We start from the raw sequence: 56,076 nt of genomic DNA, 5'->3' as shown, positions 1-56,076 counted from the left end.
CGCCGACGCCATCGACCGCAAGGCCGGCGGCTACTCGAAGGGGATGCAACAGCGCCTCGTGCTGGCGATGGCGCTCGTCGGCGAGCCCGACCTCCTCATCCTCGACGAGCCGACGACCGGCCTCGACCCGAACGGGGCGCGGCTGATGCGGGAACTCATCCGCGAGGAGAACGAACGCGGCGCGACCGTCTTCTTCTCCAGTCACATCCTCGGCCAGGTCGAGGCCGTCTGTGACACGGTCGGCATCCTCCAGAACGGCCGCCTGATCGCGAAAGACAGCGTCGCCGGCCTTCGTGAGGCCGCCGCCGGGGACACCGTCCTCCGCGTGACCCTGGCCGACGGCGACGGCACCGACGACGTGATTGCGGCGATCGAGGGCATCGACGCGGTGTCGGGGGTGACCGCGGACGGAAACACGCTCTCGGTCACCTGCGACGGCGACGCGAAGATGGCCGTCCTCAACGCCATCGAGGAGAACGGCCGCGAAGTCGCGAACTTCGACACCGAAGAAGCCTCGCTCGATGAGGTGTTCGCGGCCTACACCGAAGCACAGGGCGAACAAGAACAGGAGGTCGACGCATGAGTACCGAACAGAACCCCGTCAAGCGATTCGTAGGGGACGTGGATACGAGCATCAAGAACTCCGAGTTCGCCGACTGGTACCCAATCGTCAAAAAGGAGTTCGCCGACTCGATCCGGACGCGGGCGCTGCTCCTGCTGTCACTGCTGTACGTCGGCGTGATGGTCTTCCCGCCGGTCGTCATCCTCTATACGGACCTCGGAGGATCAGCACAGGGCGCGTCAGCCATTCTGATAACCCTGACACCCCAGATCCTCTCAGTTCTCGTTCCCCTGACCGCTATCGCGCTCGCGTACGCCGCACTGTCCGGCGAACGCCAGAACGGCTCCCTGAAGCTACTGCTGTCGCTGCCGTACACGCGCAGGGACGTGATCGTTGGCAAGCTGTTTGGTCGGTTCATCGCCATTGCGACGCCGCTAGCTGCGGTCATCGTGTTGCAAACGCTGGTCATCCTCCCGGAACTCGGCTCGGACCTGGATCTCAGTAACCTCGCTGCCCTGACGGTCGTCAGCCTGTTGCTGGCGCTGGCGTTCGTCGGGCTGTCGCTGGGCGCGTCCGCGGCGACTTCGACGACGAGGCGCTCACTGATGGTCGCCGCCGGGGTCTGGGTGTATCTGTATCTCATCTGGGACCGAGCAGCGGGGGGCATCTTCACGCTGTTGCAGGAACACGCGAGCGTCGAACAGGCGACGGCGCTGAAAGTCGAACTGTTCGTAAAGCTGGTGAGTCCGATCGCCTCGTACAACACGCTACTGAACTCACTGTCGGGCAGCATGTCCGCCAGAGAGGCCCGGATAGCGATGTTCAGAGGACTGGGTGGGTTCCTGCCGACACAGAAAGAGCAGCTCGCGGCACAGGTGCTGCAGGACTCCGTCCCGTGGTACCTCTCGGATCCGGTCCCAGTCCTCGTGCTCCTGTTCTGGTGTGCGTTCCCACTCTTCCTGGGCTACCGGATATTCAACGAGGCTGACCTATAGCACGCCGTGCCGTTCTAGCAGTTCCTCGAACTCGGTCTCGTTGAGCGTCTCGACGCCGTGTTCGTCCGCGTCGTCCTGTTTTCGCTGGCCTGGGTTGTCACCGAGCACCAGATAGTCCGTGTTGCCGGAGACGCTGCTGGTCGCTGACCCGCCGTGTCGTTCGACCAGGTCCTGCGCGTCACTGCGGGTGTAGCCGTCGAGGGAGCCGGTGAAAACGAAGGTCTGTCCCGCCAGCGCGTCACCACCGGTCTCCTCGGCGGCCTGCGGGTCGACGTGGTCGCGCAGGCGGTCGATGACGGCGCGGTTGCCCTCGCCCTCGAAGAACTCGACGATGGAGCGCGCGACGGTCGGACCGACATCTGGAACGGCCTCGAACGCGTCGGTATCACCGTCGTCGGCGGCATCCAGTATCGCCGCAAACGTGCCGAACGGCTGGGCGAGGTTGCGCGCCGTGACAGTCCCGACTTCGGGGATGCCCAGCGCGACGAGGAAATCCGCGAGCGGCGGCTCCCGGGCGTCGTCCATCTCTTCGACGAGGTTCCGGGCACTGGTCTCGCCCCACCCCTCCAGGTCGGTGAGGGCCGCGACGGTGAGTTCGTACAGGTCCGCAGGGTCCGAGACGAGGCCGGCGTCCAGCAGTTGCTTGACGGCTTTCTCGCCCAGCCCCTCGATGTCCAGCGCGTCGCGGCTGGCGTAGTGCTCGACGCTTCGCTCGCGTTGGGCGGGGCAGGTGAGCCCGCCGGTGCAGAACGCCATCGGACCGTCGCGCTCGACCGGACTGTCACAGGCCGGGCAGGTCGCGGGGAACTCGAAGTGGCCGTCGCCGTCGTCGTCAAGCACTTCGACGACATCCGGAATGACATCGCCAGCCCGCTTGATGCGGACGCGGCCGCCGATATCGACGCCCAGCTCTTCGACGAGCGAGGGGTTGTGCAGCGAGGCCCGCGAGACGGTGACGCCGCCGACCTCGACGGGGTCCATGAGTGCGACGGGCGTGAGGCGGCCCGTGCGACCGACCTGGACGACGATGTCTCGAACAGTGGTCTCCTCCTTGCGGGCCGGGAACTTGTAGGCGAAGGCCCAGCGAGGGGCGCGCGAGGTCGATCCGAGTGCCTCGCAGGCGGCCATGTCGTCGACCTTGATGACGACGCCGTCGATCTCGTAGTCGAGGTCGTCGCGCGCAGCAAGCTGGTCGTTCCGGTAGTCGATGGCCGCGTCGATGTCATCGACGACAGCGGTCCGGTCACACACCCGGAGCCCCCACTCGGGGAACCGCTCGTGCATCTCGCTGTGGCTCTCGAAGTCCACGGAGGCATCGAGCACGCCGAAGAAGAAGACCGAGAGGGGACGCTCTGCGGTCACCGAGGGGTCAAGCTGGCGGAGCGTCCCGGCGGCGGCGTTGCGTGGGTTCGCGAAGGGGTCCTCGCCGCGCTCGACGCGCTCGCGGTTGAACGCCGTGAAGGCGTCTCGTGGGATGTACACCTCGCCGCGGACGGCCAGGGAGTCGGGGTAGTCACCCCGAAGGCGCTGTGGGACGCTGGCGATAGTGCGGACGTTCTCGGTCACGTCCTCGCCGACCTCGCCGTCGCCGCGGGTCGCGGCGCGCTGATAGACGCCGTCCTCGTAGACGATCTCGACGGAGAGCCCGTCGAACTTCGGCTCGCAGAAGTACTGGACCTCGTCAGTGTCGAGGGAATCGCGGACCCGCTCGTCGAACTCCCGGGCGTCCGCTTCCTCGCCGCCCTGGTCGATAGAGCCCATCCTGGCGACGTGTTCGACCTCGGGGAGTTCATCCAGCGGTTCGCCGCCGACGCGCTGGGTCGGACTGCCGTCGGTGTCGAGGTCGAACGCCGATTCGAGCGTCCGAAGTCGGGCAAACAGCGCGTCGTAGGCCCGGTCGCCGATGGCCGGGTCGTTCTCGACGTAGTACCGGTAGTCGTGATAGCGGATCGCCTCGCGCAACCGGTCGGCTTGCTTCCGGGCCGTCGCTTCGTCGATGTCCTCGGGGGGCGCAAATTCGGTCGAGGGGTCCTCGGCGTAGGGATTCCCGGCGACATCGTCGGCAGTAGTCATATTAGAGGGGTGTTTCCGCCCGCGTCCAAAAACGGCTCCGCTCCTGGGTTATGCCCAGTAGAGTTCAGATGCTGATAACTAGCCCAGTAGAGTCTAAAGCGGTTTTTCATAGACACTTGCATGTGAAAGCGCGACTCATCGAACCCAGGACAGGCGCTATGGAGACAACAGTGAAAATATCGCAGAAACGCTGCAGTCCGACAGTTATCGGCCGATTCTGGCTCTGGGTGCCTTGATGACGAGTTCCCCGTCGCTTCGGACGGTAACCGAGTGACCAGCATACTCAAAGGAGATACTGACCGGTGTCGAGCGGTCCGACGAGTCAACGAGCGAATCCAGCGCTTCAGGGTCGATAGTCTCGTACAGCGGGGCGAAGTCGGTCTGCTCCCGACCGGTCATAGCAGAGATGTACTCCGTCACTGCCGCGCTTGGTCGCGTCTCGGCCCAGTCGAACTGCTTGCGGGTCACGTTCATCGGTGTCGAAGAATCGTCGTCCCCGCGTCGCCCGTTACTTTTACTCATAGTGGTTTGTCTATCTACACCAAGACAGTAAGTAGTAATATAGTCTTCCCAGCATTATCAGACTGTGAAAAGACCGGGTACCGCGACCGGAGCGGCCCAAATCAGGCAGTAACGTCGATTTTTCGTGCGTTCTCGCCCGGGTTACAGATCGGCCACGTCTTCGATTGCGTCGGTTAGCTCCTTGATACTCTCGACGGTGTGTTCGCCCATGTGTCCGATGCGGAAACTCTCCTCGCTGATGTCGCCGTAACCACTGGAGAACACCATGTCGTACTCCTCGGAGACGGCCTCAACCGTCTCGGCGACGTTGATGTCCTGCGTGTTCTCGATGCAGGTGACCGTCTGGGACTCGTAGCCCGCCTCGGGGTAGAGGTCGAAGTGCTCGCGGGCCCACTCGCGCGTGTACTCGGCCATTTCCTGGTGGCGCTGGTCGCGGGCGTCGTGGGTCTCATCGAGCATGTGCTTCATCTGCTTGCGGTAGGCGAGCATGAGCGGGATCGCCGGCGTGGAGTGGGTCTGGCCCTTCCGGTCGTAGTAGTCGAGCGTGCGCTGGAAGCCGCCGTACCACGACGCCGACTCTTTCTCCAGTTCCCGCTCGTAGGCCGCGTCGCTGACGGCACAGACGGCCAGTCCGGGCGGCATGGCGAAGGCCTTCTGCGTGGACGTGAAGATGGCGTCGATGCCGTGGGCCTCGATATCGATCTGGTCGCCGCCGAGACAGGAGATGGCGTCGACGATGAAGTAGGTGTCCGGGTACTCCGCGACCACGTCGCCGATCTCCTCGATGGGGTTGCGGACGCCGGTCGAAGTCTCGTTCATCACGGCCCCGACGGCGTCGTAGTCGCCGGATTCGAGCGCGTCGCGGATGTCGTCGGGTTTGACCGCCTGGCCCCAGTCGTACTCGATACGGTCGACATCCTTGCCGAGTCGCTCGGCGACGTTGGCCTGGCGCTCGCTGAACGCGCCGGAGGTCGGCACGAGCATGCTGTCCTCGACCAGGTTCAGCGTCGTCGACTCCCAGAACTCCGTGCCCGACGCCGTGAGCACGATGACATCGTTGTCGGTGCCGAGGAACTCCTTCGTGTCCTCGACGATGGTGGTGTAGAGGTCCGTCATCCGGTCCATCCGGTGGCCGAACATCGGTTCGGCCATCGCCTCGATAACGTCCTCACGCACCTCTGTCGGCCCCGGGAGATACAGCGTCTTGTCCTGGTAGTCGTCTTTGTATTCGCGTTTTTCGGTCACAGAACCACCTGTAGTAGGTGGGTACTCGAATCCAGGGGGCATGGTAGTTTTGATACCGGGCGAAGCGAATCGACGTGCCCCTAACGCGGTCTGGTGGCTCATACGAAGCATACGCAGACAGCGGTTGTACTCTCCAGGAAGTATTTACCGATTGAGTAGTCACAGTTGTCCATGGGCCGCCACACCCCGCTCACGGACGACCAGCGAGCGGCCATCGCCGATAGAGCGGTCGAGCAAGTCGCCGACACGCTGATTGAGATGGACGACGACTCGACCCGGTCGGGCCAACGCACACCGTTCAGCGGCGACGATACCGGCGGACGCCGTACATGACAAATCCGGCGTAGATCGCCGGCCCGAGCAGGACTGTCGGCGTTGTCGCTATCACGCCGCTGTACAGGTAGCTCAGGAGAACGTCGATAAACACCAGCAGGAAGGGGGCGAGGGCGAGCGCCTTCCCGCCGGTTCTGACTGCCGCGTCGACTGTCGACTTGGAGGCCCCAATTGCTGCAACGCCGGCGACAACGAGGATATACCACAGCGTGACACCTGGCGGTGAGACGGTCGGGAGCGTAACCAGCGCGATTGCACCAAGGGCGAAGCCGACGAGCCGTGGTCCGTTGTCGCTCCGGGCGACCGCATTCTGGATCCCGTTGAGGTCACCGGCGTTCAGCGCCGCTTCGAGGTCCGACGTGGTTTGACTGCCGCCGCCAGCGTCGAGAACTGTTGTCCCGGTGCCGGCGTCGACCGGGCTGTCGAAGTCCCGGCCACAGTGCATACACCACGTCGCGGTCGCACTGACTTTCTCCGAGCAGTGAGGGCAGCGGGGATCGGCGGTCATACTGTCATGTTCGAGGGCGGACAGTTAGCGGTTACGGGGGGAGAATATACACGTGTCCACGGGAAAGGGGGGTGTATGGATTGGGTCGCACGGGCCGAGAGCCTCCTGTACGACGGCGAGGTGATCGAAGCGGACGTTCGCCTGGATCGCGGCGGGGTCGTCGTGACCAGCCACCGCGTCCTCGTGTTCACGCCGGACCGCGAAGGGTCGAACTACCGGCAGGTCGACCGCCCTAACGTCGAGGGCGTCGATGTCACCACGAGCGGCGACTGGTCGTTCCTCGAACTCGGCGTGAAGGCGCTGGTCATCGGCGTCGTGCTGGTCGCCGCCGGGACGACGGTGAGTCTCGATAGCCTCGTCAGCAACGTCTCGCTGGACAGCGGTGGTACCGCCAGCGCCGTCGGTATCGGCGGGATGTTGGGAATGTTGCAGACGATGCTGACGCTGATGGCGCAACTGGACGACCTGATGCGGCTGTTTGGCGGCCTCGCGCTGGCCTTTGCCGCCGTCGTCCTCGGGGTCTACCTCTGGAGCCGCGACCGACTGCTCGTCGTGCGCGTCGCTGGCGACGACGACATCGAACTGACCGCACCGGACGACGAGAGCGTCGTCGAGCGAATCGAGGCCGCCATCGTCCCGGGCGCAACGCCCGCCGCCGAAAATCCTGACCAGCCACCGCCCGACGACCCGCTCCCGTGACGTTCAACCCCGCCGAGCACCAACCCTGAGCTAATGGACGCCGACGAGGTACGAGAGCGCTCCGGGTCACTGCCACGGGAGCCCGGCGTGTACCTGTTCGAGCAGGAACGGAACGACACGCGTCGGGTCCTCTACGTCGGGAAGGCCGTCGACCTGCGGGACCGCGTTCGTTCCTACGCCGACCCACGCAGCGAGCGTATCGCCAAGATGGTCGAGCGTGCCGAGACCATCGACTTCGCCGTCACCGACACCGAGACGCAGGCGCTGCTCCTTGAAGCGAATCTCATCAAGCGCCACCGGCCGCCGTACAACGTCCGGCTGAAAGACGACAAGTCATACCCGTTAGTCCAGTTGACCAACCATCCGGTGCCCCGGATCAAGGTGACCCGCGACCCCGAGGACGGCGCGACCGTCTACGGACCGTTCACCGACAAAGGGCGGGTCGAGACGGTGGTGAAGGCACTGCGTGAGACGTACGGGCTTCGGGGGTGTTCCGACCACAAGTACAGCAACCGGGACCGGCCCTGTCTCGACTACGAGATGGGTATCTGTACCGCCCCCTGCACTGGCGAAATCAGCGAAGCAGAGTACGCTGAGGATGTCGAAGCTGTCACGCGGTATTTCGAGGGCGAAACCGGTGTTCTCGCGGACCCGCTGCGCCGCGAGATGGAGGCCGCCGCACAGAACCAGGAGTTCGAGCGCGCGGCGAACCTCCGGGACAAGCTCGGGGCCGTCGAGGCGCTCCACGGCGAGGGCGACACCGCCGTCAGCGACTCCGGGGGCTACCAGACGACGGACGTACTCGGGGCTGCCGTCGAAGGCGAGCGCGCCATCGTCGCCCGACTCCACGCCGAGGGCGGCAAGCTCGTTGAGCGGGACCGACACACGCTGGAGGCCCCCGACGGTGAAGGGACCGCCGGCGTGTATCGGGCGTTCATCCCGCAGTACTACGCCGAGAGAGAACTGCCCGACCGGATTCTCTGTGCCGAGGACCCTGCCGATCCGGACATCGAGACGTGGCTGGAGAGCGAGGGCGTCACGCTCGGCGTGCCCGGAGCCGGGCGGGAGGCGACACTGGTCGATCTCGCGCTGAAAAACGCCCGCCAGCGCGGCGGGACTGACGACGAGACCGGCCGCCTGGCCGACGCGCTGGGCATCGACCGCCCGAGCCGCATCGAGGGATTCGACGTGAGCCACGCCCAGGGCCGGTCGGCCGTCGGCTCGAACGTGACCTTCGTCGACGAGACGCCCGAGAAGAGCGACTATCGCCGGAAGAAGCTCACCGAGCAAAACGACGACTACGCGAACATGCGCGAACTCCTCCGCTGGCGGGCCACGCGGGCCGTCGAGGGCCGTGACGACCGACCGGACCCGGACCTGCTACTGATCGACGGCGGCGACGGCCAGCTGGGGGCGGCCCGCGACGCTCTCGCCGAGACCGGCTGGGACGTGCCGGCCATCGCGCTGGCGAAGGACGAGGAGCTGGTCATCACGCCCGACCGCGTGTACGACTGGGAGGACGACGCACCACACCTGCATCTCCTCCAGCGGATCCGTGACGAGGCCCACCGCTTTGCCGTCCAGTACCACCAGACGCTCCGGGACGAGGTGTCGACGACGCTGGACGAGGTACCTGGTATCGGCCCCGAGACCCGGAAACGACTGCTCCGGCGCTTCGGTAGCGTCGACAACGTCAGAACGGCCTCTGACGAGGAGCTGACCGCTATCGACGGTATCGGCGAGCAGACCGCGGAAACGATTCAGTCTCGGCTACGATGATTTTGTATAGCATATAGTGGTTTATCAGCGTCGAGCGATCAAATCCGCTACTCTGTCGAAACGGGCCGAAGAAAGTCGCTAAGCTATGATTCTATCGGACAGACGCCGTTACGGCTCGACAACAGTGTTCCGGAGCGTCCCGACGCCGTCGTAGGTGATCTCGATTGTGTCACCGGGTGCGACCGTCCCCGGATTGGCCGGGCTCCCGAACGCGATGACATCGCCGGGCCGGAACGTGAACCGCTCCGAGAGATACGCGACCACCTCGTGTGGCCCAAACAGCATCTCGCTGGTGTTGGCGGACTGGCGGCGCTCATCACCGATGTCCGTGTGCATGTCGATACCGGTGGGGTCCACGTCGGTCTCGATCCAGGGGCCGAGGGGCGCGGACCCGTCGAAGGCCTTCCGTGCCGTTCGACCCTGCTGGTCCAACGCGTCTACGTCGTTCAGTATCGTGTACCCTCGAACGGCGTCCGGGACATCGGCCGGGTCAAGGTCGTGGCATCGTTTGCCGATGACCGAAGCTAACTCCCCGGCGTAGGTGAGTTCGTCGCTGAACGACGGGTACGGGATGTCTTGTTCGTGGGCCAGCAGCGCCGTCGGGGGCTTGATGAAGAAATCCGGTTCCTCGGGCCGGTCGTAATCCATCTGGTCGTTGGTGGCAGCGTAGTTCCGACCGACGCAGTACAACGCAGTCGGCTCACACGGCGGGAGTAGTCGACCGTCACGCCCGACCGCGTACTGGCCGTCGTCGGTGTGGACGACGCCGTCAGCGTACTCACCAGTGACCGGTCCGTCATCCGTCAGGAGTCGCGCGATTCGCATACAGAGTGGTTGTGTGGCGGTGAAAAAGGCGTGTCGGCTCCACCGTCGGTCCCCCTGGCCAATCGCTCGTTCTCCAGCCAGAGACACTGTGGGACCGCCGTTCCGTTGGTGCATAGATCCTCCATCTGCGACTCCGATAAATCTAATGTCGCTATATCAAATGGTCCAATGGGTGTGAACTCAGCGTCGAAGCATCACAGGGACGGTCGCACCACCGAAGCGATTTTTTCGCGCAACGGCGTACTGCCGAGCATGGGTGTGACCCGACGGCTCCTGATGGCCGTCGTCGGACTGTCGTCGCTGTTGATCTATCTCGGGGCCGCGTATGTGGGGTACGTCCTTCTGTTGCCGGTGTGGGACAGTCGCCCGTCACCGGCGGTGGCCGGGGTAGTCGTCATCGGAACGGCAATCGTTCTCGGCGTTGTGAGCTACTGGGGCGCGACAGCACGGCTCAAGCAATCACTCGATGCGGTCGAACTCCGACGGGCGCGTGCGCCCGACGTATATCGACAGCTCGACGTGCTCGTCGAGCAGATGGATGTCCAGACGCCGACGCTGCTACTGGCAGAGCTACCCGTCCCGAACGCGTTCGCTATCGGCGGGGGCGCTGGCGCAATCGTCGTTGATCGGCGGCTGTTCCGACTGCTCTCGGCCGCTGAGTTCGAGGCGCTGCTGGCACACGAACTCGCACACCTGGAGACCCGTGACGCGCTCGTCCAGACTGTCGCGTACAGCCTCGTCCAGACACTTGTCGGGCTCGTCGGTCTCGTTCTGTTTCCTGTGGTGGTGCTGACCGGCGGCATCGCCCGATCGCTTTCGTTACTCCGTGGCGACCCGTCGTCGTGGTCACAGTCGTGGCTCGGTCGGACCCAGCGGTACGCGCTACGGATCATTGCCATTCTTGGATTGGCGGTGACACTGCTGATACTTGGCTACTCCAGACACCGCGAGGTGGCGGCCGATGACCGCGCAGTCGAAGTGACGGGGAACCCTATCGCACTTGCCCAAGCCCTCAAAACGATCGAGCGGGCTTCGACGCCCGGTTTCGACCCCCTGAGACAACTGTACGTTCACGGCGAGACGGACACCGAACTGTCTCGCCTCCTGTCCACTCATCCGCCGATGGACGAACGAATCAAACGATTACAAGAGCGTGCACGGCAAGGTACCGGCATTCTGCAGCGGTGAGGATGAACGGTCCCCATAGTGGTGATAGCGTTCAGTAACCAATAGAAGTGAGTGGGAGAGTGTCAGATACATCTATTGTAGGGACAGATATCCCCAATAAGAGATCAGAATCTCCAAAAAGATAGTAAACGGAGCGATAGCGGCTATGAAGTGTGAATACGGGGAGCAGATCCGAGTAGACGTAAGCTGTTAACAGTGTCAGCTGTGGCTCGCAGAATAGTTATACGAGCAGTTATCCAACTACCGAGTATGACACAACAGACGGACCGTCTCGAACGGCTTATCGCCGACGAACTCGGCGATTGCTGTGCGGCGGACATCGAGACCCGGATCGAAACGCTCGAAGAATACGATTCGGCGACGCCCACGCCGAGCGAGCGGGAGCTCGATGCGTTACACACGCTCGGCAACGAGACCAGATACAACATCGCACAACTGCTGGCGACAGCCGACGGGCCGCTCTGTGTCTGTGAAATCAGCCATCTCATCGATGTGAGTGACAGCGCGATCAGCCACGCACTGTCGGACCTCCACGACGCCGGGCTGGTCAACCGCGAGAAGGACGGGCAATGGCGGTACTACGAGCCGACTGAGCGGACAACGGAGCTTATCGCGGCGCTGGATCGAACACGAAAATAAGGGCAGTACCGACTCTCTATATCCCCATTGAGGGCGACGTAGTGGTCCTAGAAACCGCTATGTTCTGTGGCTATCTACGGCTGCGTATGCAAGCCAGCATCCCCCGGCGAGCGACCAAGGCGGCGGCCAGCCACACATATGGGTGCCCGTTATGTAACTGCGGAGCGGACAGCAAAGACGATATTTACTGTCATCTGCTGGTCTCGCACCGAAAGAGCGCGCTTGCCAACGCCCTCCTCGAACGAGCTGATTGCGACCAATAGTCGGTTGTCCGGCAGGAGCACAGCCTGTCGCCGCCGTAATTGTTTAGCGCTGAGAGCGTGTGGACGTATGAGTCCAGATCAGTACAAATATAGTCAGATATCCGAATTATGCGTATATAAGTATCAGATATATATATATCTGCTTTGTGCTGAGATTGCATTACATGAACCAACCATCGTCGCGCTGCATTGCTGACTCCTATTGTCGCCGGTACGGAGATGGCGCGTAGTACAAATCGACGCCCTAGAGCCCGAGATCGCTTGTACGTGTCTACGCCGCAGGCATTGGGACTCTGCTGGCAAGCTTCAGTCCAAGTTTTGGGTCTATTTGCCGAAATTCAGATGTTTTAGCTTGTCTCTCGGGTTCGCAGCCACAGTCCGATAGTCGGCAAGCCTATTGGAATAAATTAGATAGCGCTATATCAAATTGTGAAAGAGACGAGGTAACCCCGGCCGAACCGTGAAGGCGCTAATAACAGCCATACACGTGTTAGAGCGAGGGACAAGAATTTATGTTATGAGCGGTCGTCGGATAGACCAGGCCAGTCACGGCGAGATAGTCACACGGAACACCGCAGACAGGAGAGAGGAGCGGTGAGTTATTCCCAAATCAGTGAACACTGCTCTGGCGCAGCAACTGTAAATTTCACGGAGCCACGAGGTAACGGACAGGTTCCGTATCCATCGATGGACCTCATGTTAGAATAGATGAAGATAGTCGTTCACGAAGCTGGAACCACTGGGGTCCCAAGCGAAACAGCAATTACCGGCCGAAAATCGTAGCGTCCCGGACGACTCCCGTTGCAGGTTAGGAGTAGGTGACGTTCAGTTCGATGACGTTAGCGACTTCCAGAACCTTCTGTGGAAGGTCCTCGGTGAACCGCTCGTCGCGGAATCGATTGGTCGGACCGGAGACGCTGATCGCACCGAGAACGGTACCGTTGTTGTTCAGGACGGGTGCTGCGACGCACCGGAGCCCGTCGAGCCGTTCCTCATCGTCAAACGCCACACCGGTTTCTCTAACAGTCTCCAGGTCCGCCCTCAGTTCGTCCAGCGTACTGGCCGCCTCGTCATTTTCGGAGCCGAGTCCGTGTCGCTGGCTGATTGTTTCGACGCGTTCCGGTGGCAGGTGAGCGAGGATCGCTTTCCCCAGGGCCGTGGAGTGGAGCGGAACGCGAGTTCCGACGTGGGCTTTCACCTGGACAGCCTGTTCGCCGCGGGCGCGGTACAGATAGGTCCCGCGGCCGTGTTCCTCGACGAGGACGTTCGCCAGCTCGCCAGTCTCCGAGGCGAGGCGGTCGACTTCGGGTTTGGCAATGCGGAACAGTTTCTGTTGGTGCCTGGAATACGCACCCAGTTCCAGAAACCGGAGCCCGACTCTGTACTGGCCGCCGTCGTTGACGATGTATTCCTCCTGTTCGAGCGTGCTGAGGTAGTTGTGGATCGTACTTTTCGGGAGATCGAGATGTCTGGAGAGTTCGGTGACGCCAGCACCGCCGAGGTCTTTGAGGCCGTTGAGTATCTGGAACGTCGTCTCGACAGATTTGACCGGATTTTGTGCCGTTCGTGCCATGTTTGAGTTATCAGCGTCGGAGCGAGACTGCGCCGCGGGCGACCCGAGCGTCTACATCCGCGGTTCGGGGCGCAGCCAATACTGCATGTTCGTTATACACAGATTGTCGACACTCTCTCATTTAAACCCATCGCTCACACGCAGCGGAAGGCGACGAACGGAACTGGCTCGGCATGCTTTCGGTTCCGAGAAGAACAAAACGGAGAGGGATGGGAAACGCGTAAGTATCGGGGACGCGATGCCTCGAACGTATGACGCAGACGTACGAGAACTATATCGGTGGCGAGTGGACCGGAAGCGAATCCGGGGAGACACAGGACGTGACAAACCCGGCAGACGAGAGCGATGTCGTCAGCACGGTTCCGGTGTCCTCGACCGAGGAGACGGACGAAGCAGTCGCCGCTGCCGCCACAGCGACGGACGAGTGGGCCGAGATGCCAGGGCCGGAGCGCGGTGCGATTCTCCGCGAGACCGGTGAGATTCTGAAATCCCGGAAAGACGAACTGGCGGAGACACTGACCCGTGAAGAGGGGAAGCCACTCGGCGAAGCCGAGGGCGAGGTACAGCGGGCGATTGACATCTTCTACTACTACGCCGAGAAGGCCCGCGACTTCGGCGGCACCGTCAAACAGCCAAGTGGCGGCCGCGCCGGCCTGCAGACGAAGAAGGAGCCGATGGGCGTCGCGGCGCTGATTACGCCGTGGAACTACCCCATCGCGATTCCGGCCTGGAAGATCGCGCCGGCGCTTGCGGTCGGGAACACCGTCGTCATCAAGCCCGCGATGCAGGCACCGACCGTCGGTGCGATGATCGTCGAGGCCCTAGACGAGGCCGGCATTCCGGACGGCGCTATCAACCTGGTCTGTGGCCCCGGCAGCGAGGTCGGCGAGCGCCTGACCACGCACGACGATGTCGACGTGGTGTCGTTCACCGGCAGCGCCTCGGTCGGCGAGCATGTCTACGATCAGGCGACGAACAACGGCAAGCGCGCGCAGGCGGAGATGGGCGGAAAGAACCCGACCGTCGTCATGCCCAGCGCCGACGTGGACAAGGCGGCCGACATCGTCGGCGCCGGGGCGTTCGGCGGCACCGGACAGGCCTGTACCGCGACCTCCCGGGCCATCGTCCACGAGGACGTGTACGACGAGTTCCTCGACGCCGTCGTCGACTACGCCGAGTCCTTAGAGATCGGGAACGGCCTCGAACGGGCGGGCATGGGGCCCCACGTTAGCGAGGACGAACTCTCGGGGAGCCTGGAGTACATCGACATCGCCGAGTCGGAAGGGGCAACCCTCGAAACCGGCGGCGAAGAACTCACCGGTGGCGAATACGACGCCGGGAACTTCATCTCGCCGGCCGTCTTCTCCGATGTCGAACCGGACATGCGCATCGCACAGGAAGAGGTGTTCGGTCCGGTCCTCGCCGTGATCCCCGTCTCCGACTTCGACGAGGGCGTCGAAGTCGCCAACGACATCGACTACGGGCTCTCGGCCAGTGTCGTGACCGACCGAATCGAGGAAGAAAACGAGTTCATCGAGCGCTCCGAGTCCGGCGTGGTCAAGGTCAACGAGAAGACCACCGGGCTGGAGCTACACGTGCCCTTCGGCGGCCTCAAGCGCTCCTCGACGAACACCTACCGCGAGCAGGGCGACGCCGGCCTGGAGTTCTTCAGCTACATCAAGACGGTGTACCGCAACAGCTAAGCAGGCGGTCACCGCCGTGATGTGACAGTTGGGTAACAAAACATTTATATATTGTTAATCTCTACGTGTTATTGCTCTTGTCCACCGCAAGAGCGTGCAAAGTCATGGTCGTAGCCCACCGACCGACGATGGTGGAACGGTCCCAGCATCGGCACTGTCTGTCCCGTACAGACGTTCCACTCTCGTTATTGCCCCAACATCCGCGCGTTTCGCTGCCGCGAAATACCACAACTAGACCCCCTAAGCGCAGCGAGAACCGGGGACTGAGCGGTTGGGCACAGCACCGTTCCGTCTTTGACAGTCCGTTCACACGTCCCGTTCCACCGTATCGAACGCAGCGGTGTTGGCGTTCCGAAGCGATCACACGCAGACAACGGGTGGGCCGCAGATCAACACAGTTGTTCAGTATCGCGGAACGCCTTCCGTAACGAGTGTACTGCCGTTATTCTCAATACCGGAAGCCCGAGATACAGACGTATATCGCCCAGAGACGGCCGACAAGACGGTATTTTTTGCACGAGGGTATCGACCGGTCGCTGTAGCAAGTCAGCAGCGGAGACGGCTCACCGTTCCACCATAACAAACATTTATGCCACCTGCCGGGATTCATTTGCTTGATGCATGAACTATCATTCGCCAGTCCGGGACAGTACAGGTCAGTTCGGGTGTGCCAACACAAGACATAATATCCGGCCAGCCGATGGCAGCGCCATGGACATCGACGCGCTCACGGCCGGGTTCGACCGTCGAGACTGGCAGGACCGGACCGAAACCGACAGTCCGGTTCGTTTTGCGATGATCGGCGTCGGCTGGTGGACCACCGAGCAGGCGATGCCTGCCGTCGACGCGGGGGACCTCTGTGAGACGACCGTACTGGTCAGTGGCGACCGGGAAAAGGCGGCCGGCGTGGCCGCCGATTCGGAGACCGTCGAGCACGCGATTACCTACGAGGAGTTCCACGACGGGGCCGCGAGCGACGCGTACGACGCCGTCTACATCGTCACCCCCAACGCCCGCCATCTGCCCTTCGTCGAGACGGCCGCGGAACTGGACAAGGACATCCTCTGTGAGAAGCCGATGGAGGCCACCATCGAGCGCGCCGAGCGGATGGTCGAGGTGTGTGCCGACCACAACGCGACGCTGATGATCGCCTACCGGATGCACACCGAACCGGCCGTCCGGCGGGCCAAAGACCTCATCGACGAGGGGTACATCGGCGAGCCGCTGTTCGTCCACGGGAACATGACCGAGCCCATCCTCGAACTCGTCCCCGACCCCGACCAGTGGCGGCTAGACTGGGAGCTTTCGGGCGGCTGTGCTGTCATGGACATCGGCCTCTATCCGCTGAACACGAGCCGGTTCCTGCTGGACGCCGACCCGGTCGCGGTCCGAGGGACGGTCGCCTCAGTGCAGGAGGAGTTCGCGGACGTGCCCGACGAACACGGCGCGTTCCAGCTTGATTTCCCCGGACACGTCTATGCCGTGTGTACCGCCAGCCAGAATGCCCACCTCGACAGCCACATCTCCGTACTGGGCACCGAAGGAAAGGTCCACGTCGAACCGGCCTTCTACCCCTGGGACGACCGTGCACTCCAACTTTCCCACGAGGGCACGACGGTCGATATCGACTTCGAGCAGATCGACCAGATGGAAGAGGAGTTCGAGTACTTCGCCCACTGCCTGCTGACCGACACCGACCCCTACGCCGACGGCGAGCACGGCCTCGTCGACATCAAGACGGTCAAGGCCGTCTACGAGGCTGCCGAAACGGAGTCGACGGTCACGCTGGAGTGAGTGCTGTGGCGGGGTAGTTTTAATAGCCCAACCCCGGAACGATATGTAAATGTCGCCAAAAATAACAAAGATCGAAAGCCGGGAATTCGAGTACCCCCTCGAAGACGTGGGGACCGACAAGCACGGCTTCAATCTGGTGTACGCGCCGGGAGAGACGACGACCCGGAAGCTGTTCGGCGTCCGGGTTCATACCGACGAGGGCATTACCGGCGAGTACGTCGGCGGCAACTCGCCGGCGGCCGCCCAGTACAACATCGTCGCGAAGTACCTCATCGGCAAGGACCCGCTGAAACGCGAGAAACACTGGTCCGAGTGCAAGCGCGCGCTCCGGAAGTACGACCGGATGGGCATCGGCCCCATCGACATCGCGCTGTGGGACTTCGCCGGCAAGTACTACGACGCGCCGATCCACGAACTGCTGGGGACCTACCGCGAGCGAATCCCCGCCTACGCGTCGACCTATCACGGCGACGACGCCGGCGGGCTTGACTCACCGGAAGCCTTCGCCGACTTCGCCGAGGACTGTCGCGACGAGGGCTTTGGCGGCTTCAAGATCCACGGCTGGGGCGGTGGCGACGACGCCCGCAGCCTCGACCGCGAAATCGAGGCCGTCCACGCCGTGGGCGAAGCCGTCGGCGACGAGATGGACCTGATGCACGACCCCGCCTGCGAACTGGAGACGTTCGCCGACGCGCTCGAACTCGGCCGGGCGCTCGATGAACAGGGCTTCTTCTGGTACGAGGACCCGTTCCGGGACGGCGGCATCTCACAGCACGCCCACAAGAAACTGGCACAGAAGCTGGATACGCCGATTCTCCAGACCGAGCACATCCGCGGGCTGGAGATCAAGTCAGATTTCGCCGCCAACGAGGCGACCGACTTCCTCCGGGCCGACCCCGAGTACGACGCGGGCATCACCGGCGCGATCAAGGTGGCCCGCATGGCCGAGGCGTTCGGCCTCGACGTGGAGTTCCACGCGCCGGGGCCGGCCCAGCGCCACTGCATCGCCGCCTGCCGGAACTCGAACTACTACGAGATGGCGCTGGTCCACCCGGACTGCCAGAACACCCAGCCACCGGTGTACGAGGGCGGTTACTCCGACCTGATGGACGCTGTCGACGACGACGGGACGGTCAGTGTCCCCGACGGCCCCGGGCTGGGCGTCGAATACGACTGGGGGTACATCGAGGACAACACCACCGGAAGCGTCCACACCTACGAGTAGCGCCGAAAGCGGCGCAATCGGTCTCATAGAGCCGGATTTCGAATCAGTCTGCCACGTAGGCCCGGACGCCCGTTTCGAGAATATCGCGGTAGTGAGCCACGTCGATATCGACAGCGACGCGGCCGTTGGGGTCGTTGTCGGTCGTGCCGTGCTCGTCACAGATGACGGCCCCGTGGCAGGGGCCGCCGGTCGTGTCCACCTCGATGTAGTACTCCTCAAAGCCAAGGACCGAGTCGTCGATGATGTCGGCGACGACGGCGGCGTCGTGGATGGCCGGCGCGTCGGCCAGCGGGTAGGTTCCGGAGTCGGGGCGGTAATCGAGCCACTCAGCGATGGTCCCGCGGACGCCGCCGGCCTCGCGGAACTCTTCAATGAACTCGGGGGAGACGGTGGCACGGTTGGTCACGTCCAGGCCGACCATCCGCGGGTCGGCATCCTGAAGAACACGGCTAGCCGCCGCGGGGTCATTGTGAAAGTTCGCCTCGGCCATCGGCGTCACGTTCCCCGTCGTCATCGCCGCCCCACCCATGAGATAGATGTCCGCGACCAGATCGGGCAGACGAGGCTCCTTCGCCAGCGCGATTGCCAGGTTCGGGAGCGGGCCGACGGCCGCAATCGTCAGTTCGTCGCCGTACTCGTGGGCGGCTTCGACGATTGCGTCGGCCCCGTGGATGTCCCGCGTGTCGCCGTCCACGTCGGGTATGTCACCGTGGAGGCCGTTCTCGCCGTGGATCCACTCGGCGGTGTCGAGTTCGTCCACGAGCGGGCGACCACAGCCCCGGGCCACCGGCACGTCGTAGCCCCCGAGAGCCAGTATCGCGTGGGTGTTGCGCGTCGTGTTCTCGATAGTCGTGTTCCCGCAGACCGTCGAGAGGCCGACCACGTCTATCCCATCGTGGCCGAGCGCCATCGCCAACATGACCGCGTCGTCGCAGCCGGGATCCGTATCGAAAAACACCTTGCGTGACATACCTCCGAAGTTCCGTCCAGCGGGTATTAAAACTGGTCCGGGCTGTCCGTGCCACTGCGGTGCCCGCGTGGACAGACCAGCGACGGTCTGTGGGTCATCTGTCGGACCATCGGTGCCACACAAAGTGGTGTGTCGGAATATGCGGCCGACAAACCGATCTGTCCGCCGAAACTATCTTGTGCAGGTCACGAGGAATGATATTACGGAGCAATCTGTAGTGTCTCTGTCTGAGGGGGTAGTATATTACTCGGTCACAAGACACGTAGTTAGGCCGGTGATTAATCACAGGATCCGGTCATGATGCAGAAATAGTATGGTTAGCATAAATTTTAACTATATACTCTCAATACCGTACGGAAAGTGATGGACAGAAATCATATGCGCTCAGTAATACTCAGCACAGTACTCGTGTTATCGGTTATCAGCACCGCTTCCCTCGGAAGCGCCGCTACTGCACCGACCGATCAAAGCGAGCTATCGACGGTGAACAGCGGGATGACGACACAAATGGCATCGGAAGAGCGCGTCACCTGTCAGCTGAATCAGAGCTGTCCAGTTCCTGATGATTCGGTCGATCTCAACAACAGCGGTGCCGGCGTCGACGTGCTGATCGACGGGAGCCATCAGGGGTCGACATTCACCGAGTTCGCGAACAGACTCAGCGAGCGCGGGTACGACGTGGACACAAAGCGGTCGACATCCGGCGGATTGACTTCCTGGAACAGTTCGTCGGCGGACGGGCTGTCGGACTACGACGTGGTTATCATCCCCGTTCCGCAAACAGCTTACAGCGACGCCGAGCAGGCGGCAATCGACGAATACGTCAGAAGCGGCGGCAGCCTGTTCGTCGTCGGTGACTGGACCTCGCCGCTACAGGGCCACGCGGGCAAGCTCAACGATATCACCGACCCATACGGCCTGCACTTCAACGGCGAGAGCGACAAATGGCTTCGAAACATCCAGGACCCGACGAACAAGACCGTCGAAGAGTACGAATGGCGGGTCGTGCTCCACAACACGGGTCAGCATCCGATCATGAACGGCGTCGATACCGTGGAGTACGACGGGGTCAGTCTGAACGTGACCGACACCGAAAACGGGACCCAGGCACCGCTGCTGTACGGCGACAACGACACCTACGAGTACACCTACTCCACCACCGAGAAAGAGTACCCACGTGGGCAGCGAATCGTCGGCGCGGCCGCAACGTGGGACATCGGTGACAACGGTCGCGTCGTCGCCTTCGGCAGCCAGAAGTCGCTTACGACGTATCTCACCGACGAGTGGCAGGCCGAACACCAGCAAACCGATACGCGGCCGTTCCTGTTCCGGACGGTGAAGTGGCTCGCAGCGTCCGGTCACGTCGAGCGACCGGACAAGCCGGTCGCCGTCACCGGCGAGCGAATCAAGGGTGGCGAGACACCGGCAAACGAGACAATCGTCCTCAAAAACAGCGAGGTCGCCGCCGCCATCGGTACTGAAACCAACGGCCCCTTCGGCGCGCTGCCGGGCGGTATCTACGACGCCAACGCATACGGGCTCACGACGGACGAGATCGCCGTCGCCGAGTTCGCTTTCGACGACTTCGGCACCTGGCCGGTGTACGAATCCTTCGAACACCGGAACGCCTCCGGACCGGACGGCTCCGCAGTGGTCGTCGCGGAAGGCCACTTGCAGGACCGAGAGGACGTAACGATCACGACGACGTACACGCTGCCGGCCGACTCGAAGCACATCTGGATCAACACCACGATGGAGAACGGGGGTGACCAGCGGTTGCCGGTCAACGAGTCCGAACAGCTCCAGAGCGGGGCCGCGTTGAGCTCCGAGAGCCTGTCGACGTGGCTCCCGGGGGAAGGATCGCTCGAAGCGGACCGATACACGCCGACGAGTGCCGACACACTCGACCAGCCCTGGGCGGCACTCACCGGCGACCGCGTGAGCTACGGTGTCTGGGGCGGGAACGGCTCCTTTACCGCGTACACGGGCGCTGCGACCTGGATCGACCCGTGGCTCGAACACCGCCTCGACCCCGGTGAGACGCAGTCGGCGGAGTTCGCCTTCTTCGTCGGCGAGGACGGGGCGAGCAGCGCGACCAGCGAGTACTACAACCGGCAGCAAGGGACCGAGACGGGGACCGTGACCGGCACTGTCAGGAGCACGGACAACCAATCCGTCTCACAGGCCACGGTCACCGCCTCGCAGGGCGACCGTGCGTTCACCTACACCACTGGATCGGAGACGGGAACATACGACCTCGAACTCCCCGCCGGCGAGTACACGCTGACGGCTGATGCCAGCGGTTTCGCAGCCTCGAACCCCAAAACCGTCACCGTTAGCGAGGGCGACACGTCCACCGTCGATTTCGATTCGCTGGAGGGGCCGGCCCCCGTCAACGTCACCGCGACGATAGACGACGAGGGCGAAGTCAGTCCCGCTGACGCCCGGATTACGGTACTCGATGGCGGTACCGCAGTCCAGACCGTCTACACGCAGACGACGCCGGCCGGCACGGCCTCGTTCCAGCTCCCGCCCGGCAACTACACGCTGGTGTTCAACCACGGGACCGGCTACATCGCCGACCCGGTCGAAAAGAACGTCTCGGTGACGCCCGGCGAGTCGGTCAGCGTCAACGCGACGTTCACCGAGGCACTCGACCCCAGCGAGCGCAACTGGGTCGGCATCGACCCCCACGCCCACAGCAGCGTCAGCTTCGACGGCAAGACGCCCATCGACAACTTCGTCGCGATCCAGAAATCGGCGGGCGTCGACGCGGTGTTCATCTCCGACCACAACGCCATCGGCGGCTGGGGGTCGATGGAGTCACAGGCCGAGGAACGCGACATCATGTTCATCCGGAGCGAGGAGATCACGACCGGCGACCTCGGGCACTTCAACCCCTACCCGATGCACGGCGAGGAGATGGTCGACTCCGACGGGACCCTCGTGGAGTTCATCGAGGAGTCCCGCAGCCGACACAACGCGACGGTGTTCCAGATCAACCATCCGGGAGACCGCTTCGTCAGCCTCGATAGCGCGCCCGGCCAGCACGAGGCGTACCTCCCGATGGTCGACGCCATCGAGGCGTACAACGGCCCGTACGGCGAGTCCGACGCCGCCAGCGTCCAGGGGCTGTTCACCCTCTGGAACGAGGGCTACGAGATCACGGCGACCGGTGTCAGCGACGACCACTGTTCGCAGTGCTTCCCGGCGAAATACGGCAGCGCCCGCACGCGGGCATACGTCGAAGGGACCGTGACGCCCGAGAAGTGGGCTCAGTCAGTGAAAGACGGGCACACGTACGCGACGTACGGTCCAGCCGTCGAGTTTACCGTCGACGACAGGATGCCCGGTGAGACAGTGAACGCCACCGCTGGGTCCGCCGTGGAGGCCTCGGCGACGGTCCGGAACCTCGACGAACTCGCCTACGCCGAGGTCATCCGGAACGGCACGACCGTCGCCAACGTCACGCTCGATGGCACGAACGACACCATGAGCACCGACGTAGACGTGGACGGGAACGCCTGGGTCGCCTTCCGGGTCGTCGACGAGGACGGGGACCGGGCGCTGACCAGTCCGGTCTGGATTTCGGCCGGCCAGCAAGCCGAATCCGGGACCAGCGGCGACGGCGAGTCCGGCGGTGCTTCGGGGACCGCGACGCCGACGGACACCGACACCGAGGACGAGTCAGCGACCACGGCGGCGGCCGACACTGCGAGCGCAGAATCGGAGACGACCGCCGCGTCCGGACCCGGATTCACCGCCGCTGTCACGCTACTCGCACTCGTCGGCGCGGCGCTGTTTGCGGCGCGACGGAGGACGTAAGCCGTGCCGGACACCAGCCAGCGGCCGACCCGGCGGGGGTTCCTCGGAACCCTCACGCTGGCTGCGGTCACCAGCGCCGGCTGTAGCGGGCTCGGCGGGACCCAGAACAGCCAGCCCGGCCCCGGGACCAGCGAGTCCAGCGGATCGACGGCGACGGTCGACGGGAGTGAGACGCCCACGAGGACAGCCAACGAGGCGCACCACGACGAGGTACACGGCCACACGCACACCGACGGCGAGGAACACACCCAGGACAGCGAACACGCCGACCACGACACCGAGGCCGCGACCGGAACCGGACTGGCAGCGTTCGAGTCCACCCTTCGGAAATGGTTCGTCGATATCGACTCGCTCGCCGTCGAAGACGACCGCGTAAGACTGACCTACGTCACGAAGAGCACACGCGGCCACGAACTCGCCGCCGGCATCGAGACGGTCGTCGTCTCGTTCATCCAGACCTACAGCGAGGAGTGGGGCGTGGCGGGCCTCGATGCGACGGTCATCGAGCCCTCCGGCGAGGAGATGGGCTACTGGCGAACCGAGTCACGCTGGGTCGAACCGGTCGTCGAGGGCCACGAGACGCGGACCGAACTGCTGGAACGCACCCTCGACACGTACCACGGGCAGCTCACCCGCGATCACAGCCACGAGGAGAGCGGACCCAGTCATAACGGAACCGAGAGCGGGCACCAGCACCACAACGGGACCGAGCGTACCCACCACTGACGGTACTGCCGTTTTCGGCATTCGGATCGCAAGAACGGAGCCGTTGGATTCGATCAGCAAGACGGACAGTCGGTTCAGACTTTCAGCAGCGACAGCAGACTGACACCGACATCGAAGTACTCGACGAGGCGATAGCCGACGAGGATTCCGAGGATACCCATGACGCCGGCGAGGTTCGGCGGGGCCGGAATAGGGACATCCAGCAACCCGAACACGACGCCGGTGGCGATGCCGGTTATCGTCGCGAGGATGACGAGCGAGAGATTCATTGGTGGATCACCACGGGAGCATCGTGGGGACCCGTGCCGTCGCGTGTCGGAGTGCCCCGAGCGCGAACGGCAAGCGCGTTTGAACTGTGTGTCATTGGTGGAATACAGAACGGGTTCGAGCGGTAAGTATGCTCCTCCTCGGACCAGCAGTGAGGCGGTGTCCCATACTCCAGCACCAGACAGCCCTAATATTCTGATGTCTGACCCTATATTCTAGCATATGCATATAGTATTCCGATATATAGATACATCTAATCCAGATACAGAAAATACATCTCCATACATCCCCAGATAGAGTTGGGGTTCCGATGTAGATCCAGTAATCGAGCTTAGTTAACCACAGTTCAAGAATCGTTCTCCGGTATTGGGGCGGTATACACAGAATCGGGGCGGTCGTTGATGGCACGGTCACCGGGAGGCTGGTGTTTATAAGCGAGCCACGGCAAGTGATGACGATGCAAGCCGTTCAGTTCGACAGTCACGGCGACCGTGACGTACTCGAGTATGGCGAGTTTCCCGACCCGGAACCGGACCGCGACGAGGTGGTCATCGACGTGAAGGCGGCCGCGCTGAACCACCTCGACATCTGGACCCGGCGCGGTCTTCCCGGCGTCGACCTCGATATGCCACACATTCCAGGCAGCGACGCCGCCGGCGTTGTTGCGGAGGTTGGCGACGGCGTCTCGCGGTTCGAGCCGGGCGACCGGGTGGCCGTCCTCGCCGGCAAGAGCGGCGGGGGCGACGAGTTCACGCGGAAGGGCGACCCGACACTCGCACCGGATTTCCACATCATCGGCGAGCACGTCCGGGGTGTCCACAGCGAGTACGCCGCCGTCCCGGCCGAGAACCTCACACCGGTCCCGGAGGGCGTCGACTGGGAGACGGCCGCCGCGTCGCCGCTGGTGTTCCAGACCGCCTGGCGGATGCTCCGGGACCGCGGCGACCTGAAAGCCGGCGAATCAGTGCTCGTCCTCGGCGCATCGGGCGGCGTCGGTCACGCGGCCGTCCAGATTGCCGACCACGCCGGCGCGGAGGTGTTTGCCACCGCCAGCAGCCAGGAGAAACTAGAGTACGCCGAGGAACTGGGCGCGGACCACACCATCAACTACGAGGAGACGGACTTCGCCGGCGAAATCCGGGAGTTGACCGACGGCCGCGGCGTCGACATGGTCGTTGACCACATCGGCGCACAGACCTGGCAGGACTCGCTCAAGAGCCTCGTCAAGGGTGGCCGGGTCGTCACTTGCGGCGCGACCACCGGCGGCAACCCGGAGACGGACATCAACCGCATCTTCTGGAACCAACTGGAGGTCATCGGCTCAACGATGGCCACCCCGGGACAGGCCGACGAAGTGCTGGACCTGGTCTGGGAGGGCGAACTGGAACCGCGAGTCCGCGAGACGCTCCCCATGAGCGAGATCGACCGAGCCCACGAGATCATTGAGAATCGCGAAGGATTCGGGAAGGTCGTCGTGGTTCCCGACAGCGAACTGTAGCGCCGACGGCCCACGTTTTCGACGGGGATGCCTTCCGCACTGGTCGGTCACGAGCGGCCCGCATCCGCTCTCAGCGCGAGAATCGGTCATGAGTCGGGCCGGTCGACGGTGGAACCGCATATTTTCACCGGCCGAGAGAGGGACGAGACGAGCCACGCGTGTCTGGCAGAGGTGTATCAAGGGGAGACCGGACGGAATCGAGATGTGACCCAAAGGTATTAGTGGGTTCCTGCCAACGTTCAGACAAGCCAACTTTCGCTAAAACAACCTGAGTTGTTTTAGCACCGGATGCTACCAATGCCACACGACACACTCCTGCTCATCGGTCGGGACACGTCACACGCTGCGCCCTACGAGACACACGCTCGCCGGCTACGCGAGCGCGGGGTAGCCACCGACGTGACGGTACTGACCTACGAGCACGAACCCCGTCGGGAGTTACGCGACGAGCTGGTAGCCGTCGACGCCGACCGCGTGTTCGCGCTGCCGATGACCGTCGCTCACGACCACACGACAGTGACGGACGTGCCGGCCGCACTCGAACAGATCGACGCCGAGACCCACTACTGTGAACCGGTCGGCCGCAATCCGTTGCTGACCGAGGCACTCCGGGACCGCGCTGCCGGTGTCGTACCGGAGGCCGCAGATTCTTCCGTCGCCCTCGTCGCCTTCGGCTCCAGCGGGAAGCCGTATCAGCGCCAGGTGACGGAGTACCACGCCGAGCGCTTACGGGAGCGCTCGGGCTTCGGCGAGGTCGAACCGTGCTATCTGCTCCAGAACCCCGCCGTCGAATGCGTTCGGTACAACCTCACCCGCGACCACGCCGCCGCCGTACCGCTCTTTCTCGCACCCAGCGACGCGACCGAGACACAGATTCCAGCCAAACTCGACCTCGACCGCGGCGGACTCGCCTACACCGACCCGCTGGGGGACCACCCGCTTGTCACCGAAGCCATCGCAACCGCCGTCGAGACGGCGCGGACGATGGCTGACGCGAGCACGCCACAGACGTTCGAGGCGACGCTTGCGACGAACCGTCCGATGGCGACCGACGGCGAGGGCGACTGACGGATCGCAACGGCAGTAAACGATTTACCGCTCGACATCCGTTTGGTGGTAGATGCTTCGAGGACGGGTGGCTCAGACACGCAAGCAGGTCAAAGAGAAGCTAGTGGCCGCGCTGGTCGAAGATCACACCCCACGGGAGGTGGCTGCGAGCTTCAGTGTCGGCGTGTTCCTCACTGCGCTACCGACACTTGGTACCGGCTTTCTCGCCTTTCTCGTCCTCGCGTACCTGTTCAAACAGCTCAGCAAGGTCGCGCTGTTTGCGTCAGTGTTGATACTCAATCCGCCGGTCAAATGGGGCGTGTACGCGTCGAGTTTCTGGCTCGGTAACAGAATCATGGGGCCGGTTCCCGGCATGACCTTCGACGGGGTGTCGGCCTCGATGGGGACCGGGCTACTGGTCCGGCTCTGGGTCGGCAACGTCATCCTGGCGGTCGTGTTCGCCACCGTCGGCTACGTGCTGGCGTTCCGGCTTATCAACGAGTACAGACGACGGCAGAACAGTTCGGTCGCGGTCAGCTAACCGGGACCGCAACGGCAACCCTCTCACGCCCGCCGCACGACGAACACCGACAGGTCCGAAAACTGCGTGTCTTCTCTGCTGTCACCGCCGGCATCCTGCGCGAGGTCCCCGAGCGTCGTCGCAGTCCGGGCCTCGTCGTTGTGTGTCAGCCGCTCGTAGACCAGCGCCGGCAGGTCAGGATCACCGCCGGCGTCCAGCAGTTCGGCCGCGATGTCTTCTGGCATCAGGTCGAACGGACGCGGCAACACGAGCAGGTGCCGGTCACCCACGTCGCTGCGAAGGCGGTCAAGGTCAGCCGTGAGATCACCGCTCTTGTGCAGCGTGACGAACGTCGTGTCCTCCATCGGTGTCCGAGCGCGGCTGGCGGCGATCTGCAGCGACGAAATGCCCGGAACCACGCGGACGGGCCGGTCGACGGCCCGCTGGACCTTCCCGACGAACTGGTAGCCCGAGTGGTTCGGGTCGCCCATCAGGACCGCGGTCCCGTGCTCGCCGTCGGCCACGTGCTCGGCGAAGGTTTCCAGCGTGTCGAGTTCGTCCCGGTAGCCACAGGTCAGCAGGTCCGCGTCGGTTCGGTCGGCGACGAAGTCGACGACCGTCTCGAAGCCGACAACCACGTCGGCCTCGCGGATCGCCTGCTCGCCCCGCGGTGTCAGGAAATCGAGATTTCCAGGTCCAATGCCGACGGCGTGAACCGGCCGATCCGCGTCGGGGGCCTCGGGTGCGCTCGCCGCGATGGCTGCCGGGTCCGGCCCGGAGTCGAGGTCGTAATCGTCGCCCTCAGTCATCCAGCGACGCCTCCCGGCTCGCGGGTCGTTCCTCCCCGCTCGCTCCGTCCGATGGCTCGCACACCTCGCCATCGCGGCCCGCGGGTCGTCCCTCCCCACTCGCTCTTTCAGAGCGAGCGGTCACAGATCGACCGCCCCCTCCCGCACGTCCGACGCCACGTGCACCAGTTCGTTCGTCAGGCCGGCGGCCAGCCCGCTCCCGCCGCGACGGCCGACGTTCGTGATGGTCGGCACGTCGTACTCGGAAGCGACCTCGCGAAGCCGTTTCCGGCTCTCGGCAGCCTTCACGAAGCCGACCGGCGTGGCGACGACGACCGCCGGGCGCGTGCCGTCCTCGATGCAGTCCGCCAGGGCGAGCGCGGCCGTCGGCGCATTCCCGACGACGGCGATGGCCCCGTCGTAGACGCCCTGCTTGTCGAGTTCCAGGACCGACGCCGCCGTCCGGGTCATCCCGGTTTCGGCGGCCAGCTCCGCGCCGTTGCCGATGGCCTTCCGGACCGGGCAGTCGTGCCCGCGGCCGGTGATGCCCGCCTTGACCATCGTGATGTCGGTGACGATGGGCTGTTCGTCCAGCACGGCGCGTGCGCCGGCGCGGATCGGTTCGTCGTCGTCCGCGCCGGTGAACCGCATCAAATGCTGGAACTCTGGGTCGCCGGTCGCATGGACGGACTTCTGGCGGATGCGGTCGGCCAGCGTCTCGTCCGGGACGAGTTCGCGCACGCGGTCCATCGACGTTTCGGCGATCTCCATCGCGTTCGAGGTCGTCGCGCCGAGGTCGGCGTACTCCTCGAAGTCATCCTCGCCGCTTGTGTCGCCGTCTTTCGCGTCGTCTGTGTTAGTCGTCATCTGAAGTCACCTCCTTGTCTGGAGAGCCTCGCTCCGGACCGCCCGTCGCTCGGCTCTCCAGATCACCGTCGACTTCCAGATTCAGATCACGCAAGCGGTCCCGGGTCTCGTCGTCGGCGTCCCAGAGCCCGCGGTCGATGGCTTCCAGCAGCGTGTCGGTGATCGAATCCAGCGCCCAGGGGTTCACGTCCCGGAGCCAGTCCTGTCGGTCCGCGTCGAAGGCGTAGCGCTCGGCTACGTCCTCCCACAGCGTGTCGCTGACCACGTCGGTCGTCGCGTCCCAGCCCAGCACCACGTCGACCGTCGTCGAGAGGTCCCCGGCTCCTTTGTAGCCGTGTTCCTCCATCGAATCGAGCCACGAGGGGTTGAGGACGCGAGCGCGCATCGCCTTCCGGACCTTCTCCTCGTTGGTGTACACATCGACGTTGTCCGGGTCGGAGGAATCGCCCACGTAGGAGTTCGGTTCCTCGCCCGCGATTTCGGTGACCGCGGAGATGAAGCCGCCGTGGAAGGCGTACCAGTCCGAGGAGTCGAACTCGTCCTGCTCGGCGGTGTCCTCGATTTTGACGGTGGCGTCGACAGAGGACAATCGGCGTTCGAAGGCGTCGTGGGCGTCGCTGACGCGGCCGCGGGAGCCCATCGCGTAGCCGCCCCACTGGACGTACACGTCGGCGAGGTCCGAGCGGTCGTCCCAGTTGCCCTCGTCGACGGCCTTGTTCGTGCCCGCGCCGTAGCCGCCCGGTCGGGTCGTGAAGACGCGGTGTTTCGCCGCGCTCTCGGCGTCGCCCTCGTCCATGCCGTCGGCCACGAGCTCGTCGATCTCCTCCTCGACGTGTTTCTTCACATAGTTCATGTCGTGGGGCTCGTCCAAGTCGACAACAGCGTCGACGGCGTCGTGGACGACCCCCGCAGCCGCCGGGAAGGCATCCCGGAACAGGCCGGAGACGCGCGTCGTCACGTCGATTCGCGGCCGACCGAGTTCCTCAAGCGGAATCGGCTCCACGTCATCGACGCGGCCGGCATCGGACCAGACCGGTTCGACGCCCATCAGCGCGAGCACCTGCGCGATGGTCTCGCCCCGAGTCCGGACCGTCGGCGTGCCCCAGACGACGACGCCGATCTCCTCGGGATACTCGCCCTCGTCGGTTTCGTGGCGTTCCAGCACGCCGTCGGCGACCTCGCTACCAACGTCCCAGGCCGTCTTGGCCGGGACCTTCCGCGGGTCCAGCGTGTAGAAGTTCCGGGCCGTCGGGAGCAGGTCGACGCCGCCACGGGTCGGCGCACCGGAGCCGCCAGGCGGGACGTACTCGCCCGCCAGCGCGTCGGCGGTTCGCGGGATTTCGTCGGCTGCGCCGGCCACCCGCGGGGCCGCTTCCTCGCAGATGTACGCCAGCGCCTCGCGCAGGTCGTCGTGTGCACCCGAGCGCACGCGAGCGTCCCCGAGCGGTTTGATGTCGACCACGAGAAGGTTCATGTTCACCTCTGACGTGTTGTCTTCGAGTTCGCTCTCGGGCACGTCGAAGTCGTGCTCTGCCAGCGTCCGAACAAGGTCCTTGCTGGTCTCGTGGACGTGGTCGGCGGCCTCGGCGTAGGTCATCCCTAGCGTCTCGTCATATTCGCCGGGAGCGTTGCGCAGTTTGTCGTAGTCGACGCCGAGCACGCCCGCGACGCTCTCGCGCAGCGATGGCGCGCCGGGATTTTCGAGTCGAGTTAGGGCGACGAGGTAGTCGACCAGTCGGTCATCAGCCGGCGGTTCGCCCATCGTGTGCAGCCCCTTGCGAATCTGGGTCGTCTTCACGTCGGTGAGGTACTCGTGGACGCGCTCGACGAGTTCGTCGATGTCGAGGTCCGCTCGCGGGTCGCTTCGCTCCCCGCTCGCGCTTTCCGAGGCGCTACGCGCCTCGCGGTCCCCCTCCACGTCTCCCTCCGCCAGCGTCGAGCCGACTTCGTCCGGACCGCGAACGTCGGCCTTCTCGTCAATCTCACCAGCGATGCCCAGTTCCACGGCGAGATCGAGTTCGTCCACTGTCTGGCGAATCTGCTCGGCGAGGTGCTCGCCGTCGTCAGTGCGGGCGTCCTCCATGCCGGCCTCGCGGTAGCGGTCGGCCAGTTCCTCCAGGTCGGCGAGGTCGTCGTACGTGCCGGCGTTGGCCATCACCGGCGTCAGGTAGTCGACGATAGCGGCGTAGGACCGGCGCTTGGCCTGCGTCCCCTCGCCGGGATTGTTGACGATGTAGGGGTAGACGTTCGGGATATCGTCGATGAGCTGGTCCGGCGCGCTCTCACCATCCAGACCGACCGTTTTGCCGGGCAGCCACTCCAGACTGCCGTGAGTGCCCAGATGGACAACGGCGTCAGTCTCGTAGCTGTTGCGGAGCCAGCGGTAGAACGCGACGTAGTCGTGGGGCGGCTGGAGGTCCGAGTCGTGGTACACCTTCGAGGGGTCCATCCCGAACCCGCGCGGGGGCTGGACCGTCACGAGCACGTTCCCGAACTCGACGCCGGGAATTGCGAACGGGCGCTCGGGCGGATCACCCCACTCCTCGACGACGTTCTCGCGGAAGTCGTCGTCGAGCGTCTCGAACCACTCGCCGTACTGGGCCGGCGAGACGGTGTCGACACTCAGGTCGCGCACGTCCTCGGGCGCGACCCAGCGGTCGTCGAGGGTGAGCTGTGCGGTGAGGCGTTCAACAAGCGACTGGCCGCTGTCGGGCATCGTGTCGCCCAAATCATACCCCCGAACGTCCAGTTCCTCCAGGAGATTCACCGTGCTCTCGGGCGAGTCCAGCCCGAAGGCCGTCCCGATGCCGTCGTCGCTGGGCGGGTAGTTGTGGAGGACGACGGCGACCTGCTTCTCGTCGTTGGGCGTGTGTCGCAGTTCGGCCCAGTTGACGGCCAAGCGGGCGACGTGGTCGATGCGGTCGTCGATGGGGAAGTGCTGTTTCGGGGCGCTGCCGATGTCGGCGTCGTCATCGGTGCGCTCCTTGCCCGAAATGGGGTGGGTGATGACGTTGCCGTCGAACTCCGGCAGAGCGACCGAGAGCGCGAGTTCGAAGCCCATCACGCCCGTGTCGCTGCTGTCGTAGCGGGACCGGGAGCGCATCGTCGTCACCGTCTGGATGACGGGGACGCCGAGTTTGTCGAGGAACACGTCCTCCGCGTCCTGGCCCTCATCATCAGCACTGCGGCCACGTTCGTCCATCGACAGCGAGAACATGAACGAGGAGCAAACCGCGTCGACGAGCGGGTTGCCGTCGCCGTCGAGCAGCCACTCCTCGGTGACCTGCTCGGCGTTCCACTGCCCCTCGGCGTCGGTCGCCGGCTCACAGAAGATGGGGAGCGCGTTCGCCCCCTGGGCCTCGATGGCCCGGACCTGGGCGTCGACGTAGCGGGTGTTCTCGTGGGTCCAGTGGGATTCGTAGAACCACACGGCGACCGTCGGTTTTGCCGGGTCGAACGTCGCCCGGAGTTCGTCGATGGTCGCACCCGGGTGGTCGGGGTGATAGACACCCTCTGTCGGGAGTGTCACCGGGTCGTCGTAGGATGGGTCAGCGTCGCCGTACTGCTCGACGAGGTAGCGCACGCAGTTGGCGACGTTGCTCGCCCCGCCTTTGTCGAGGTAGTCGTAGACGGTGTCGCGGTGCTCGTCGGGAATCGACGTGTCCTCGAAGGCGAAGGCGTCGCCCGTCGCTTTCACTACGAGCGGGACGCCGGCCTCGCGCAACCGCTCGACGGCGAGGTCGTAGCCGGGCATGCTGTCCTCGGCCCCGTGGAGCCAGAGGATGACGGCGTCGGCGTCGGTCAGTTCGTCAACGAACGCCTCGACCGCTGGCTCGTCGTCGAGGTCGCTCTCCGAGCGCACGACGAGGTCGGCGTCGAGCTTTTGCGCGGCCCGCTGGACGGCCCCGAGTTCGTTCTCCGTCGCGGTGTAGAGTCCTAGCTGTGGCATAACGTTATTAAATCTCCGTTTGCACTAATACAAGTATGGTTGTATTCGGCGCGGGCAAAAAAGCTTCGCAGGGGGGCTCGTTCGCGGCCGTCATCGGCCAGCGGGACCTCAAGGATGGGTTGCTGGCCGTCGCGACGGACGACGACCTGGACGGGCTGCTGGTCCGCGGCGAGAAGGGGACGGCGAAATCGACGGCGGTACGTGCCCTGGCCGACCTGCTGCCCGAGCAGCGCGCCGTCGCGGACTGCCCCTACGGTTGTCCGCCCGACCGGCCAGACGAGCAATGCGAAGACTGCCGTACGCGCTCGGATCCGCCGGTAGAGACCCGATCCGTTCCCCTCGTCACGCTCCCGCTCGGCGCGACCCGAGACCGCGTCGTCGGGACGCTGTCGGTGGCGGACGCGCTCGACGGCGACCACGAGTTCGACCCCGGCCTGCTGGCCCGCGCCAATCGAGGAATTCTCTACGTGGACGAGGTGAACTTGCTGGACGACCACCTCGTCGACGTGCTTCTCGACGCCGCCGCGAGCGGGGTGAACCGCGTCGAGCGTGACGGCGTCACCGTCACCCACCCCGCCGAGTTCACGCTTGTCGGGACGATGAACCCCGAGGAAGGCGACCTGCGTCCACAACTACGCGACCGCTTCGCGCTCCAGACCGAGGTCAGCGCCTGCGAGGACCTAGACGACCGCGTCGCTATCATCGACCAGGCGCTCGGGGAGAACGACGACGAGGTGACACAGACCGAAGCCAAGACCGACGAGCGTCCCCCGGGCGAGCGCCTCCGAACGGCCCGCGGGATTCTCTCCGAGGTCGACCTCGCCCGCGAGTTCCGCGAGCAGATCGCCGAACTCTGCCGGGACGCCGGGCTCGACGGCCACCGCGGCGACATCGCCACCGCGCGGGCGGCCCGGACCTTCGCCGCGCTCGACGGGCGGACGACGGTCCTCGAATCGGACATCGAGCGGGCCGCCGAGTTCGCGCTCCCGCACCGGCTTACCTCACGGCCGTTCGAGGACGCGCCGGACGTGGACGACGTGCTCGACGACCACTTCGAGGACGAGTCGGAGGAGGAGGAGTCTGCCGAAGACGGTGAGAGCGGTGATGCGGAAAGCGACGCGGACGGCGGCGGGGACGAGACAAGCGGCGAGCCGGCGGACGACGGAGCCGATTCTGACGGCAATGAGGGCGGCGAGGGAGAACAGCAGGAACAGCGCTCGGACGGCAGCGGGGACTCCCGCGGGGATAGCGAAGACGAGTCGGGCGAGCGCGGCGAGCAGCCGACGCCCGCCCCCGCCGACAGCGACGGCGAGCGACAGAATGCAGAGGCCGGCGACGGCGAAGGAGAGGCTGGAGACGATGGCGACCCCGACCAGTCCGACGACCCCGAAAACGCCACCCCACTGCTGCCGGGCCAGTCCCGCGCGGAAGTCGGCGACAGCGGCGCGCCCGATGTGGACGCCCCGACGGTCGACACGGACGGCGGGACGGCGAGCGGGCGCGCGAGCGCGACGGGCACCAAACGCGGCGCGACGGTCCGCACCGAGCACGCCGACCGCAACGACGAGGTCGACGCCGCGGCGTCGGTCCGGGCGGCGGCCAGTCGCGGGAGCGGTCGCGTCGAGTCCCGGGATCTCCGCAAGTCCGTTCGCGCGGGCGACGCCGAGACGCTGGTGGTGTTCGCCGTCGACGCCAGCGCGTCGATGCGGCCGGCGATGAAGGCCGCGAAGGGCACCGTGCTGGAACTGCTGAAAGACGCCTATCAGGCCCGCGATCAGGTCGCGTTCGTCACCTTCGCTGGTGAGGGCGCGGACGTGGTTCTCCCGCCGACCGACAGCGTCTCGCTGGCCGCCCGGCACCTGAAGGACCTCCCGACCGGCGACCGGACGCCGCTGCCGGACGGGCTGACGGCAGCCTATGAGGTACTCGACCGGGCAGACCCGGACGCCGGCGTCGTGGTCGTCGTGACCGACGGCCGGGCGAACACTGCCGACGGGAGCCCGGTCGAGGCGACCAGAAACGCAGCCCGGACGCTCGGCGAGGCGGCTGACCGGACCGTTGTCGTGGACGCCGGTGAGGGGAGTCGCGCCGGGTTACTCGACCTCGTTGCAAACGAAACAGCGGCGTCGGTGGTCCCGCTGGACGCACTGACCGCCGAGCAGGTCGACGCAGTGGCGGGCGAGCGATAGTGTGAGGCGGAAGTTTTACAATCTTACTTGTTCTTAAGACAATTGAGATTTCAATGCAGGACGACACAGACACCGCACGCACCACGGACAGCGTGTACGACCGCATCGAACGGGCCAGAGCGTCGCTGACCGGACCGCAGATAGCTATCGCCGTCGCGCTGGTGGCGGCGCTCGGCTTCACGCTGCTGTTCGTGCAGGACCCGATGTTGCACGACTCGCTGCACAACTTCCGGCACAGCGCCGGCATCACCTGCCACTGATGGCGACTGACTACCTCGAACGCGGCGCGCTGGCCGGCGTGGCGGGCGGACTCGTCTACGGGCTGTTCGTCGCCACAGTCGGGAACGCCTTCACCGCCGGGCTGGAGACGTTCGAGCACGGCCACGGCGGAGGCGGCCCCGTCGTCTCCGATCTCACGACGACCGTCGCTAGCGTCGGCGGCGGCGTCCTCTGGGGGCTGCTGTTCGGCGTCGCGGCCTTCGGGATGGCGTACTTCTTCCTCGAACCAGCGATTCCCGGGACCGGCGCGGCGAAGCGGCTCGCACTCGCGGGGGCCGGCTTCCTCACCGTCTCCGGCACGCCGTGGCTCGTTCTGCCGCCACAGCCCCCGGGCGTCGAGCAGGCGCTCGGAACGGAGACCCGCCTCGCCTGGTACGCCGGGCTAATGGGGCTTGGCGCGCTGGTCGCCGTACTCGCCGGACTCGCGTACCAGCGAACCGAGGGACGCCACACGGCGGTGCAGCTCGGCGCGGCGGCGCTCCCGCTCGTGTTGCTCGCGGTTCCAGTCGCGCTCGCGCCCGCGAACCCAGTCCACGGGGAGGTGCCTGTCGCACTCGTCGCGGCCTACCGCTGGACGGTCGTGTTCGGCCAACTGCTGCTGTGGGCCACAATCGCGGGCGTACACGCGTGGCTCGGCGACGGCGAGACGCGAGCGACAGACGACCTGGAGTACCCGGCGACCGCCGACTGACGACGCGGCTTAGATTTTTCCAGCGACCGTTCCGAGATTCAGCGCCAGGCCAACGATAGCGACGACGGCGGCGATGGCGAGATTCGCCGTCGTCCCGCCGGCACCGATCGACGCCGTGCCGGCCGATACCAGCGCGCCGAACCCGATTCCGGCGACGACGAGCGCGACGCCGGTCAGCCCGACGAGCATCGTCCCGGTCGGGCCGAACCGACCGGCCGTCCGGTCCGTCTCGTACCGGTCCAGTGCGTCGTGCATCGTCTCCGTGACCGACTCCTCAACGTCGTCCATCTGCCCGGAGAGGTAGGTGTTGAGCGTCTCCTCGTGCTCGTCGAGTTCCGTGGCGCGCTCGGACAACTGCGCGTCGTACTCCGTCAGCTCGGCTCTGCGCTCATCGAGGTCGGTCTCCCGGTCGTCGAGCGCGGCTTCCCGTTCGTCGAGCTGGTACTCCCGCTCGTCCAGTTCCGTCTCTCGCCGGTCGAGTTCCTCTATGCGTGTGTCGAGTTTCTCCTCGCGCCGGTCGAGTTCTGCGCCCCGCTGGTCAAGACCCATCTCCCGCTCGTTGAGCCGGCGTTGCATCTGCGCGAACTCCCGTTCACGCTCGGTCGGGGGGTCATCGACAGCGGCGCTGTCGTCGTCTGGTTCGGATTCCGCGTCCGTCTGTGCATCGTCGTGTTCCGCGTCTGTGTCGTTGGCCATACTCGGATCCCGTAGCGCGGCGATACGGGTAGCGAACGGTTAGTTTGACAGTACATAACACAGTAATCGGAGCCAAACCGAGCCGATCACTGCCTGAGGAAAATAGTCAGCACGGACCGGTACTGTTCAGATTCTGCAGAAACGGGTTACCGACGCGACCGGACCGTCTCACTCTCGATCTCGACTCGATGCAACCGATAGGCCCCGCGCTCGCGGCCCTCGTCGTGATAGACGACCGGCTCCTCGACAGCGACAGCGGTTCCGTCTGCGACCGCGGCCGCGGTCACGACGCCGTCGGTGTCCAGCGTGTCGAGGGGGCCGTCAGCGATGTCGAACAGCCGCAGCGCGTGGTCGTCGGCGTCGCGGTCCCGGAAGTTCTGTGCGCCCGGAACAGCTAGCAGTGAGCCGTCGGTCCCAAGCCCGCTGGCGAACCCGCCCACGGGCGCGTCCCAGCGGCGGTCGCCGTCGGGCGAAACCCCGATAGCAGTGTGCTCGCTTGGATGCCGAGCGTCCGTCTCGCGGCCCTCCTCGGGGTAGGTGTTGCCGGTGACGAACACCGCGCCCGCCTCTGTCGCGTGGACGTGGTTCGGGTACGCGTAGACGGTGTCGCCGTCCACATCGGTCGGCGTCGCCAGCGGGACCGACCAGCGCTCCCGGCCGTCGCTTTCGAGCCGGTAGCCACAGTAGTCGCCGTGGCTGGAGACGACAGCGCCGTCGTCCAGCAGGGCCACGTCGCCGACACGGCGCTGCCCGTCGGTTCCGGGGTCCCACATCCAGCGCGGGTCGCCGTCGTCGGCGTCGAGGACGACGAGGCCGTGCTGGTGGTCGCCGGGACAACGGTTGTAGGCGACGGCGACGCGGCCGTCATCAGCGTCGAGCGAGATTGGTGAGCCGTCGGTTCGGTACGTCCAGTCGATAGTACCGTCGGGTGCGAAGGCGTAGACGACGCTCTCGAAGTGGCGGAGATCGGTCCCGTCGTCGTCGGTCCGGCGCTCGTATCGCCGGGCGGCGGCGTAGCAGCGGTCACCGTTCGTGGTGAGACTGGCGACAAATGGGAGCAGGAAGCGCGTCTCCTGCTGGGCCTCGCCCAGGTCTGTCCTGGTTTCGTACCGCCAGCGCAGGTCTCCGTCGGCGTCGTGGCAGCGAATCTCGCCGCGTGCACTGCGTTCGCCGACGACCACACCGCCGTCGAACGGCACCGCTGAGACGACGCTCGGTTCGCCGTCGGTGTCGGACTGCCAGCGCGGACGTGGCGGGCCGGCATCGGACGATACGTCAAACGCCATGAGGTCCCCGTCGGCGGTCCCGACGACCGCGAGCCCATCGATCAGCGTGACCGCCGAGCGACGGCCCTGATGGCGCGAACGAGCAGGGTCCAGCTCCCCGAGGTCCGCGGTCGGCGCGCGCTGGCTACTCATCTACCGGGAATGCCTCGTGGAGGACATCGTGGGCCTCACCCAGGCCCGCAAGCACGTCCTCGCCCTGCGTGGTGATGCGCGACACCGCCCGTTCGGCGTCGCGGACCGCGACAAGTCGGCCCCGGAGGTAGTCGTACTCGGGGTCGTCCGCGTCGGTTGCGGCGATCTCCTCCTCTAAGTCCACGAGTGCGGCGTCGAGATGGCGCTCGATTGCGGCGAGCGTCTCCGCGCCCGCGAGGGCCTCAATCGGGCCGGTCATGTGGCCCTCCAGTTCCTGTTCCGCGTGCTGGCGCGCGTGGTCGTCTTCGGTACCGAGAACGTTCATGAGACCCAGTCGGAGGGCCTCGATTTCGTAGCAGCTCATTGTGTGTATTGAATGGTGGGGTGTGACCTCAAAGGGTCTGGTCGACGAGTTCGCTCACGATTCGGTCGCGGTCCAGGTGCGAGGAGACGATTTCCGGGGCGTCGTCGTCGTCGACGCCGCCGTACCAGACGCCGTCGGGGTAGACGGCGACCATCGGTCCCTCGCCACAGCGGCCGAGACACGACGACCGCGTGATGCGGGCGTCACACTGGTCGCTGTCGCGGGCGGCCTGGCGGAGTCGTTCGAGCACCGCCGGCGCGCCGTCCTGGGCGCAGGTCTGGTTCGTACAGACGGCGACGTGTTTCTCGGGGGCGTCGTGGACGTGGGGGTCGTCGTCCACGTCCTCGCGGTCGGCGTGTTCGGCCTGGTGGGTCAGCGCCCGGAGCATCGCCCGAGCGCCGCCCTGGTCTTCCTCGTAGCCGTCGAGTTCGACCTTGTACTTGCAGGTGTCACAGGACATCTCGACGCTCCCCGTTCTCGCTTCCTGCCAGCGGTCGCCGAGCACGTCCAGCAGGCGCGTGTCGGTTCCGAGCGGTTCGCCCGGCGCGGCGTCGACGTAGGGATATTCCTCGTCGAACTCGCGCGCGCCGTCCTTGATGCGGCCGGTCAGCACACCGTCGCCGAGCATGTACGGGATGACGACGACGGCGTCGGGCCGCGTTTTGGCGATGGCGTGCAGCGTATCGTCCAGCAGCGGCTCGGTGACGCCGATGAACGACGCCTCGACCCGCGAGAACTCCCGGCCCTCGTACAGCAGCCGGGCGAGCTTGTGCACGTCGGCGTTGGCGTCCGGGTCGCTGGACCCCCGGGCGCAGACGACGGCGGCCACCTCGTCTTCCTCTCGGTCGACGCCCAGTTCGGCCTCGACAGCCGCCGCGCGGTCGTCCAGCAGGTCCAGCAGCGCCGGGTGGACGCCCAGATGCGCGCCGTTGTTGATGGTCAGTTCGGGGTGGGCCTCGCGGGCCTGCTCGACGGCCAGGGGCACGTCGTTTTTGACGTGGCTGGCGGCGAACAGCGAGAGGTGGACGACCGACACTTCCGAGACCGCCCCGGCCAGCCCCGCGATGGCCTCGTCGATGGCCGGCTCCGCGAGTTCGAGGAAGCCGGCGTCGACCGGGATGCCGAGCCGCCCTTCCAGTTCAACCGCGAGCTCGCGGACCTGTTCGTTGGACTTCTCGCGCCGGGAGCCGTGCCCGACGAGCAACACCGCTTCGTCGTCCAGCGTGTCGGGCGCGGTGATGGCTTCGCTCATCGGACTCGTTCGATGCTTTTCCGGAGCTTGCGCCGCCGGCTCGGCGCGAACAGCCCCGTCTCCTCGCTGCCCTCGTACAGCCAGTCGCCGAGGGCAGGGGCCGCGTCGTCGTCTACGCCGAACCAGTAGCCCGAGGATGTCTCCGAAAGGTCGTCGTACGGCGCGTCGACCGGACAGCGGTCCAGCAGGGTCTGTATCGTCCGAAGCAGGCGCTCGTCTTCGTGGACGAACGAGATGCCGACCGCGTTGTCGTCGGACTTGAAACAGACCGTGCCACAACCTTCGAGCAGGCCCCGGAGGAGCTGTCGGTCGTAGTCGGCCAGCGCGTCGAAGCGGTAGCCGCCCGAATCGCCGTCGAACGGCAGTCCGAGTGCAGCGCTGGCGCGGTCGGCGAGGCCGCCGACGACCTGCACCGTGAACTCCTCTTCTGTGCGTGTAATCGAGGTGTCGTGGGCGTAGGCTCGCTCGACGATGCGTCGGTCGGCCCGCTCCGCGCCGGCGATGGACGCGAGCCGCCGGGCGGCCGTCTCGTCGTTCGTGCGGACGGTGACACAGCCGTCCTCGCACTCGCCGTCGGCGGCGACGCGGCCCCAGAAATAGGCCGTCTCGGGGTGAGCCGCGAGCATGTCCCGCGGCGCGCCGGTCTCGACGCTCATGGCTGGACCTCCTCGACCTGAATCGCGTCCAGCGGACAGGCCGCGGCGGCCTGTTCGGCGTCGTCCCGCCGGTCGTCCTCGAAGGTGGCCTCGATTGCCGTCCGGTCGTCCGTCTCGATGGCCGCCAGCCCCTCCGCGTCCTCGACGAAGCGGTCGTCGCGGACGAGACAGGCGAAGATTCCGTCGCAGGCCTCGCGGTCGATGGTGATTCGGTACATTAGTAGTCGTACTTGGTTTCGTAGCCTCGCGGCGTCACCATCCGGTCGTCCCAGACGTAGGTGTCCTCGTTGCCCACGAGCAGGGTGGTGGTCATGTCGACGAGATCCGTTTCGCCGAGTTCGGGCAGGTCGCCGAGTTCGACGATTTCGACCTGCTCGTCCTCGCGGCCGGCAGCGTGGACGACGCCGACCGGCGTCTCGGGGTCGCGGTGTTCCAGCAGGATTTCACAGCACTTCTCGTAGTTCTCCCGCCGTTTCCGGCTCCATGGGTTGTAGATGGTGATCGTAAAGCCCTCCTTGGCGGCGGCGTGGAGCCGCGACTCGATGGTCGGCATGTCGGTGAGGTGGTCCGACAGCGAGATCGAGACGGTGTCGTTGACCAGCGGCGCACCCACGCGGGCCGCACAGGACTGGGCCGCCGGGACGCCCGGAACTACGTCGAAGTCGAGCATGGTCGCCGTCGCGCCCTTCGACTCGATAATCTCCAGCGCGAGCCCGGCCAGCGCGTACACGTTCGGGTCACCGCTGCCGATGATGGCCACGTCGTTGCCCGCCAGCGCGCGGTCGATGGCCTCCTCGGTCCGGGACACCTCGCCGCACATCGGCGTGTTGTAGATGTCCTCCGCGGCGTCGGTCACCTCGTCGGGCAGCAGGTCGACGTAGGTCGTGTAGCCGACGATGTGCTCGGCGTCCATGAGGGCAGAGCGCGCGCGGGCGGTCATCCCCTCGGGCTGGCCGGGGCCGAGGCCGACGGCGATGAGCTGGCCCGGCTCGGCGTCGAAGTCGTCGACGGTGGAACCGACTTCCTCCTCGTCCGACGAATCGGACGACGAGGACGCGCCACAGGAGCTACCGCTTGAGGAGGATGACGACGAGTCGGACGAGGCCGCGCCACACGTGGATGTGGTGTCGTCGCTCGTGTCCGGTGTCGTTTCCGGTGACGAACTCGCCGAACTCGCGCCGCACTTGGAGGGGGTGTCGGTCTCTGTGTCCGCTCCGCTCGCGCTCTCTGAGGGGCTTTTCGCCTCGCCCGCCTCGCTCGCGCCGCATTTCGATTCCGTCTCGGTACTTGCGTCAGTAGTGTTGTCAGTACTCATTGTTAGAAATCGTCAACGTCACGCCCGCCGCGCGGGGTGACGAGGAACTCCTCGTAGTCGTTGCGCCAGACTTCGGTCTCGTGGGTGCCGACGACGATGGACGAGCCCATGCCGCCGACCTTGTCGTCGTGGTCGGGCAGGTCGCCAAGCGTCGTGATGGTCTCCGTCTCGTCGTCGAGGTTCCGGCCGGCCTCGCCGCGGCCGGAGTCGTTGACGATAGCGGCGGGCACGTCGTCGGCCCGCTCCTCGCGGAGCACGTCGACGGCTCGCTCGTAGTCGCGCCAGCAGTTGTAGAGGACGACGACGAACCCCGAAATGGCGGCCGCCCGGAGCTTCTCCTCGATCTCGTCCCAGCCGCGCCACTTGTCGGACAGCGAAATCGTACAGAAATCGTTCGACAGCGGCGCACCGAGGTTCGCCGCGCCCGACAGCGCCGCGGTCACGCCGGGGACGATCTCGATTGGCACGTCGTCGGCCTCGTCGGCGTCGGCCATCGTAAACAGCAGATCGGACTTCCCGTAGACGTTCGGGTCGCCGCCGGAGACGTGGGCGATGTCCTCGCCGGCCCGGACGCGCTCGAAGGCCTCACGGGCCAGTTCGACCTGCTTGCCCATCGACGAGCGAATGAGGGTCTGCCGGCTGCCGTCGGGTCGCTCCAGCACCGCCCCTTCCTCATCTGCGATCTCGCCGTCGTCGGTTTCGCCGTCGAGTTCGGCGGACTGCGGTGGGAGCGTCCCGTCCTTCCGGAGGAACTCCTGATAGAGGTTCGAGGCGATGATACAGTCGGCGGTCTGGATGACATCTTTCGCCCGCTGGGTCATGTCGTGGGGCAGTCCCGGGCCGATGCCGACTACGTACAGCGTGCCGTAGTCGTCCGGCCGGGTCGCCGCCGTCGCCGACGCGGCCACGTCCTCGGTTTCGCTCATTGGCCGATCGCCACCGTCACGGCCTCATCGTAGCGGGTCTTCTCGGCCAGCAGGTCGTGTTCGCTGCCGGCGGCGATGGCCGACGCCTCGGCGATGCCCGGCCAGCCGATGAGTTCCTTCGACCGCGAGGGGGTCGGCCCCTCGAACCCCTCCAGCGTTTCCTTCTCGAATGCGACGACGCCCAGCCCCCACTCCTCGGCGGCGGCGAGCATTCCCTCCTCGTCTGCTTTCCGGGTCCCGGTAGCCACGAACTCCACGTCGTCGCGGTCGCGGTCGGCCTCGTCCAGCGCCTGCTGCCACGCTTCGTGGAACTGCTCGACATCTGCGCCGGCGACGCTGCCACAGCCCAGCACGACGCCGTCGTCTGTGTTGCGCTTGAGAACCGTCACGTCGTCGTCCACGAGGACCGCCTTCGGTCCGTCGAGGCGCTCGATGGGACCGAGTTCGTCGTCCAGCACGGCGAGGTTCGTCGCCACGGTCGAATCGCCGTTGACGACGTGGGCGTCGAGTGCTTTTGCCTGCTTCTCGACGCCCTGCTTGTCAGCGGCCTCCGAGGCGGTGGTCATCGCCGGCACCGCGCCCATTGACGCGAGGTCGTCGGCGACCTGGTTCGCGCCGTGGTGACCGCCGGTGATGGGGATGGCCCAGGTGAGTTCCTCGTCGACGACACAGATTGCGGGGTCGTCCCACTTGTCGTCGAGCAGGTGGGCGGTCTTGCGCATCGCGATGCCGCTGGCCATCAGGCCGATGAAGCAATCGTACTCGCCCCAATACTCCTCGAACACGTCGCCGTGGTATTCGAGGATGTCGATGGACTCGTAGCGGTCGCCGATGCCGTCGACGATTTGCTGGGCGGTGTCCATCTTCCGCTCGAAGGCGACGATGGCGATGTCCTCGGCTACTTCGCCGTCCGAGTCGGGCGCTTTGCAACTGTTCGAACTGGATTCGTTGTCTGTGTCAGTGCTCATCAGTCGTCAGCCTCCTGTGAGTCCGCGTCGCTCCCGCGGTTGGCCCAGTCGCCATAGAGGAAGGATCGCTCGTAGTCCTCACCACCAACAGCATCCCCAATCACGACCATCGCGGAGGCGCGGTAGCCCGCGTCTTCCAGTTTCTCGCCGATGGTCGCAATCGTCCCCTCGATAACGTCCTCGTCGGGCCAGGACGCGTGGTAGATGGCCGCCACCGGGGTTTCGGGGTCGTGGCCGTCGTCCAGCAGCCGGTCCATCGTCTCGCTCACGGCGTGGGTCCCCAGATAGATACAGGTCGTCACGTCGCCCATGCCGACGAACTCGGAGATGTGGTCCTCGTCTTCGTCCAGCGTTTTTCCCTGCGGGCGGGTGAAGGCGACGTGGTTGGCGACCTCGTTCAGGGTCAGTTGGGTCCGCATCGTCGCGCTGGCGGCGAACGCGGAGGTGACGCCGGGAACAATGTAGGTCGGAACGCCCTCGTGTTCGAGCGCGTCCATCTGCTCCAGCGCGGCTCCGTAAATCGCGGGGTCGCCGCTGTGGAGGCGGACGACAGTGTCACCGGCCTCGTAGGCGTCCCGCATCAGCGGAATCAGCTCTTCGAGGTCCTTGCCGATGGAGGAGACCGTCTCGGCATCGGCGCAGTACTCCTCTAAGAGTTCGCTGTTGACGAGCGACCCGGCGTGAACCACGAGGTCGGCGTCGGCCAGCAGTTCGCGGCCGGCAACGGTCAGGAGCCGGGGGTTGCCCGGGCCGGCCCCGACGAAGGGGATGCCCTCCTGTTCGTCGCCGGCGCTGTGTTCGTAGACGCGGTCGTCGCGGTTGCCGGCGACGGAGTCGATCGCAGTTTGGGGGTCCGTCTCACCGGTCTGGTCAGCGTTCTCAGTCATGCTTCACCTCGTCGCCACAGAGGGCGGCTTCAGAGCGCTCCTGTCGCACCACTTCCCCGGAGCCGTTCTCGCCGCCGTCGGTCACGACGCCGCTCTCGTCGGCCGCTTCGAGGAAAGCGTCGGTCGCCTGCTCGACGCGGGTCTCGGGCTTCTCGGCGTAGGCCAGCGTGTAGTAGTCTCGCTCGTCGATTTCGCTCGGATCGTCTGTCACGACTGTCTCGCCCTGTTCCATGAACAGCCGGCGGCCGTACACCACGTCGTAGCCGGCCTCGACCAGCCCCTCGTGGGTGGCCGGCGCGTCGGTCACCTTGAACAGAATCATCCGGTCCGGCCCCGTCGGCGACGCGCCGCGGTCGGCCTCCCGAAGGGCCAGACTCGATCCGGCGGTGATTTCGACGCCCAGCGCCGTCGCAAAGGCCGACATAGCGCTGACGCCGGGCACCACTTCGAGATCGACCTCGGGATGGAACGCCGCGAGCGTTCGCCGGAGGTGACCGAAGGTCGAGTAGACGTTGGGGTCCCCCAGCGTGACGAAGGCGGCGTCACCCTCGCGGGCCGTCGGCGCGATCTCCGCGGCGGCCTCCTTCCATGCGGTCCTGAGTTTCTCCTCGTCGCGTGTCATCGGGAAATCGAGGTCGCCGATGCGTTCCTCGGGGACGTGTTCGGTTGCGACCGAGCGCGAGAGCCGCCCCGGCGAGTACACCACGTCAGCGGATTCGAGGGCGCGCTTCCCGCGGACGGTCACGAGGTCGGGCTGGCCGGGGCCGAGCCCGATGCCGTAGAGGGTCATCGCTGGCCTCCGTTCCTGCCATCGGCGTCGCCCGCCGCCGAAGCGTCGGCCGGCGAACCGCCGTCAGCGGCCACGTCCTCGCTGGCGCTGCCGACGAGCATGTACACGGGGTTCTCCGAGTTGAAGCTCGTCGCGCCGGCGAGTTCGTAGCCGTGGCTCACCTGGAACTGGACGACCTCCTCTAAGATGTCGCGCTCGCGGAAGGCTTCGGTCGCCGCGCCGGCGACCTCCAGCCGCGAGACGTTCATCACAATACGGTCGACGCCGGTCTCGACGGCGTGGTCGAGGACGGCCTCGTAGTTGCGCGATCCGCCCAGAAAGAGGGCGTCGGCGTCGTCCGGCAAGCCCTCCGGGGCCTCGGCCTCGCGGAGTTCGACATCGGCCTCGACATCGTTGGCGGCGAGGTTCTTGCGAGTCACGTCGAGTCGACCGGCTTTCCGTTCGAGTGCAGTGACCCGCCCGGCCCGGCGCGCCGCCGTGATGGTGACGGCACCGGTACAGGACCCGACCTCCGCGAAGTGGTCGGCTCCGGTGAGAGCGAGTTTGCTGGCGAGGACGGCCCGGACCTCCGGCTTGGTGGGACCGGCCTTCGCGTCGTGTGGGAGCGAGACGCGTGTCATCACCCTATACAACTACAGTAGCGCGTAAAACAATTTTGGTTGTATTAGTCCAAGTCGAGATTACAACGGCGTTGGAGACGGCTGTCGAAGCGGGTCGGCGGACTGACCGGACAGCGAAACGAGCAAGAAATAGTACGGGGCGGAAAACAGAGTCGGGCTCAGAACTCCGGCCCGGGTGCCGGTACGCCGTCGCCGTCGTCGCCACCGTCCAGATCGAACTCCTCGCGCAGTTCGCGGATGCGGTCCCTGATGTCCGCAGCCAGTTCGAACTCCAGGTTATCCGCGGCTGCCTGCATCCGCTCCTCCAGTTGCTCGATCTGGTGGGCGGCCTCGTCGGCGTCGCTCGCGCCGTCACTGGATATGCCGCCGGTGTCGGTCTTGCTCCCCGGCAGGTTCGTCTCGCCGATGGCCTTCTCGATGGTCGTCGGTTCGAAGCCGTGTTCCTCGTTGTACTGCTGCTGGATGCGCCGGCGGCGCTGGGTCTCCTGGATGGCCGACTGCATGGCGTTGCTGCGCTCGTCGGCGTACAGCACCACCTCGCCGTTGACGTTCCGGGCGGCCCGCCCCATCGTCTGGACGAGCGTCGTCTCCGAGCGCAGGAACCCCTCCTGGTCGGCGTCCAGAATCGCCACGAGCGACACCTCCGGAATGTCCAGCCCCTCCCGGAGGAGGTTGATACCGACCAGCACGTCGATGTCGCCCAGCCGCAGCGAGCGGATGAGTTCGTGCCGTTCCAGCGTGTCCGTCTCGTCGTGCATGTACGCCACGCTCACCCCGGACTCCTCAAGATACTCCGTCAGGTCCTCGGCCATGCGTTTCGTGAGTGTGGTCACCAGCACCCGCTCGTCGCGCTCGATTCGTCCGTCGATGCGTTCCAGCAGGTCCTCGACCTGGCCCGTCGCTGATGCGATTTCGACGGCCGGGTCGACGAGATGGGTGGGGCGAACGATCTGTTCGACGACCTGATCGCTGTGTTCGCGCTCGTAGTCGCCAGGTGTGGCGCTCACGTACAGCGTCTGATCGGTCTTCTCCTCGGACTCCTCGAAGGTGAGCGGGCGGTTGTCGAAGGCTGTCGGCAAGCGGAAGCCGTTCTCGACGAGGCTCTCCTTCCGGCTCTTGTCGCCCTCGAACTGGCCACGAATCTGGGGGAGCGTCTGGTGTGACTCGTCGACGACGGTGAGGAAGTCATCGGGGAAGTAGTCCAGCAGGGTGTAGGGGGCCTCGCCGGTTTCGCGGTCCGAGAGGTGGACCGAGTAGTTCTCGATGCCCGAGCAGTAGCCCGTCTCCTGCATCATCTCGATGTCGAACGTGGTCCGCTCCTCGATGCGCTGGGCGGCGACGTGGTTGCCCTGGCGTTCGAAGTAGCGGATGCGCTGTTCCAGCAGGTCCTCGATTTCGTCAATCGCCCGCTGGAGCCGCTGTTCGGGAATCGAGTAGTGTTCTGCCGGGTGGATCAGGGCGGCCGGTTCCTCGCTTTTGACCTCGCCTTCCAGTGGGTCGACCTTCAGCATCCGGTCGATCTCGTCGCCCCAGAACTCCACTCGGAGGGCGTAGCGGCCGTACATCGGGTAGATTTCCAGCGTGTCCCCGCGCACGCGGAAGGTCCCCTGCGTGAAGTCCACGTCGTTGCGCTCGTAGTTCAGGTCGACCAGCCGACCCAGCAGATCGTCGCGCTCGATCTCCTGGCCCACTTCAAGCGAGAGAGACATGTCGATGTAGTTGCGCGGGTCACCGAGCCCGTAGATGGCCGACACCGACGCGACGACAATCACGTCGTCGCGGGTAAGCAGCGAGCGCGTCGCGGAGTGGCGCAGTCGGTCGATCTCGTCGTTGATCGAGGCGTCCTTGTCGATGAAGGTGTCCGTCTGCTCGACGTAGGCCTCGGGCTGGTAGTAGTCGTAGTAGGAGACGAAATATTCGACGGCGTTGTCCGGGAACAGTTCGCGAAACTCCTCGTACAGCTGGGCCGCGAGCGTCTTGTTGTGGGCGATGACGAGCGTCGGTTGCTGAATCTCCTCAACAACCCACGAGATGGTGTTTGTTTTCCCGGAGCCGGTCACGCCGAGCAGGGTCTGTCGGTCCATTCCCTGGCGAAAGCCCGATGCGAGCCCTTCGATGGCCTCGGGCTGGTCGCCGGCCGGTTCGAACGGGGCGTCGACGCGGAACTCGTGGTCGACATCTGGTCGGTCGATAGAGAGTGGCCCGCCGGTGTCGCTCATTATCCATACATCGGGCTGGACGGACTTGAGCCGCGTGGTTTGCGGACCGTTAACAGACCGGCTTCGGGTTCACACCGAGGTCTTCGAGCGTCTCGAAGTACTCGTCGTAGGCCGTCGAAATAACATCGATAGCGGCCGCCTCCGCGGCGTCCCAGTCGTCGTCGCTCTCGCAGACGGCATCAAGCAGTTCGGCAGCCTCGTCACGGAGATCCACCACGTCGCTCCCGGCACCGCGGAACGTACTCGCCGTCTGGGGGTCCGCCTGGCCGGTGAAGAAGCCGGTGTACTGCTCCTTGACCTTCTTGTCGACGAGCGTCCAGCCGACGAAGCCGCCGAGTCGTTCGACGGTCCCGTCGAGATCATCGAGCACGTCGTGCATCGCCGGCGTCCGGTCGACCGGGTCAGCGTCGAAACCGTCACGCCGCTCGGCCGCCTCTGCCGCCGCGTCGGCAAACAACGCTGCTGCGTCCTCGTTCGCGTCGTCGCTCCAGGCGTCGAAGGTGTCGTGGGCCGCCCCCTCGCGGGCGGCAGCCGCTGCCAGTACCACGTCGGGTTCCATCTCGCCGCGGGTGTCGGCGTACAGCGTCTTCGAGGACCCCAGTCGGGAGAGTTCCGTCTGCTGGTCGTCACGAACGGCGTCGATAAGGTCGGCTGCGGTCATACTCTGGCCTGTGGCCGGCGCGGGCTTGTAACCATCGAACCCGCCGCTACCAGGGTAGTGTGGCTGCGGGGAGTAAGCCCCCTTCTGTTCGGGCCAGCATTCGGCTCAGCGGCCACGTCCAGCGCTCGCGCGCGGCGTCGGACTACCTGTCGACGCGGCCTTGCACCGGTGAGGTTTCGCCGTTCCATCGGTCCGTCGCCGGAAGCGTGGGGCATCGAAGATGGCCCACGCGTGGGGCGCTTCAGCGGCCCACGTGTGGAGCACGGCTGTGGTCCACAACTGCGCGCCCCGGAGTCACCGGGTCGCGACTGCCCTCGGTGGGTTAACTCTCCCTCGCTTTGGCCGCGTGCCGCACCATCTGGTGGGGCACGGTCAGCCTCGCTCGGGATTCGCACACCTCATCGGTCCGGCGACGACGTGTCGTTGCTGTTCCAGCGCCGACGGTCTCCCGCCCCGGACTTGCGCCCGGTCACCTGTCCGACAGGTGGGGGGACTTTCCTCATGGCTTGCGCCACGGGAGCTGGCCTCCCGCTGCCACTCACTCATACACTAGTGCGGCGAATAAGGCTTACCAACGACCTTTTTTCACCGGGACATCGCGCTCGCCGATGGCGAGCGCTCAACCCCGGCCAAAAAACGTCGATGAAAAAAGCGCGAATCGCGCCGCGAATCGCGGCGCGATTCGCGTGAAACCGCTCGCTTCGCTCGCGGTATGCTCACAACAGCGACTGCAAAACTTGTGTCCCCCTTCAGAGGTAGACCTGCCTTTCCCCGGGTCGCGCGACGGAGCGCGCTCCCGGCCACAGACAAATACAGAAAGCAATCAAACCGCGGACAGCCACGCGATTCAACGAATGCCGAGACGCGAATACCCAGCAGTGTGACTTAGTCGTCGGAGGTCAGCGGTTCGCCAGCGCCGTTGGTCGGGGCGGGCGAGGACTGCATGTCGTCGTCCTCTGCGTAGGGGTACCACGTCATCTTCGTGTTGTGCATGTACGGGTCGTCGTAGTCCGTCTCTTCGGGTTCGACCATCTCAGCCAGCGTTTCCTCGTCGCGGTCCTCCACGAAGTCACGGAAGGTCTCGCCGCCCTCACGGGCGTCCTCGAAGTTGTTGACGAGGTTCTTGATCGCGCCGGGGACTTCATCGGCCGGGACACGCATCTCCACCCAGTCAGCGAAGCGCGGGTCGTCGCCGAGGCCGCCGCCGAGGCCGATATCGAGTGCTTCGACCGGTTCGCCATCCTTGCGGGTCTTCATGCCACGCAGGGACACGTCGGCGATCTGGGGCTGGGCGCAGGAGGCCGTACAGCCCGAGAGGTGGATGTGGAAGTCCTTGTGGTCCTCGGGGAGTTCGACGTTGTCCTTGAGCCAGCGGGCGTAGCGGACCTGGCGGTTCTTCGTCTCGACGATGGAAAGTGAGCAGTACTCCGTGCCCGTACAGGCGATGGAGCCGCGCATGAACGGCGACGGGTCCGGGGAGTAGTTCTCGAGCAGGGGTTCGCTGGTGAACTCGTCGAGGTTCTCCTCGGGCACGTCGGTGACGATGATGTTCTGGCGCTGGGTCAGTCGGACCTCGCCGGAGCCGTACTCGTCGGCGAGTTCCGCCAGTTCCAGCACGTCGTCGGCACCCATGCGGCCGACCAGCACGTTCAAGCCGACGTAGTAGTTGCCGTCTTTCTGCTCGTGAATCCCGACGTGGTCGTTGTGCCCGTCCTGGGACCCGGTGTTGTAGCTGTACTGGTCGCGCATGTCCTCGCCGGCGGTCTCCAGTTCGAAGTCGACGTACTCCTCCTGCAGGACCGAGCGCATCTTTTCGGGCCCCCACTCGTCTATGAGGAACTTGATGCGGGCGTTGAAACGGTCCTCGCGGTCGCCGTTGTCGCGGAAGAGCGCGGACATGCCGTGGGCCACGTCAGCGGCCTGCTCCGGCGGGACCCACACGTCAATATCGCGGGCGAGGCGCGGTTCCTTGCGGGAGAGGCCGCCGCCGATGCGGACGTTGAAGCCGATTTCGCCGTCCTTCTCGGCAGGTTCGAAGGCGAGGTCGTTGATGTCGCCCTGACCACAGCCCTCGTCACAGCCGGCAATGGCGACTTTCCATTTGCGCGGGAGATTCGAGTAATCGTCGTTGCCTTTGAACGTCTCGTGGAGGTCCTCAGCGACGGACCAGGCGTCGACGTGTTCGTGTTTGTCCTTGCCGGCGACGGGACAGCCGACGATGTTCCGCCAGGAGTCACCGCAGGCCTGCTGGGTTCCCAGACCGACGGCTTCGAGCTTCTCGAAGATTTCCGGGATATCCTCGATCTTGATCCAGTGAAGCTGGATGCTCTGGCGGGTCGTCCAGTCACAATAGGCGTCGCCGAATTCGGGGTTGTCGGCGGGACCGGACGCGTACTCCTTCGCGATTTCGCCAATGACCTCGAGCTGCCCCGGTTTGATGACGCCGTTCGGCGTCCCGATACGCATCATGAAATACGACTCCTGTCCGGAGCGCTGGTGGTACAGACCCCACCACTTGAAGCGCTCGAACCAGGCGTCGTGTTCGTCTTCCGGGATGGCGTCCCAACCCTTCTCCGCGAACTCCATCAAATGCTCCCGGATCTCGTTGCCGTAAACCTCGTCCTTCCATTTCTCGACTTTACTGGGCATAGCTAATGTATCAACACACACGTCACACAGACTTATACACCACACTTTGCCGTCAACCGTCTCCCCCACTCCCTGAAAAGAGAAAATGTTGCCTATTCTTCCGGACTGGCAAGCCGGGTCCGCTTCTCGGGGAAATGGACGCTCTCGTGGACGACACCGTGGAATTCGCCAGAATCGGGGTCTACGACACGCCCGACCGTCAGCCAGTCAGTGACGCCGCTCTCACCACACGTAATGCACTGGCCAGCGATTCGCGCCTGGATATCCGGGTAATCCACGCCCACTTTCACGAACCCCTCAGCGAGGAAATCAGTCGTCTCACACCCACAGAAGTCGCTTCGCGCCAGCAACCACAGGTCCGAGACGTTCACTTCCCGCGAGTCGTTGACGGAGATCCAGGCCCCGTCGTCAAGCTGGTGAACGTCGGTCGTCATTACATCTCATTAGATTCCCGAGACACCTGAGGGCGTCGGCGGTCGCAAGTATCACCGGAGCTTGGTTGAAGCCGCCGCTGTCGTGTGGTGCGTGTGTCGCGGTATCACAACCCGCAGTTTGTTGGGAGCCGTACAAGATATGGACATATGTTGCCTGTAAGTCGCAGTGCGGGCCAAGCTTACAGGAGAGTCGGTGTTTAAGATAATGGGGCCGTTACGAAGGAGTACGACACCACGTGGCGGCCGTTCAGGTCGTCGCTGTGACAGAAACGATGACGAATGCACAACAGACCCACGACGACACTGCCGAACGCGAAGAGCCGACCACAGACCACCTCGACAACGTCGAGGATGGCTGCGGTTGCACAGAGATCTGGGAGCACATGAGCGAAGAGCGCGAGAGCGCATCCGACGACTGAGACAGACGATTGTAACAGCGAACCGATATTCGCCGACACCGGGTCGGCGACAGCCGGTATGACTTACAATAGTCTGTTTGATACCCCGTACGGGATACTTTTGTGCGGCGCTCCCCAAGCACATCTCGATGCCTGAGGGGCCCGACAACTACGTTCCATCGACCGACCGGGAGTCACCGGTCGGGAAACCGGTCATCCGCGGGGACCCGGCACTCACCGGACAACGACCCGAGGAGGCCGTCGAGTTCGACCCTGACGACCCCGAGAGCCTCGAACTCGCCGCCAGAACTGTCAAGAAATTCTCCGAGAACACCGCCGGAGCTGACGACAACGTGTTCATTCTGCGTGGCGCGGCCGCGTGTGCAGCCTTAGTACGCGGTGAAGGGTCCTACAAAGCCGCTGCTGAGCGGGCCGGTGGCGAGGCCTCGGTCTCGTTCATCCGGAAATGGTCCCGCGTCCACGACCTGCCCCGGTCCGTCCGTATCCACGTCGCCAAAGGGGAAATCGCACCGACGGCAGCCAAGCACATCGCCAGAGTCTCCGGCGAGTCCCGGCTCCTGCTTGCGTGGGCCGCCATCGACCACGACCTCACTGTCCGCCAGATTCGGTCGGTCGCAAGCAGTGTCAACGATAGCGCATCCGTCAGCGCAGCACTCGCCAGGGAGGGCTACGCGCTTGGTGAACTGACGACACAGCTCAGCCGCGACGCCTACTGCCGACTCCGTCGACAGGCCGCACTTGACGGAGCGTCTCCCGGGGAAGTCATCAGCGAGGCTATCGAGTCGTATTTCGACGGCGGACCGTAAGGCCTTAATCGCCACTCCCCCCAGCGAATAGCGAGGGCCGGTAGCTCAGTTAGGCAGAGCGTCTGGCTTTTAACCAGATGGTCGGGGGTTCAACTCCCTCCCGGCCCGCTTTTGCGACGAACCGACGAGCACCGCGAGCCGGTGTCAAACGAAAGCGGGAGGGGTGAACCCTGGGAGTCGCAGCAGCCGACCAGCGAGAGGCCGACCGTCTCCCTCCGATTCAGCGTCCTCCCGGCCCGTTGTCCTGCCGACCGCCAAGAGCCGGGGATACAAGACCGGTCCATTTACCACCGAGACGGCGAATGGTCCCAGTATGGACGGAACGTTCGACACGATTCAAAAGGGGTTCACACAGCCATTGCGCCCGCTTGGCGTTACTGTCGGCGTATTACTTGTCACCGCTACGCTTGCGACGATAGCCAGCACACCGTGGCAGACGCATGCGTCTATGACAACAGCGATCATACAGCTGCTCGCGGCACTTGCGATGGGTGTAATCGGTGTGGGACTGGCATACGTTAGCTGGACGGCCGAGACGTAATTCAGTCGCCAAGAACAGAACCGAAAACGGACGCTGTTGTTATCCGCGAACGGGCAGGTACGCCATCCCCAGCATCAGCACGGCGGCGATGCCCGACAGTATCGAGACGCCCCAGATGCCGTTCTTGCGCTCGTGGAAGTAATCCTGCTGATCAAGCGTTTCCTGGTACTGACCGTACTGCTGAATCGGGACGATCTGGACGGTGCTATGATCCGGGAAGTGTGTGAAGAACTGCTGCTCGCTCAGCGTGACGTTCCCACCCTCCGAGAGCTCGATCGTGTTGTTACGTGGTCCAAACCATTCGAGCGTCGCGCTCTCGTTAGTCACCTCGACGACTGTCGTCTCCTGAGTACCGCTGTCAGTCGCGTACGGATAGGTATCACCGGTTGTGAACGACACCGTCTCCGGCTCCGGAAGCCACTCGCTCAGTGGGACTTGCGTATTATTCGACCGGTAGACCACGTACTCGGTCCCGTTCTGGGTCGCTAGCGTGTTCTGGACAGCGGAGTCCTCGGCCAGGAGCGCACTGACGTTGAGCTCTTCTTCGAGCGTCACGGTGCTTTCGTTGCTATCAGTGGACACGCGGTAGGTGTCGTTCTGATAGGTCGCCGTGGCGTTGTGCTCTAATGTCGCGGTATACCGGGATGATTCGTTCGTCCACGAGAGATCAGCAGCCATACTACCACCGCCACCACCGTGGCCGCCACCACCGCCACCGGACATGTGGATGTTCGTGGCCGTGTACTCCGTTCCGTCGACAGTGAACGTACTTTCGTTTGTCAGTTCAGCGTCTGCGTCGAGCGATACCGCCGGCCGCTGGCTCTCCGCGACGCCGATATAGGCGTACGCTGCAACACTGATAACGAGGAAGAACGCGAAGTACGCCGCCGCGGCTCGTCGTTGCATATGGGAACGGTCAGTCGCCGCGCCGTTTAATGATTACTTTTCGAGCGCATTGGTGAGGAATAGGGCGCCCATCCTGGCCAGGCAACGGAGCGATTGTCACAAGCCAGGCTAGCTCAGGCTCGCCTGCCAAGAGCTACCGCAGTACGGTTAGCCGTCACAGCAAACCGTGTACTGGACATCGGAAGCTGCAAGCGATTCAACCGTCTCCACGACATCGTCAACTGTCTCGAACCGCCCGAACTTGCTCACGACCGCCCCTTCAGCGCGTAACACAACTGTCCACCGGTGCCCGTCCGGGCTGTCATGCCGTTCGAACACGAACTCGCGATCAGGCAGCCGAGCGGTGACTGGACTACCAGTGGTGACCGTCCACGATACGCTATCGGCAAGCGCGCTCTCTAGCACGGTTTCGAGTCGTCGGCGAAGCCCGGTCATCGGTTCGTCCCGTGCGCCCATACGGGAACATCGGCGTTTGGAGTTATAAGCCGTTGTGACACGACACAACGTTCAAACGGCCGAAACCCGTATCATAGATGTGACTCAGTCGCTTCTCGTCTACGACGGCAGTACCGATCTGTTCCGGCGCGCCGCCGAGACGGTAACCCACTGTGCTACGGATATCACACCTGTTCCCTGGGAATCCGACTCGATTCAGGCGTTCCTGCAGGCGCAGTTCGACGACTCGCCGTTCGCGTTCATCCTAATAGAGGGGGAGTCCGTTCACGTCGGCGAAGCGGCTGTAAAGGAAGCGCTGGAACAACTTAATATCGCACCGCCCGTCGCTCGACTTGTCGAGCAGGCGTATCCTACCGCCGCCGCGCCGTTTGGGCGTGTCGTTCACGGGCAAGTCCCTGCTGAGATCCACGGCACTTTTCCACTCGATCCGACGGCAAAAGCCCACATTGAACCCCTCCGCCGAGTCCACACGATTCCTGTCGAAACAGAGTGACTGCACACCCACCAGCGGGGAGATAACTCAGGCTCAGACCGGCAGTTACGCTAGCCGCGATAGAACGTCGCTCGATAGCTGTTGCTTGCTATGTTTAATAAGCCAAGGGCCGGATTTGAACCGGCGATGGGCGGCTCTGCAGGCCGCTGCGTTAGGCCGGACTCTGCCACCTTGGCGCGAATAGGAGTAATCAACTCGTTCGCTTAAGGGTAGCGGATTCGGTTAGCCCTCGCCCTCCGACTGGCCGGGTTCGCCCACCCCTTCGACTGGGATGGTGTTGTAGATCGACGATTGGGCCTCGTCCGGCGAATCGAACTGTTCGTCGTTGATCCGATCCAGGACCGTCGGTAACGATTCGGAGCCGTCCGCGTACACGAGCTGTACGTCGTTGAACTCCGTCCGAGCGGTCGCGACCGACAACGGGTACGTCGCCGTTTCGAGAAGGGCCGTGAGTTCGTTCAGTTTGACTTGGCGAGTCATACGACAGGTTCTCGGCCTAGTCATGTAGTTACGCACTGCTTATAAATACGAAAAGCCCACTCGGGAGAGATGGGTCTCCTGAGTGGGCTATGAGGTATGAATGGTGGCGGCGAACCGCGTTTCCCAGAGGCTCGCGCACTCCAGTACTCCCCGGAACGCTGGTGGGCTTATCTTCCGTGTTCGGGATGGGTACGGGAGGCAACCCCACCGCTGTGGCCGCCTAACGTCGAGTCGTGGAATCGAACCACGAGGGTACCAGTCTCGATCAGATTCTCCACCGTGTGATTACGTGCGATCCAGTTTGCGCCTGGACTCGTTCAGCGACGAGTAAATCGTCGGTGAATGAGTCACAGTGCGTATGAATGATGGCTTTGGTCTGTTAGTGCTCGTGGGCTTAACGTCTCGTTACCTCGACGCGCACACCCCGAGTCTATCGACCCTGTCTTGTACAGGGGACCTCTGCGGTGTCTCTTTTCCAAGTGGGTTTCGAGCTTAGATGCGTTCAGCTCTTACCCCGTGTGGCGTGGCTACCCGGCACGTGCTCTCTCGAACAACCGGTACACCAGTGGCCACCAACC

Annotated in this window: 51 protein-coding genes, 2 tRNA genes, 2 rRNA genes and 1 other RNA gene (1 of these 56 only partly in view); 22 read left to right on the top strand and 34 right to left on the bottom strand. The window is 64.7% G+C overall.

Going from position 1 to position 56,076, the window contains the following annotated elements:
- Together NDI54_RS10400 and NDI54_RS10395 are read left to right on the top strand one after the other, a co-directional pair.
- On the top strand, positions 1-583 hold the 3' portion of the coding sequence (locus NDI54_RS10400; protein ID WP_310896383.1) for an ABC transporter ATP-binding protein. It extends 356 nt beyond the left edge of the window; 583 of the gene's 939 nt are visible here — the last part of the coding sequence; the start codon falls outside the window, past its left edge; the stop codon is at positions 581-583.
- Positions 580-1,557 (top strand): ABC transporter permease, encoded by a 978-nt coding sequence (locus NDI54_RS10395; RefSeq protein WP_310896382.1) that lies wholly within the window; start codon positions 580-582, stop codon positions 1,555-1,557. Before NDI54_RS10400 ends, NDI54_RS10395 begins: the two co-directional genes overlap by 4 nt.
- On the opposite strand, the gene ligA is transcribed toward NDI54_RS10395, so the two are convergent.
- The 3 genes from ligA to NDI54_RS10380 form a co-directional block, all read right to left on the bottom strand.
- Complete coding sequence (gene ligA / locus NDI54_RS10390) at positions 1,552-3,630, bottom strand: NAD-dependent DNA ligase LigA (RefSeq protein ID WP_310896381.1); 2,079 nt, start codon at positions 3,628-3,630, stop codon at positions 1,552-1,554. The genes NDI54_RS10395 and ligA overlap by 6 nt on opposite strands.
- Before the next feature lie 204 nt (positions 3,631-3,834).
- Positions 3,835-4,152 (bottom strand): HalOD1 output domain-containing protein, encoded by a 318-nt coding sequence (locus tag NDI54_RS10385; protein WP_310896380.1) that lies wholly within the window; start codon positions 4,150-4,152, stop codon positions 3,835-3,837.
- A gap of 141 nt (positions 4,153-4,293) precedes the next feature.
- Positions 4,294-5,397, bottom strand: coding sequence for a pyridoxal-phosphate-dependent aminotransferase family protein (locus NDI54_RS10380; RefSeq protein WP_310896379.1), 1,104 nt, complete (start codon positions 5,395-5,397; stop codon positions 4,294-4,296).
- Between the two features lie 171 nt (positions 5,398-5,568).
- On the opposite strand from NDI54_RS10380, the gene NDI54_RS10375 reads away from it, so the two are divergent.
- Positions 5,569-5,730 (top strand): hypothetical protein, encoded by a 162-nt coding sequence (locus NDI54_RS10375; RefSeq protein ID WP_310896378.1) that lies wholly within the window; start codon positions 5,569-5,571, stop codon positions 5,728-5,730.
- On the opposite strand, the gene NDI54_RS10370 is transcribed toward NDI54_RS10375, so the two are convergent.
- Entirely contained in the window at positions 5,696-6,238 is a 543-nt protein-coding gene (locus NDI54_RS10370) for a hypothetical protein (protein WP_310896377.1), read from the bottom strand. The genes NDI54_RS10375 and NDI54_RS10370 overlap by 35 nt on opposite strands.
- A gap of 75 nt (positions 6,239-6,313) precedes the next feature.
- Here NDI54_RS10370 and NDI54_RS10365 point away from each other — a divergent pair, with 75 nt between their 5' ends.
- Both NDI54_RS10365 and NDI54_RS10360 read left to right on the top strand, forming a co-directional pair.
- Positions 6,314-6,937 (top strand): hypothetical protein, encoded by a 624-nt coding sequence (locus tag NDI54_RS10365; protein WP_310896376.1) that lies wholly within the window; start codon positions 6,314-6,316, stop codon positions 6,935-6,937.
- 33 nt (positions 6,938-6,970) lie between these two features.
- Positions 6,971-8,716: an excinuclease ABC subunit C gene (locus tag NDI54_RS10360; protein WP_310896375.1), complete on the top strand. Its 1,746-nt coding sequence runs from the start codon at positions 6,971-6,973 to the stop codon at positions 8,714-8,716.
- 108 nt (positions 8,717-8,824) lie between these two features.
- Here NDI54_RS10360 and NDI54_RS10355 read toward each other — a convergent pair whose 3' ends face one another.
- A complete protein-coding gene (locus NDI54_RS10355) occupies positions 8,825-9,541 on the bottom strand; it encodes a fumarylacetoacetate hydrolase family protein (protein ID WP_310896374.1) in 717 nt (238 codons plus the stop codon).
- A gap of 252 nt (positions 9,542-9,793) precedes the next feature.
- Here NDI54_RS10355 and NDI54_RS10350 point away from each other — a divergent pair, with 252 nt between their 5' ends.
- A complete protein-coding gene (locus tag NDI54_RS10350) occupies positions 9,794-10,729 on the top strand; it encodes a M48 family metallopeptidase (RefSeq protein ID WP_310896373.1) in 936 nt (311 codons plus the stop codon).
- Positions 10,730-10,978: 249 nt separating this feature from the next.
- Complete coding sequence (locus NDI54_RS10345) at positions 10,979-11,368, top strand: ArsR/SmtB family transcription factor (protein ID WP_310896372.1); 390 nt, start codon at positions 10,979-10,981, stop codon at positions 11,366-11,368.
- 1,071 nt (positions 11,369-12,439) lie between these two features.
- On the opposite strand, the gene NDI54_RS10340 is transcribed toward NDI54_RS10345, so the two are convergent.
- Positions 12,440-13,204, bottom strand: a complete 765-nt coding sequence (locus tag NDI54_RS10340) for an IclR family transcriptional regulator (protein ID WP_310896371.1) — start codon at positions 13,202-13,204, stop codon at positions 12,440-12,442.
- 251 nt (positions 13,205-13,455) lie between these two features.
- Here NDI54_RS10340 and xacF point away from each other — a divergent pair, with 251 nt between their 5' ends.
- The 3 genes from xacF to NDI54_RS10325 all read left to right on the top strand — a co-directional run bounded on the left by xacF (position 13,456) and on the right by NDI54_RS10325 (position 17,926).
- Positions 13,456-14,907, top strand: a complete 1,452-nt coding sequence (gene xacF / locus NDI54_RS10335) for a 2,5-dioxovalerate dehydrogenase (RefSeq protein ID WP_310896370.1) — start codon at positions 13,456-13,458, stop codon at positions 14,905-14,907.
- Between the two features lie 711 nt (positions 14,908-15,618).
- Positions 15,619-16,701: a D-xylose 1-dehydrogenase Gfo6 gene (gene gfo6, locus NDI54_RS10330; RefSeq protein ID WP_310896369.1), complete on the top strand. Its 1,083-nt coding sequence runs from the start codon at positions 15,619-15,621 to the stop codon at positions 16,699-16,701.
- 49 nt (positions 16,702-16,750) lie between these two features.
- Positions 16,751-17,926 (top strand): mandelate racemase family protein, encoded by a 1,176-nt coding sequence (locus tag NDI54_RS10325; RefSeq protein ID WP_310896368.1) that lies wholly within the window; start codon positions 16,751-16,753, stop codon positions 17,924-17,926.
- A 43-nt stretch (positions 17,927-17,969) separates the two neighbouring features.
- Here NDI54_RS10325 and NDI54_RS10320 read toward each other — a convergent pair whose 3' ends face one another.
- A complete protein-coding gene (locus NDI54_RS10320) occupies positions 17,970-18,896 on the bottom strand; it encodes a nucleoside hydrolase (protein WP_310896367.1) in 927 nt (308 codons plus the stop codon).
- Between the two features lie 363 nt (positions 18,897-19,259).
- Here NDI54_RS10320 and NDI54_RS10315 point away from each other — a divergent pair, with 363 nt between their 5' ends.
- Both NDI54_RS10315 and NDI54_RS10310 read left to right on the top strand, forming a co-directional pair.
- Complete coding sequence (locus NDI54_RS10315) at positions 19,260-22,721, top strand: CehA/McbA family metallohydrolase (protein WP_310896366.1); 3,462 nt, start codon at positions 19,260-19,262, stop codon at positions 22,719-22,721.
- A 3-nt stretch (positions 22,722-22,724) separates the two neighbouring features.
- A complete protein-coding gene (locus tag NDI54_RS10310; RefSeq protein ID WP_310896365.1) occupies positions 22,725-23,447 on the top strand; it encodes a hypothetical protein in 723 nt (240 codons plus the stop codon).
- Between the two features lie 74 nt (positions 23,448-23,521).
- Here NDI54_RS10310 and NDI54_RS10305 read toward each other — a convergent pair whose 3' ends face one another.
- Positions 23,522-23,716, bottom strand: a complete 195-nt coding sequence (locus NDI54_RS10305; RefSeq protein ID WP_310896364.1) for a XapX domain-containing protein — start codon at positions 23,714-23,716, stop codon at positions 23,522-23,524.
- Between the two features lie 455 nt (positions 23,717-24,171).
- Here NDI54_RS10305 and NDI54_RS10300 point away from each other — a divergent pair, with 455 nt between their 5' ends.
- The 3 genes from NDI54_RS10300 (at position 24,172) to NDI54_RS10290 (ending at position 26,800) form a co-directional block, all read left to right on the top strand.
- On the top strand, positions 24,172-25,212 hold the full coding sequence (locus NDI54_RS10300) for a zinc-binding dehydrogenase (protein ID WP_310896363.1): 1,041 nt from the start codon (positions 24,172-24,174) through the stop codon (positions 25,210-25,212).
- Between the two features lie 297 nt (positions 25,213-25,509).
- Positions 25,510-26,280, top strand: coding sequence for a CbiX/SirB N-terminal domain-containing protein (locus NDI54_RS10295; protein ID WP_310896362.1), 771 nt, complete (start codon positions 25,510-25,512; stop codon positions 26,278-26,280).
- Between the two features lie 52 nt (positions 26,281-26,332).
- The gene (locus NDI54_RS10290; RefSeq protein WP_310896361.1) at positions 26,333-26,800 is read left to right on the top strand and encodes a DUF2062 domain-containing protein; all 468 of its coding nucleotides are present in this window, start codon (positions 26,333-26,335) and stop codon (positions 26,798-26,800) included.
- A gap of 23 nt (positions 26,801-26,823) precedes the next feature.
- On the opposite strand, the gene NDI54_RS10285 is transcribed toward NDI54_RS10290, so the two are convergent.
- The 3 genes from NDI54_RS10285 to NDI54_RS10275 all read right to left on the bottom strand — a co-directional run bounded on the left by NDI54_RS10285 (position 26,824) and on the right by NDI54_RS10275 (position 32,383).
- Positions 26,824-27,588, bottom strand: a complete 765-nt coding sequence (locus tag NDI54_RS10285) for a cobalt-precorrin-7 (C(5))-methyltransferase (RefSeq protein ID WP_310896360.1) — start codon at positions 27,586-27,588, stop codon at positions 26,824-26,826.
- Between the two features lie 120 nt (positions 27,589-27,708).
- Positions 27,709-28,434: a precorrin-8X methylmutase gene (locus tag NDI54_RS10280; protein WP_310896359.1), complete on the bottom strand. Its 726-nt coding sequence runs from the start codon at positions 28,432-28,434 to the stop codon at positions 27,709-27,711.
- Entirely contained in the window at positions 28,424-32,383 is a 3,960-nt protein-coding gene (locus tag NDI54_RS10275) for a cobaltochelatase subunit CobN (RefSeq protein ID WP_310896358.1), read from the bottom strand. The genes NDI54_RS10280 and NDI54_RS10275 overlap by 11 nt, the downstream gene beginning before the upstream one ends.
- 35 nt (positions 32,384-32,418) lie before the next feature.
- On the opposite strand from NDI54_RS10275, the gene NDI54_RS10270 reads away from it, so the two are divergent.
- The 3 genes from NDI54_RS10270 to NDI54_RS10260 are packed head-to-tail and all read left to right on the top strand — an operon-like array spanning position 32,419 to position 35,542.
- Entirely contained in the window at positions 32,419-34,572 is a 2,154-nt protein-coding gene (locus NDI54_RS10270; RefSeq protein WP_310896357.1) for a VWA domain-containing protein, read from the top strand.
- A gap of 53 nt (positions 34,573-34,625) precedes the next feature.
- Positions 34,626-34,832, top strand: a complete 207-nt coding sequence (locus NDI54_RS10265) for a CbtB domain-containing protein (protein ID WP_310896356.1) — start codon at positions 34,626-34,628, stop codon at positions 34,830-34,832.
- On the top strand, positions 34,832-35,542 hold the full coding sequence (locus NDI54_RS10260) for a CbtA family protein (RefSeq protein WP_310896355.1): 711 nt from the start codon (positions 34,832-34,834) through the stop codon (positions 35,540-35,542). The genes NDI54_RS10265 and NDI54_RS10260 overlap by 1 nt, the downstream gene beginning before the upstream one ends.
- A 9-nt stretch (positions 35,543-35,551) precedes the next feature.
- Here NDI54_RS10260 and NDI54_RS10255 read toward each other — a convergent pair whose 3' ends face one another.
- The 17 genes from NDI54_RS10255 to NDI54_RS10175 form a co-directional block, all read right to left on the bottom strand.
- Positions 35,552-36,238 carry a hypothetical protein gene (locus tag NDI54_RS10255; protein WP_310896354.1) on the bottom strand — a complete coding sequence of 229 codons (687 nt, stop codon included), beginning with the start codon at positions 36,236-36,238 and terminating at the stop codon, positions 35,552-35,554.
- 146 nt (positions 36,239-36,384) lie between these two features.
- Complete coding sequence (locus tag NDI54_RS10250) at positions 36,385-37,656, bottom strand: outer membrane protein assembly factor BamB family protein (protein ID WP_310896353.1); 1,272 nt, start codon at positions 37,654-37,656, stop codon at positions 36,385-36,387.
- Positions 37,649-38,020 (bottom strand): DUF3209 family protein, encoded by a 372-nt coding sequence (locus NDI54_RS10245; protein WP_310896352.1) that lies wholly within the window; start codon positions 38,018-38,020, stop codon positions 37,649-37,651. Before NDI54_RS10245 ends, NDI54_RS10250 begins: the two co-directional genes overlap by 8 nt.
- A gap of 28 nt (positions 38,021-38,048) precedes the next feature.
- Positions 38,049-39,272: a CbiX/SirB N-terminal domain-containing protein gene (locus tag NDI54_RS10240; protein WP_310896351.1), complete on the bottom strand. Its 1,224-nt coding sequence runs from the start codon at positions 39,270-39,272 to the stop codon at positions 38,049-38,051.
- Entirely contained in the window at positions 39,269-39,928 is a 660-nt protein-coding gene (locus NDI54_RS10235; protein ID WP_310896350.1) for a cobalamin biosynthesis protein, read from the bottom strand. The genes NDI54_RS10240 and NDI54_RS10235 overlap by 4 nt, the downstream gene beginning before the upstream one ends.
- On the bottom strand, positions 39,925-40,146 hold the full coding sequence (locus NDI54_RS10230; protein WP_310896349.1) for a ferredoxin: 222 nt from the start codon (positions 40,144-40,146) through the stop codon (positions 39,925-39,927). The genes NDI54_RS10235 and NDI54_RS10230 overlap by 4 nt, the downstream gene beginning before the upstream one ends.
- Positions 40,146-41,243 (bottom strand): precorrin-3B C(17)-methyltransferase, encoded by a 1,098-nt coding sequence (gene cobJ, locus NDI54_RS10225; RefSeq protein ID WP_310896348.1) that lies wholly within the window; start codon positions 41,241-41,243, stop codon positions 40,146-40,148. Before cobJ ends, NDI54_RS10230 begins: the two co-directional genes overlap by 1 nt.
- Before the next feature lie 2 nt (positions 41,244-41,245).
- Entirely contained in the window at positions 41,246-42,169 is a 924-nt protein-coding gene (locus tag NDI54_RS10220) for a precorrin-3B C(17)-methyltransferase (RefSeq protein WP_310896347.1), read from the bottom strand.
- Complete coding sequence (gene cbiG, locus NDI54_RS10215) at positions 42,166-43,137, bottom strand: cobalt-precorrin 5A hydrolase (RefSeq protein ID WP_310896346.1); 972 nt, start codon at positions 43,135-43,137, stop codon at positions 42,166-42,168. Before cbiG ends, NDI54_RS10220 begins: the two co-directional genes overlap by 4 nt.
- Complete coding sequence (locus tag NDI54_RS10210) at positions 43,137-44,024, bottom strand: cobalt-precorrin-4/precorrin-4 C(11)-methyltransferase (protein WP_310896345.1); 888 nt, start codon at positions 44,022-44,024, stop codon at positions 43,137-43,139. Before NDI54_RS10210 ends, cbiG begins: the two co-directional genes overlap by 1 nt.
- On the bottom strand, positions 44,017-44,814 hold the full coding sequence (locus NDI54_RS10205) for a cobalt-factor II C(20)-methyltransferase (RefSeq protein WP_310896344.1): 798 nt from the start codon (positions 44,812-44,814) through the stop codon (positions 44,017-44,019). The genes NDI54_RS10210 and NDI54_RS10205 overlap by 8 nt, the downstream gene beginning before the upstream one ends.
- Positions 44,811-45,434, bottom strand: a complete 624-nt coding sequence (gene cbiT / locus NDI54_RS10200) for a precorrin-6Y C5,15-methyltransferase (decarboxylating) subunit CbiT (RefSeq protein WP_310896343.1) — start codon at positions 45,432-45,434, stop codon at positions 44,811-44,813. The genes NDI54_RS10205 and cbiT overlap by 4 nt, the downstream gene beginning before the upstream one ends.
- A gap of 158 nt (positions 45,435-45,592) precedes the next feature.
- Positions 45,593-47,653 (bottom strand): excinuclease ABC subunit UvrB, encoded by a 2,061-nt coding sequence (gene uvrB / locus NDI54_RS10195; RefSeq protein ID WP_310896342.1) that lies wholly within the window; start codon positions 47,651-47,653, stop codon positions 45,593-45,595.
- 49 nt (positions 47,654-47,702) lie between these two features.
- Positions 47,703-48,314 (bottom strand): rubrerythrin family protein, encoded by a 612-nt coding sequence (locus NDI54_RS10190; RefSeq protein ID WP_310896341.1) that lies wholly within the window; start codon positions 48,312-48,314, stop codon positions 47,703-47,705.
- A gap of 61 nt (positions 48,315-48,375) precedes the next feature.
- An RNA gene (rnpB, locus tag NDI54_RS10185) (RNase P RNA component) lies at positions 48,376-48,850 on the bottom strand.
- Positions 48,851-49,199: 349 nt separating this feature from the next.
- Positions 49,200-50,963 carry a nitrite/sulfite reductase gene (locus NDI54_RS10180; protein WP_310896340.1) on the bottom strand — a complete coding sequence of 588 codons (1,764 nt, stop codon included), beginning with the start codon at positions 50,961-50,963 and terminating at the stop codon, positions 49,200-49,202.
- A 92-nt stretch (positions 50,964-51,055) separates the two neighbouring features.
- Positions 51,056-51,397 carry a hypothetical protein gene (locus NDI54_RS10175; protein WP_310896339.1) on the bottom strand — a complete coding sequence of 114 codons (342 nt, stop codon included), beginning with the start codon at positions 51,395-51,397 and terminating at the stop codon, positions 51,056-51,058.
- Between the two features lie 236 nt (positions 51,398-51,633).
- On the opposite strand from NDI54_RS10175, the gene NDI54_RS10170 reads away from it, so the two are divergent.
- From NDI54_RS10170 to NDI54_RS10160, 3 genes are all read left to right on the top strand, one after another.
- Positions 51,634-51,816 (top strand): hypothetical protein, encoded by a 183-nt coding sequence (locus NDI54_RS10170; RefSeq protein WP_310896884.1) that lies wholly within the window; start codon positions 51,634-51,636, stop codon positions 51,814-51,816.
- A 128-nt stretch (positions 51,817-51,944) separates the two neighbouring features.
- Positions 51,945-52,622, top strand: coding sequence for a DUF7119 family protein (locus NDI54_RS10165; protein WP_310896338.1), 678 nt, complete (start codon positions 51,945-51,947; stop codon positions 52,620-52,622).
- Between the two features lie 34 nt (positions 52,623-52,656).
- Positions 52,657-52,730: transfer RNA gene (locus tag NDI54_RS10160), tRNA-Lys, on the top strand.
- 472 nt (positions 52,731-53,202) lie between these two features.
- Here NDI54_RS10160 and NDI54_RS10155 read toward each other — a convergent pair.
- Both NDI54_RS10155 and NDI54_RS10150 read right to left on the bottom strand, forming a co-directional pair.
- Positions 53,203-54,069, bottom strand: coding sequence for a hypothetical protein (locus NDI54_RS10155; protein WP_310896337.1), 867 nt, complete (start codon positions 54,067-54,069; stop codon positions 53,203-53,205).
- 147 nt (positions 54,070-54,216) lie between these two features.
- On the bottom strand, positions 54,217-54,525 hold the full coding sequence (locus NDI54_RS10150; RefSeq protein WP_310896336.1) for a hypothetical protein: 309 nt from the start codon (positions 54,523-54,525) through the stop codon (positions 54,217-54,219).
- Between the two features lie 79 nt (positions 54,526-54,604).
- Between NDI54_RS10150 and NDI54_RS10145 the strand changes: the two genes are divergently transcribed.
- On the top strand, positions 54,605-55,018 hold the full coding sequence (locus NDI54_RS10145; RefSeq protein WP_310896335.1) for a hypothetical protein: 414 nt from the start codon (positions 54,605-54,607) through the stop codon (positions 55,016-55,018).
- Between the two features lie 100 nt (positions 55,019-55,118).
- Here NDI54_RS10145 and NDI54_RS10140 read toward each other — a convergent pair.
- The 4 genes from NDI54_RS10140 to NDI54_RS10125 form a co-directional block, all read right to left on the bottom strand.
- Positions 55,119-55,194, bottom strand: a tRNA-Cys gene (locus NDI54_RS10140).
- Positions 55,195-55,240: 46 nt separating this feature from the next.
- Complete coding sequence (locus NDI54_RS10135; RefSeq protein WP_310896334.1) at positions 55,241-55,498, bottom strand: DUF5789 family protein; 258 nt, start codon at positions 55,496-55,498, stop codon at positions 55,241-55,243.
- A 101-nt stretch (positions 55,499-55,599) separates the two neighbouring features.
- A 5S ribosomal RNA gene (gene rrf, locus NDI54_RS10130) occupies positions 55,600-55,722 on the bottom strand.
- A gap of 135 nt (positions 55,723-55,857) precedes the next feature.
- Positions 55,858-56,076, bottom strand: a 23S ribosomal RNA gene (locus NDI54_RS10125); the annotation flags it as partial.

The organism is Haloarcula terrestris (assembly GCF_031624315.1).
GTDB classification, from domain to species: Archaea; Halobacteriota; Halobacteria; order Halobacteriales; family Haloarculaceae; genus Haloarcula; species Haloarcula terrestris.
The sequence above is the reverse complement of the archived record's forward strand: the minus strand, read 5'-3'. Positions and strand labels throughout refer to the sequence as shown.

Excerpts from the sequence above, each read along its gene's own strand:
- NDI54_RS10395 (WP_310896382.1), top strand. The coding sequence starts at position 580 with ATGAGTACCGAACAGAACCCCGTCAAGCGATTCGTAGGGGACGTGGAT.
- ligA (WP_310896381.1), bottom strand. The coding sequence starts at position 3,630 with ATGACTACTGCCGACGATGTCGCCGGGAATCCCTACGCCGAGGACCCC.
- NDI54_RS10385 (WP_310896380.1), bottom strand. The coding sequence starts at position 4,152 with ATGAGTAAAAGTAACGGGCGACGCGGGGACGACGATTCTTCGACACCG.
- NDI54_RS10375 (WP_310896378.1), top strand. The coding sequence starts at position 5,569 with ATGGGCCGCCACACCCCGCTCACGGACGACCAGCGAGCGGCCATCGCC.
- NDI54_RS10370 (WP_310896377.1), bottom strand. The coding sequence starts at position 6,238 with ATGACCGCCGATCCCCGCTGCCCTCACTGCTCGGAGAAAGTCAGTGCG.
- NDI54_RS10365 (WP_310896376.1), top strand. The coding sequence starts at position 6,314 with ATGGATTGGGTCGCACGGGCCGAGAGCCTCCTGTACGACGGCGAGGTG.
- NDI54_RS10360 (WP_310896375.1), top strand. The coding sequence starts at position 6,971 with ATGGACGCCGACGAGGTACGAGAGCGCTCCGGGTCACTGCCACGGGAG.
- NDI54_RS10355 (WP_310896374.1), bottom strand. The coding sequence starts at position 9,541 with ATGCGAATCGCGCGACTCCTGACGGATGACGGACCGGTCACTGGTGAG.
- NDI54_RS10350 (WP_310896373.1), top strand. The coding sequence starts at position 9,794 with ATGGGTGTGACCCGACGGCTCCTGATGGCCGTCGTCGGACTGTCGTCG.
- NDI54_RS10345 (WP_310896372.1), top strand. The coding sequence starts at position 10,979 with ATGACACAACAGACGGACCGTCTCGAACGGCTTATCGCCGACGAACTC.
- NDI54_RS10340 (WP_310896371.1), bottom strand. The coding sequence starts at position 13,204 with ATGGCACGAACGGCACAAAATCCGGTCAAATCTGTCGAGACGACGTTC.
- xacF (WP_310896370.1), top strand. The coding sequence starts at position 13,456 with ATGACGCAGACGTACGAGAACTATATCGGTGGCGAGTGGACCGGAAGC.
- gfo6 (WP_310896369.1), top strand. The coding sequence starts at position 15,619 with ATGGACATCGACGCGCTCACGGCCGGGTTCGACCGTCGAGACTGGCAG.
- NDI54_RS10325 (WP_310896368.1), top strand. The coding sequence starts at position 16,751 with ATGTCGCCAAAAATAACAAAGATCGAAAGCCGGGAATTCGAGTACCCC.
- NDI54_RS10320 (WP_310896367.1), bottom strand. The coding sequence starts at position 18,896 with ATGTCACGCAAGGTGTTTTTCGATACGGATCCCGGCTGCGACGACGCG.
- NDI54_RS10315 (WP_310896366.1), top strand. The coding sequence starts at position 19,260 with ATGGACAGAAATCATATGCGCTCAGTAATACTCAGCACAGTACTCGTG.
- NDI54_RS10305 (WP_310896364.1), bottom strand. The coding sequence starts at position 23,716 with ATGAATCTCTCGCTCGTCATCCTCGCGACGATAACCGGCATCGCCACC.
- NDI54_RS10300 (WP_310896363.1), top strand. The coding sequence starts at position 24,172 with ATGCAAGCCGTTCAGTTCGACAGTCACGGCGACCGTGACGTACTCGAG.
- NDI54_RS10295 (WP_310896362.1), top strand. The coding sequence starts at position 25,510 with ATGCCACACGACACACTCCTGCTCATCGGTCGGGACACGTCACACGCT.
- NDI54_RS10290 (WP_310896361.1), top strand. The coding sequence starts at position 26,333 with ATGCTTCGAGGACGGGTGGCTCAGACACGCAAGCAGGTCAAAGAGAAG.
- NDI54_RS10285 (WP_310896360.1), bottom strand. The coding sequence starts at position 27,588 with ATGACTGAGGGCGACGATTACGACCTCGACTCCGGGCCGGACCCGGCA.
- NDI54_RS10280 (WP_310896359.1), bottom strand. The coding sequence starts at position 28,434 with ATGACGACTAACACAGACGACGCGAAAGACGGCGACACAAGCGGCGAG.
- NDI54_RS10275 (WP_310896358.1), bottom strand. The coding sequence starts at position 32,383 with ATGCCACAGCTAGGACTCTACACCGCGACGGAGAACGAACTCGGGGCC.
- NDI54_RS10270 (WP_310896357.1), top strand. The coding sequence starts at position 32,419 with ATGGTTGTATTCGGCGCGGGCAAAAAAGCTTCGCAGGGGGGCTCGTTC.
- NDI54_RS10265 (WP_310896356.1), top strand. The coding sequence starts at position 34,626 with ATGCAGGACGACACAGACACCGCACGCACCACGGACAGCGTGTACGAC.
- NDI54_RS10260 (WP_310896355.1), top strand. The coding sequence starts at position 34,832 with ATGGCGACTGACTACCTCGAACGCGGCGCGCTGGCCGGCGTGGCGGGC.
- NDI54_RS10255 (WP_310896354.1), bottom strand. The coding sequence starts at position 36,238 with ATGGCCAACGACACAGACGCGGAACACGACGATGCACAGACGGACGCG.
- NDI54_RS10250 (WP_310896353.1), bottom strand. The coding sequence starts at position 37,656 with ATGAGTAGCCAGCGCGCGCCGACCGCGGACCTCGGGGAGCTGGACCCT.
- NDI54_RS10245 (WP_310896352.1), bottom strand. The coding sequence starts at position 38,020 with ATGAGCTGCTACGAAATCGAGGCCCTCCGACTGGGTCTCATGAACGTT.
- NDI54_RS10240 (WP_310896351.1), bottom strand. The coding sequence starts at position 39,272 with ATGAGCGAAGCCATCACCGCGCCCGACACGCTGGACGACGAAGCGGTG.
- NDI54_RS10235 (WP_310896350.1), bottom strand. The coding sequence starts at position 39,928 with ATGAGCGTCGAGACCGGCGCGCCGCGGGACATGCTCGCGGCTCACCCC.
- NDI54_RS10230 (WP_310896349.1), bottom strand. The coding sequence starts at position 40,146 with ATGTACCGAATCACCATCGACCGCGAGGCCTGCGACGGAATCTTCGCC.
- cobJ (WP_310896348.1), bottom strand. The coding sequence starts at position 41,243 with ATGAGTACTGACAACACTACTGACGCAAGTACCGAGACGGAATCGAAA.
- NDI54_RS10220 (WP_310896347.1), bottom strand. The coding sequence starts at position 42,169 with ATGAGCGAAACCGAGGACGTGGCCGCGTCGGCGACGGCGGCGACCCGG.
- cbiG (WP_310896346.1), bottom strand. The coding sequence starts at position 43,137 with ATGAGCACTGACACAGACAACGAATCCAGTTCGAACAGTTGCAAAGCG.
- NDI54_RS10210 (WP_310896345.1), bottom strand. The coding sequence starts at position 44,024 with ATGACTGAGAACGCTGACCAGACCGGTGAGACGGACCCCCAAACTGCG.
- NDI54_RS10205 (WP_310896344.1), bottom strand. The coding sequence starts at position 44,814 with ATGACCCTCTACGGCATCGGGCTCGGCCCCGGCCAGCCCGACCTCGTG.
- cbiT (WP_310896343.1), bottom strand. The coding sequence starts at position 45,434 with ATGACACGCGTCTCGCTCCCACACGACGCGAAGGCCGGTCCCACCAAG.
- uvrB (WP_310896342.1), bottom strand. The coding sequence starts at position 47,653 with ATGAGCGACACCGGCGGGCCACTCTCTATCGACCGACCAGATGTCGAC.
- NDI54_RS10190 (WP_310896341.1), bottom strand. The coding sequence starts at position 48,314 with ATGACCGCAGCCGACCTTATCGACGCCGTTCGTGACGACCAGCAGACG.
- NDI54_RS10180 (WP_310896340.1), bottom strand. The coding sequence starts at position 50,963 with ATGCCCAGTAAAGTCGAGAAATGGAAGGACGAGGTTTACGGCAACGAG.
- NDI54_RS10175 (WP_310896339.1), bottom strand. The coding sequence starts at position 51,397 with ATGACGACCGACGTTCACCAGCTTGACGACGGGGCCTGGATCTCCGTC.
- NDI54_RS10165 (WP_310896338.1), top strand. The coding sequence starts at position 51,945 with ATGCCTGAGGGGCCCGACAACTACGTTCCATCGACCGACCGGGAGTCA.
- NDI54_RS10155 (WP_310896337.1), bottom strand. The coding sequence starts at position 54,069 with ATGCAACGACGAGCCGCGGCGGCGTACTTCGCGTTCTTCCTCGTTATC.
- NDI54_RS10150 (WP_310896336.1), bottom strand. The coding sequence starts at position 54,525 with ATGGGCGCACGGGACGAACCGATGACCGGGCTTCGCCGACGACTCGAA.
- NDI54_RS10135 (WP_310896334.1), bottom strand. The coding sequence starts at position 55,498 with ATGACTCGCCAAGTCAAACTGAACGAACTCACGGCCCTTCTCGAAACG.